Source organism: Muricoccus nepalensis (assembly GCF_006438825.1).
GTDB lineage: Bacteria > Pseudomonadota > Alphaproteobacteria > Acetobacterales > Acetobacteraceae > Roseomonas > Roseomonas nepalensis.
Genome location: NZ_RCZP01000009.1, coordinates 1 through 56,148, shown reverse-complemented (window position 1 = coordinate 56,148; position 56,148 = coordinate 1). Strand labels below are relative to the sequence as shown.

General features: G+C 71.1%; 52 protein-coding genes and 2 pseudogenes (1 of these 54 only partly in view). 42 read left to right on the top strand and 12 right to left on the bottom strand.

Features of this window, described 5'->3' with window-relative positions; translation table 11 throughout:
• The 9 genes from EAH89_RS11755 to EAH89_RS11715 all read left to right on the top strand — a co-directional run.
• Positions 1–954 carry the 3' portion of a TRAP transporter substrate-binding protein gene (locus tag EAH89_RS11755; RefSeq protein ID WP_140883186.1) on the top strand. It extends 42 nt beyond the left edge of the window, so 954 of the gene's 996 nt are visible here — the last part of the coding sequence; the start codon falls outside the window, past its left edge; the stop codon is at positions 952–954.
• 1 nt (position 955) lies between these two features.
• Positions 956–1,531 (top strand): TRAP transporter small permease, encoded by a 576-nt coding sequence (locus tag EAH89_RS11750; protein WP_140883184.1) that lies wholly within the window; start codon positions 956–958, stop codon positions 1,529–1,531.
• Complete coding sequence (locus EAH89_RS11745; protein ID WP_140883182.1) at positions 1,528–2,790, top strand: TRAP transporter large permease; 1,263 nt, start codon at positions 1,528–1,530, stop codon at positions 2,788–2,790. Before EAH89_RS11750 ends, EAH89_RS11745 begins: the two co-directional genes overlap by 4 nt.
• Positions 2,791–3,321: 531 nt before the next feature.
• Positions 3,322–4,158 carry an alpha/beta fold hydrolase gene (locus tag EAH89_RS11740; protein ID WP_206667530.1) on the top strand — a complete coding sequence of 279 codons (837 nt, stop codon included), beginning with the start codon at positions 3,322–3,324 and terminating at the stop codon, positions 4,156–4,158.
• A gap of 74 nt (positions 4,159–4,232) precedes the next feature.
• Positions 4,233–4,883, top strand: a complete 651-nt coding sequence (locus EAH89_RS11735) for a hydrolase (protein WP_140883179.1) — start codon at positions 4,233–4,235, stop codon at positions 4,881–4,883.
• A gap of 24 nt (positions 4,884–4,907) precedes the next feature.
• Positions 4,908–5,186, top strand: coding sequence for a DUF1427 family protein (locus EAH89_RS11730; RefSeq protein ID WP_140883178.1), 279 nt, complete (start codon positions 4,908–4,910; stop codon positions 5,184–5,186).
• On the top strand, positions 5,183–7,126 hold the full coding sequence (locus EAH89_RS11725) for an amidohydrolase (RefSeq protein ID WP_241666982.1): 1,944 nt from the start codon (positions 5,183–5,185) through the stop codon (positions 7,124–7,126). Before EAH89_RS11730 ends, EAH89_RS11725 begins: the two co-directional genes overlap by 4 nt.
• A 2-nt stretch (positions 7,127–7,128) precedes the next feature.
• The gene (locus EAH89_RS11720; protein WP_140883176.1) at positions 7,129–7,521 is read left to right on the top strand and encodes a DoxX family protein; all 393 of its coding nucleotides are present in this window, start codon (positions 7,129–7,131) and stop codon (positions 7,519–7,521) included.
• Positions 7,518–9,104 carry an MFS transporter gene (locus EAH89_RS11715; protein WP_140883174.1) on the top strand — a complete coding sequence of 529 codons (1,587 nt, stop codon included), beginning with the start codon at positions 7,518–7,520 and terminating at the stop codon, positions 9,102–9,104. Before EAH89_RS11720 ends, EAH89_RS11715 begins: the two co-directional genes overlap by 4 nt.
• A 125-nt stretch (positions 9,105–9,229) precedes the next feature.
• Here EAH89_RS11715 and EAH89_RS11710 read toward each other — a convergent pair whose 3' ends face one another.
• Complete coding sequence (locus EAH89_RS11710; protein ID WP_140883172.1) at positions 9,230–10,126, bottom strand: helix-turn-helix domain-containing protein; 897 nt, start codon at positions 10,124–10,126, stop codon at positions 9,230–9,232.
• 100 nt (positions 10,127–10,226) lie between these two features.
• Here EAH89_RS11710 and EAH89_RS11705 point away from each other — a divergent pair, with 100 nt between their 5' ends.
• The 5 genes and pseudogenes from EAH89_RS11705 to EAH89_RS33395 all read left to right on the top strand — a co-directional run bounded on the left by EAH89_RS11705 (position 10,227) and on the right by EAH89_RS33395 (position 13,638).
• Positions 10,227–11,693 carry a PAS domain-containing sensor histidine kinase gene (locus tag EAH89_RS11705; protein ID WP_140883170.1) on the top strand — a complete coding sequence of 489 codons (1,467 nt, stop codon included), beginning with the start codon at positions 10,227–10,229 and terminating at the stop codon, positions 11,691–11,693.
• A gap of 23 nt (positions 11,694–11,716) precedes the next feature.
• Complete coding sequence (locus tag EAH89_RS11700) at positions 11,717–12,076, top strand: response regulator (protein ID WP_161993554.1); 360 nt, start codon at positions 11,717–11,719, stop codon at positions 12,074–12,076.
• Positions 12,077–12,121: 45 nt separating this feature from the next.
• Positions 12,122–12,760 carry a response regulator transcription factor gene (locus EAH89_RS11695; protein ID WP_206667521.1) on the top strand — a complete coding sequence of 213 codons (639 nt, stop codon included), beginning with the start codon at positions 12,122–12,124 and terminating at the stop codon, positions 12,758–12,760.
• 169 nt (positions 12,761–12,929) lie between these two features.
• A pseudogene (locus EAH89_RS33400) lies at positions 12,930–13,394 on the top strand (alpha/beta hydrolase); the annotation flags it as partial.
• A 34-nt stretch (positions 13,395–13,428) separates the two neighbouring features.
• Positions 13,429–13,638: a hypothetical protein gene (locus EAH89_RS33395; protein WP_456306499.1), complete on the top strand. Its 210-nt coding sequence runs from the start codon at positions 13,429–13,431 to the stop codon at positions 13,636–13,638.
• 44 nt (positions 13,639–13,682) lie between these two features.
• On the opposite strand, the gene EAH89_RS11685 is transcribed toward EAH89_RS33395, so the two are convergent.
• Positions 13,683–14,471: a GntR family transcriptional regulator gene (locus EAH89_RS11685; protein WP_241666981.1), complete on the bottom strand. Its 789-nt coding sequence runs from the start codon at positions 14,469–14,471 to the stop codon at positions 13,683–13,685.
• 253 nt (positions 14,472–14,724) lie between these two features.
• On the opposite strand from EAH89_RS11685, the gene EAH89_RS11680 reads away from it, so the two are divergent.
• The 4 genes from EAH89_RS11680 (at position 14,725) to EAH89_RS11665 (ending at position 17,249) form a co-directional block, all read left to right on the top strand.
• Positions 14,725–15,159, top strand: coding sequence for a type II 3-dehydroquinate dehydratase (locus EAH89_RS11680; protein WP_140883166.1), 435 nt, complete (start codon positions 14,725–14,727; stop codon positions 15,157–15,159).
• Positions 15,160–15,202: 43 nt separating this feature from the next.
• Positions 15,203–16,219, top strand: coding sequence for a Bug family tripartite tricarboxylate transporter substrate binding protein (locus tag EAH89_RS11675; protein ID WP_140883383.1), 1,017 nt, complete (start codon positions 15,203–15,205; stop codon positions 16,217–16,219).
• A 9-nt stretch (positions 16,220–16,228) separates the two neighbouring features.
• Positions 16,229–16,927: a hypothetical protein gene (locus tag EAH89_RS11670; protein ID WP_140883165.1), complete on the top strand. Its 699-nt coding sequence runs from the start codon at positions 16,229–16,231 to the stop codon at positions 16,925–16,927.
• A gap of 100 nt (positions 16,928–17,027) precedes the next feature.
• Positions 17,028–17,249, top strand: coding sequence for a hypothetical protein (locus tag EAH89_RS11665; RefSeq protein WP_140883163.1), 222 nt, complete (start codon positions 17,028–17,030; stop codon positions 17,247–17,249).
• 123 nt (positions 17,250–17,372) lie between these two features.
• Here the strand turns inward: EAH89_RS11665 and EAH89_RS11660 are convergent, their stop codons facing one another.
• The gene (locus EAH89_RS11660) at positions 17,373–17,768 is read right to left on the bottom strand and encodes a (R)-mandelonitrile lyase (protein WP_140883161.1); all 396 of its coding nucleotides are present in this window, start codon (positions 17,766–17,768) and stop codon (positions 17,373–17,375) included.
• Positions 17,769–18,224: 456 nt separating this feature from the next.
• Between EAH89_RS11660 and EAH89_RS11655 the strand changes: the two genes are divergently transcribed.
• From EAH89_RS11655 to EAH89_RS11625, 7 genes are all read left to right on the top strand, one after another.
• Entirely contained in the window at positions 18,225–19,448 is a 1,224-nt protein-coding gene (locus EAH89_RS11655) for a DUF2252 family protein (protein WP_140883381.1), read from the top strand.
• A 207-nt stretch (positions 19,449–19,655) separates the two neighbouring features.
• Complete coding sequence (locus EAH89_RS11650; RefSeq protein WP_161993553.1) at positions 19,656–21,422, top strand: ATP-binding cassette domain-containing protein; 1,767 nt, start codon at positions 19,656–19,658, stop codon at positions 21,420–21,422.
• A 545-nt stretch (positions 21,423–21,967) separates the two neighbouring features.
• The gene (locus EAH89_RS11645) at positions 21,968–22,954 is read left to right on the top strand and encodes a Bug family tripartite tricarboxylate transporter substrate binding protein (RefSeq protein ID WP_140883157.1); all 987 of its coding nucleotides are present in this window, start codon (positions 21,968–21,970) and stop codon (positions 22,952–22,954) included.
• Entirely contained in the window at positions 22,951–23,826 is an 876-nt protein-coding gene (locus EAH89_RS11640) for an FAS1-like dehydratase domain-containing protein (protein ID WP_140883155.1), read from the top strand. Before EAH89_RS11645 ends, EAH89_RS11640 begins: the two co-directional genes overlap by 4 nt.
• On the top strand, positions 23,823–25,025 hold the full coding sequence (locus EAH89_RS11635; RefSeq protein ID WP_140883153.1) for a CaiB/BaiF CoA transferase family protein: 1,203 nt from the start codon (positions 23,823–23,825) through the stop codon (positions 25,023–25,025). The genes EAH89_RS11640 and EAH89_RS11635 overlap by 4 nt, the downstream gene beginning before the upstream one ends.
• Positions 25,019–25,924, top strand: a complete 906-nt coding sequence (locus tag EAH89_RS11630; protein WP_140883151.1) for an HpcH/HpaI aldolase/citrate lyase family protein — start codon at positions 25,019–25,021, stop codon at positions 25,922–25,924. Before EAH89_RS11635 ends, EAH89_RS11630 begins: the two co-directional genes overlap by 7 nt.
• A gap of 304 nt (positions 25,925–26,228) precedes the next feature.
• Positions 26,229–28,085, top strand: coding sequence for a potassium transporter Kup (locus EAH89_RS11625; protein ID WP_140883149.1), 1,857 nt, complete (start codon positions 26,229–26,231; stop codon positions 28,083–28,085).
• A gap of 172 nt (positions 28,086–28,257) precedes the next feature.
• Here the strand turns inward: EAH89_RS11625 and EAH89_RS11620 are convergent, their stop codons facing one another.
• Positions 28,258–28,908, bottom strand: coding sequence for a helix-turn-helix domain-containing protein (locus tag EAH89_RS11620; RefSeq protein WP_140883147.1), 651 nt, complete (start codon positions 28,906–28,908; stop codon positions 28,258–28,260).
• Positions 28,909–29,014: 106 nt separating this feature from the next.
• Between EAH89_RS11620 and EAH89_RS11615 the strand changes: the two genes are divergently transcribed.
• From EAH89_RS11615 to EAH89_RS11585, 7 genes are all read left to right on the top strand, one after another.
• On the top strand, positions 29,015–30,505 hold the full coding sequence (locus EAH89_RS11615; RefSeq protein ID WP_140883146.1) for a M81 family metallopeptidase: 1,491 nt from the start codon (positions 29,015–29,017) through the stop codon (positions 30,503–30,505).
• A complete protein-coding gene (locus EAH89_RS11610; protein ID WP_140883144.1) occupies positions 30,502–32,088 on the top strand; it encodes an ABC transporter substrate-binding protein in 1,587 nt (528 codons plus the stop codon). The genes EAH89_RS11615 and EAH89_RS11610 overlap by 4 nt, the downstream gene beginning before the upstream one ends.
• Positions 32,089–32,421: 333 nt before the next feature.
• Positions 32,422–33,348, top strand: coding sequence for a CobW family GTP-binding protein (locus EAH89_RS11605; protein ID WP_140883142.1), 927 nt, complete (start codon positions 32,422–32,424; stop codon positions 33,346–33,348).
• Between the two features lie 129 nt (positions 33,349–33,477).
• Positions 33,478–35,073: an ABC transporter substrate-binding protein gene (locus tag EAH89_RS11600; protein WP_241666980.1), complete on the top strand. Its 1,596-nt coding sequence runs from the start codon at positions 33,478–33,480 to the stop codon at positions 35,071–35,073.
• A gap of 5 nt (positions 35,074–35,078) precedes the next feature.
• The gene (locus EAH89_RS11595; protein ID WP_140883140.1) at positions 35,079–35,927 is read left to right on the top strand and encodes an alpha/beta hydrolase; all 849 of its coding nucleotides are present in this window, start codon (positions 35,079–35,081) and stop codon (positions 35,925–35,927) included.
• Positions 35,928–35,929: 2 nt separating this feature from the next.
• Complete coding sequence (gene ggt / locus EAH89_RS11590) at positions 35,930–37,537, top strand: gamma-glutamyltransferase (RefSeq protein WP_140883138.1); 1,608 nt, start codon at positions 35,930–35,932, stop codon at positions 37,535–37,537.
• Between the two features lie 495 nt (positions 37,538–38,032).
• A complete protein-coding gene (locus tag EAH89_RS11585; RefSeq protein ID WP_140883136.1) occupies positions 38,033–38,881 on the top strand; it encodes a M48 family metalloprotease in 849 nt (282 codons plus the stop codon).
• A gap of 103 nt (positions 38,882–38,984) precedes the next feature.
• Here EAH89_RS11585 and dinB read toward each other — a convergent pair whose 3' ends face one another.
• The gene (gene dinB / locus EAH89_RS11580; RefSeq protein ID WP_277753818.1) at positions 38,985–40,061 is read right to left on the bottom strand and encodes a DNA polymerase IV; all 1,077 of its coding nucleotides are present in this window, start codon (positions 40,059–40,061) and stop codon (positions 38,985–38,987) included.
• 469 nt (positions 40,062–40,530) lie between these two features.
• Between dinB and EAH89_RS11575 the strand changes: the two genes are divergently transcribed.
• From EAH89_RS11575 to EAH89_RS11565, 3 genes are read left to right on the top strand one after another with little or no spacing between them, the layout of a single operon-like run.
• Entirely contained in the window at positions 40,531–41,442 is a 912-nt protein-coding gene (locus tag EAH89_RS11575) for a cupin domain-containing protein (protein WP_140883132.1), read from the top strand.
• Between the two features lie 13 nt (positions 41,443–41,455).
• Positions 41,456–42,382 carry a DUF6282 family protein gene (locus EAH89_RS11570; RefSeq protein ID WP_140883130.1) on the top strand — a complete coding sequence of 309 codons (927 nt, stop codon included), beginning with the start codon at positions 41,456–41,458 and terminating at the stop codon, positions 42,380–42,382.
• A gap of 2 nt (positions 42,383–42,384) precedes the next feature.
• On the top strand, positions 42,385–43,140 hold the full coding sequence (locus EAH89_RS11565; protein ID WP_140883129.1) for an HpcH/HpaI aldolase family protein: 756 nt from the start codon (positions 42,385–42,387) through the stop codon (positions 43,138–43,140).
• On the opposite strand, the gene EAH89_RS11560 is transcribed toward EAH89_RS11565, so the two are convergent.
• From EAH89_RS11560 to EAH89_RS11550, 3 genes are all read right to left on the bottom strand, one after another.
• Entirely contained in the window at positions 43,118–43,954 is an 837-nt protein-coding gene (locus EAH89_RS11560; RefSeq protein ID WP_277753817.1) for an IclR family transcriptional regulator domain-containing protein, read from the bottom strand. The two genes, EAH89_RS11565 and EAH89_RS11560, sit on opposite strands and share 23 nt — an antisense overlap.
• Positions 43,951–44,967: an NAD(P)H-quinone oxidoreductase gene (locus EAH89_RS11555; protein ID WP_140883128.1), complete on the bottom strand. Its 1,017-nt coding sequence runs from the start codon at positions 44,965–44,967 to the stop codon at positions 43,951–43,953. Before EAH89_RS11555 ends, EAH89_RS11560 begins: the two co-directional genes overlap by 4 nt.
• 105 nt (positions 44,968–45,072) lie before the next feature.
• Positions 45,073–46,050 (bottom strand): Bug family tripartite tricarboxylate transporter substrate binding protein, encoded by a 978-nt coding sequence (locus EAH89_RS11550; protein ID WP_140883126.1) that lies wholly within the window; start codon positions 46,048–46,050, stop codon positions 45,073–45,075.
• A 248-nt stretch (positions 46,051–46,298) separates the two neighbouring features.
• Between EAH89_RS11550 and EAH89_RS33045 the strand changes: the two genes are divergently transcribed.
• The 3 genes from EAH89_RS33045 to EAH89_RS11540 are packed head-to-tail and all read left to right on the top strand — an operon-like array spanning position 46,299 to position 48,490.
• Entirely contained in the window at positions 46,299–46,628 is a 330-nt protein-coding gene (locus EAH89_RS33045; RefSeq protein WP_206667518.1) for an SDR family NAD(P)-dependent oxidoreductase, read from the top strand.
• Between the two features lie 29 nt (positions 46,629–46,657).
• The gene (locus tag EAH89_RS33040) at positions 46,658–47,059 is read left to right on the top strand and encodes an SDR family NAD(P)-dependent oxidoreductase (protein WP_206667517.1); all 402 of its coding nucleotides are present in this window, start codon (positions 46,658–46,660) and stop codon (positions 47,057–47,059) included.
• A 12-nt stretch (positions 47,060–47,071) separates the two neighbouring features.
• Positions 47,072–48,490, top strand: a complete 1,419-nt coding sequence (locus EAH89_RS11540) for an aldehyde dehydrogenase family protein (RefSeq protein WP_140883124.1) — start codon at positions 47,072–47,074, stop codon at positions 48,488–48,490.
• 243 nt (positions 48,491–48,733) lie between these two features.
• Here EAH89_RS11540 and EAH89_RS11535 read toward each other — a convergent pair whose 3' ends face one another.
• From EAH89_RS11535 to EAH89_RS11525, 3 genes are all read right to left on the bottom strand, one after another.
• The gene (locus EAH89_RS11535; RefSeq protein WP_140883122.1) at positions 48,734–50,089 is read right to left on the bottom strand and encodes a sigma-54-dependent transcriptional regulator; all 1,356 of its coding nucleotides are present in this window, start codon (positions 50,087–50,089) and stop codon (positions 48,734–48,736) included.
• Positions 50,062–51,555, bottom strand: coding sequence for a sensor histidine kinase (locus tag EAH89_RS11530; RefSeq protein WP_140883375.1), 1,494 nt, complete (start codon positions 51,553–51,555; stop codon positions 50,062–50,064). The genes EAH89_RS11535 and EAH89_RS11530 overlap by 28 nt, the downstream gene beginning before the upstream one ends.
• Before the next feature lie 99 nt (positions 51,556–51,654).
• Complete coding sequence (locus EAH89_RS11525; protein WP_140883120.1) at positions 51,655–52,446, bottom strand: hypothetical protein; 792 nt, start codon at positions 52,444–52,446, stop codon at positions 51,655–51,657.
• 314 nt (positions 52,447–52,760) lie between these two features.
• Here EAH89_RS11525 and EAH89_RS11520 point away from each other — a divergent pair, with 314 nt between their 5' ends.
• The 4 genes from EAH89_RS11520 (at position 52,761) to EAH89_RS11505 (ending at position 55,551) form a co-directional block, all read left to right on the top strand.
• Positions 52,761–53,483 carry a hypothetical protein gene (locus tag EAH89_RS11520; RefSeq protein WP_140883118.1) on the top strand — a complete coding sequence of 241 codons (723 nt, stop codon included), beginning with the start codon at positions 52,761–52,763 and terminating at the stop codon, positions 53,481–53,483.
• Positions 53,474–53,755 (top strand): hypothetical protein, encoded by a 282-nt coding sequence (locus tag EAH89_RS11515; protein WP_140883116.1) that lies wholly within the window; start codon positions 53,474–53,476, stop codon positions 53,753–53,755. Before EAH89_RS11520 ends, EAH89_RS11515 begins: the two co-directional genes overlap by 10 nt.
• Positions 53,752–55,017 carry an arsenic transporter gene (locus EAH89_RS11510; RefSeq protein ID WP_241666979.1) on the top strand — a complete coding sequence of 422 codons (1,266 nt, stop codon included), beginning with the start codon at positions 53,752–53,754 and terminating at the stop codon, positions 55,015–55,017. Before EAH89_RS11515 ends, EAH89_RS11510 begins: the two co-directional genes overlap by 4 nt.
• Before the next feature lie 78 nt (positions 55,018–55,095).
• A complete protein-coding gene (locus EAH89_RS11505; RefSeq protein ID WP_241666978.1) occupies positions 55,096–55,551 on the top strand; it encodes a DMT family transporter in 456 nt (151 codons plus the stop codon).
• A gap of 312 nt (positions 55,552–55,863) precedes the next feature.
• Here the strand turns inward: EAH89_RS11505 and EAH89_RS31205 are convergent.
• Positions 55,864–56,148: pseudogene (locus tag EAH89_RS31205) on the bottom strand (methyl-accepting chemotaxis protein); the annotation flags it as partial.

Genomic DNA, 56,148 nt, shown 5'->3' with positions numbered 1-56,148 from the left:
GCCGCCGGCCTCCTCGCGGCCCCGTCCGTGCTGCGGGCGCAGGGCCAGGTGCGTCTTACGCTCGGCCACGGCGCCGCGCCCGGCAACCCGCGGAGCCTCGCGGCCGAGCGCATGGCGTCGCGGCTGCGCGAGCGGAGCAACGGCCGCATCGAGATGCGCGTCGCGGGCTCCGCGCAGCTCGGCGACGACGCCGCGATGCTGACCGCGCTCCGCACCGGCACGCTGGACCTCTCGGTGAACAGCCAGGGCGCCTCCTCGGCGGTGCTGCCGGAGCTGGCCGCGCTCGGCCTGCCCTTCCTCTTCGCGGACCCGGCCGCCGCCTACCGCGTGGTGGACGGGGCGGTGGGCGAGGAGCTGGCGAAGCGCTTCGAGGGCGTCGGCCTCGTCTCGCTCGGCTTCTGGGACAACGGCATCCGCCACACGAGCAACAGCAAGCGCGCCATCAACCGCCCGGAGGACCTGCGCGGCCTGAAGCTGCGCACGCCGCCCGATCCCATGACCATCGACATCTTCCAGTCGCTCGGCGCCGCGACGCAGCAGATCAACTTCAACGAGCTCTACGTCGCCCTGCAGCAGGGCGTGGTGGACGGGCAGGAGAACCCGCTCGCCAACATCCAGTCCTCCAAGCTCTACGAGGTGAACCGCTTCGTCTCCCTCACCGGTCACAAGTGGGAGTGCAACCCCGTCCTCGCCTCGCGCATCGCCTGGGGGCGGCTCCGCGCCGAGGACCGGGCCCTGCTGCAGGAGGCCGCGAAGGAGGCCGCCACGGAGCAGCGCCGCCTGTCGCAGGAGATCGACGCGAAGCTGCTCGTCGAGTTCCGCGCCAACCCCGCCATCGCCGTGAACGCGGTCGAGCAGGGCCCGTTCCGCGCCGCCACCGCCGCGGTGGCCGATCGCTGGGAGGCGCGGCCCTTCGGCGACTTCGTCAAGCGCCTGCGGACCGCGGCGGCGTGAGATGGGAACCCTCTCCGCGAGCCCGCCCCCAGCCGGGGGGACTGCCGGCGGCGCGCTGATCGCGCTCACCCTCGCGGTGGATCGCGGCGTCGCCCTCCTGTGCCAGGGTGTCATCCTCCTCACCGGCACCGCCCTGATGGTGGTCATGTCGGCCAACGTCGTCGCCCGCTACGTGCTGGCGGCCGGCGGCTTCGACTGGGCGGAGGAGGTGCCGCAGCAGCTCTTCCCCTGGTTCATCATGGCGGGGGTCGCCCTCGCCGTGCAGCGGGGCGGCCATATCGCGGTGGAGTGGCTGATGGGCTTCCTCGGGCGGGAGGGCCGGCGCGCCGTCCTCCTCGCGGGGCACGCCCTGGTGGTGCTGGCCTACGCCATCCTCTGCCAGCAGGCGCTGCAGGTCGCGGAGATCGTGGCCATCGAGCGCAGCCCCGCCCTCGGCCTGGCCGGGAGCTACGGCTACTGGGCCATCGCCGCCGGCTGCGTCCTGATCGCGGTCGGGACCGTCACCATCGGGATCCGCATCGCCCTGACGGGTCCGGAAGCCCTGCCGACGCCGAGCCCCGAGGAGATCCCGACATGAGCCTCGCCCTGATCGTCGCCTTCACCCTGCTCATGGTCGCGGTGATCCCGGTGGCGCACGCCCTCGTCATCGCCTCGGGTGTCGCCCTGCTCTGGAGCAGCGACATGCCGCTCATGCTGGTGGCCCAGCAGGTCTACCAGCAGACCCAGTCCTTCCCGATGCTGGCGCTGCCCTTCTTCATCCTGGCGGGCACCCTCATCATGGAGGGCAAGCTCGGCGAGGAGCTGCTGCGCTTCTCCGGCGAGATCATGCAGCGGGTGCGCGGCGGCGCGCTCTCCACGACCGTGGTCGGCTCGGTGGTGTTCGGCGGCGTCTCCGGCAGCGCGGTGGCCAACGCGAGCGCGCTGGGCTCGGTGCTCATCCCCTGGCAGAAGCGGCAGGGCTACCCAGCCGGGCTCTGCGCCGCGAACAACGCGACCTCTGCGGTGATCGACATCCTGATCCCGCCCTCCATCCCGATGATCCTCTATGCGGTGGTCAGCGGCGTCAGCATCGGCGACCTCTTCATGGCGGGCGTGCTGCCCGGCATCCTCATGGCCGTGGGCTTCGTGGGCGTGTGCTGGTGGAAGGCGCGCGGCCTCAACATCCGCGCGGAGGCCCCGCCGCTGGACCTGCGCCGCCTGGCGCGGCTGGGCTTCTTCGCCCTGCCCGCCCTCATCCTTCCCGTGCTCATCCTCGTCGCCCTGCGCTTCGGCTTCGCCACGCCGACCGAGATCGCGGTGATGGCGGTGGTCTACGCGCTGGTCGCAAGCCTGGTGCTCTACCGCGACCTCTCCTGGGCACGGTTCTACAAGGCGATGATCGACGCGGGGATCGCGACGGGCATCGTCATGATGGTCATCATGGGCAGCGCGGCCGCCAGCTGGATCCTGACCTATGACGAGGTGCCGCAGCGCTTCGCCGAATGGGTCTCCTCCACGCTGCACTCGCCCTGGCTGGTGATCCTCGCGATGAACATCATCATGCTGGCCATCGGCGGGCCGCTCGACCTCGCTCCCGCCATCCTGCTGCTGGCGCCGATCTTCGTGCCGCTGGCCGGGCAGATCGGGCTCGACCCGCTGCAGCTCGGGCTGATCATGGTGATCAACCTCGGCATCGGCCTCTACACGCCGCCGGTGGGAACGACGCTGTTCATCTCGTCCACCATCGCGGGAAGCTCGATGAGCGAGACGGTGCGGGCGCTCTGGCCCTTCTTCTGGGTCGCGATCGGGCTCCTCGCGCTCGTCAGCTACGTGCCCGCCCTCACGATCCGTTTCTGAGCAGGAGGCGGCGGGGCGGTTATCGCGCTACCCGGCCGAGCGCGATGAGGACATCGTCGCGCTCGACGCGTTCTTGATCGCCGGCGGCGGGGCGAGCCTCAGGCCCGCCCGGGGCGCCGTTCCGGCGTAGTCCGGCCACTTGCCTCCCGCCGCACGCGGAAGAGCAAGGCTCCGCAAGTCCTGAGCAAGATATCGAAAGACGACCGCGCGCGCCTTCCCCCAAGCTCCGCTCCACCGGGCTGGCAGGAGAGCCGAGATGCGGAGGCAGGAACTTGTCGGTTGCGCGGGGGTGCCCATTCCCCAACCTCCGCGGGCAGGCAGGCCCGCCGCGGCGGTCCGCGCAAAGGGCCTGTCGCGGCCGCGCATCCCGGCCCGCCGGGAGGGCCGCGCATGACCGGCGCCCAGGCCGTGGCGGCAACCCGCCGGTCCCTCGTCCTCGGTGCGGCCGGCCCCGCCGCCCTGCCCACCCTTCCCGCCAGGGCGCAGCGTCCGCCCAGCCGTCAATCTTTCCCGCAGCAGGAGCGCCGCGAAATGGCCAGCGTCACCACGCCCGACGGAACCTCGATCTACTACAAGGACTGGGGCCTGAGGGACGCCCAACCGATCATGTTCCACCATGGCTGGCCCCTGTCCGCCGACGACTGGGACACGCAGATGCTGTTCTTCCTCGCGAACGGCTACCGGGTCGTCGCGCATGACCGCCGCGGGCATGGCCGGTCCGAGCAGGTGAGCGACGGGCACGATATGGACCACTACGCGGCGGACGCCGCCGCCGTGGTGGAGCACCTCGACCTTCGCAACGCCGTCCATATCGGCCACTCCACCGGCGGCGGCGAGGTGGCGCGCTACGTGGCGAAGCACGGGCTCCGCAGCGGCCGCGTCGCCAAGGCGGTCCTTGTCTCGGCGGTGCCGCCGCTGATGCTCAAGACCGCCGCGAACCCGGAGGGCCTGCCGGTGGAGGTCTTCGACGGCTTCCGCAAGGGCGTCGCGGAGAACCGCACGCAGCTCTACCGCGACGTCGCGGCCGGCCCCTTCTATGGCTTCAACCGCCCCGACGCGACGGTCTACCCGGGCGTCATCGACAACTGGTGGCGACAGGGGATGATGGGCGGTGCGAAGGCGCACTACGACGGCATCAAGGCCTTCTCCGAGACGGACCAGACGGAGGACCTCAAGGCCATCACCGTGCCGACGCTCGTGCTGCACGGCGACGACGACCAGATCGTGCCGATCGCCGACGCCGCGCTGAAGTCGATCAAGCTCCTGCCGCACGGCACGCTGAAGGTCTACCCGGGCTTCCCGCACGGCATGCTCACCACCCATGCCGAGGTCATCAACCCGGACCTGCTCGCCTTCATCCGGGGCTGAGCCGTGCTGCCACGCTCTCCGCCCGCCGCGGAGAGCGTGATCCCTCCCCCGACCCGGCGACCGGAGACAATCCAGTGCTCAAGGCTACGCCCACGCCCGGCAAGACACTGCTCAACCCGGCGGACCACACCCTTATCCTGATCGACTTCCAATCGCAGATGGCCTTCGCGACGAACTCCATCGATCCGGTGGCACTGCGGAACAACGCCGCCCTTGTCGCCGCATCCGCCGCCGGCTTCGGTGTCTCCACCATCCTCACCACGGTCGCGAAGAAATCGTTCTCCGGCCCGATGTTCGAGGAGGTGACCGCCCCCTTCCCCGGCCAGGCGCTACTCGACCGTACCTCCATGAACACCTGGGAGGACGCGGCGGTGATCGAGGAGGTGAACCGCATTGGCAAGCCGCGCATCGTACTGGCCGGGCTCTGGACCGGCGTCTGCATCGTCGGCCCTGCCCTTTCGGCGCTCGAGCAAGGCTTCGAGGTCTACTTCATCGCCGATGCTTGCGGCGATGTGTCGGCGGAAGCGCATGAGCGCGCGGTGCAACGTATGGTCCAGGCGGGCGCGCGGCCGATGACCGCGCTGCAGTACCTGCTGGAGCTTCAGCGCGACTGGGCACGCGGCGAGACCTACGAGATGACGACCGGTGTCGCGAAGCGGCACGGCGGCGGTTACGGCCTCGGCATCACCTACGCGAAGACGATGTTCAACGCCCACGAGGGCTGAGCGCGGCGCCCCGTGGAGGAAGCGATGAAGCCCTACATGCTGTCCCTCGGCGCCGGCCTGCTCGTCGGGGTGGTCTATGGCCTGCTTGGGGTGCGCTCGCCGGCGCCCCCGGTGATCGCGCTGCTGGGCCTGCTCGGCATCCTGCTCGGCGAGCAGGTCGTCCCCGTGATGCGGCGGCTTGTTGCCGGCCATCCCCTGCCCACGGCCGTGGCGCACGAGAGCAACGCCCTTCACATCTTCGACCAGCTGCCAGGCCACGGCACAGCGCCGCGCAACCGCCTTGAAGGAGAGCCCAGCTCGTGACGGATCTCACCCGCCGCGGCGTCGCCGCCCTCGGCCTCGCCACCCTCAACCGGAGCCCTGCCATGGCCGCGTCCGCGCCCGACCTGATCTTGCACAACGGCCTGATCACGACCCTCGACCGGGCCAACCCCGCGCCTGAGGCAGTGGCCGTTACCGGCGGGCGCTTCTCCGCCGTGGGGGACGCGCGCACGATCCTCCCCACCGCCGGCCCGGCCACGCGCGTGATTGACCTCGGTGGCCGCCGCCTCATCCCAGGGCTGATCGACAACCACCTGCACGTCATCCGAGGTGGGCTGAACTTCAACATGGAGCTTCGCTGGGACGGCGTGCGCAGCCTCGCGGACGCGATGGGCATGCTGCGCACCCAGGTGGCCAACACGCCCCCGCCGCAATGGGTGCGCATCGTCGGCGGCTTCACCGAGCACCAGTTCGCCGAGAAGCGCCTGCCGACCCTCGACGAGATCAACGCCGCGGCACCCGACACGCCCGTCTTCATCCTGCACCTGTACGACCGCGCACTGCTTAACGGCGCGGCGCTGCGGGCGGCGGGCTACACGAAGGACACGCCGGACCCGCCGGGGGGCGAGATCCAGCGCGCGCCCGACGGCACGCCGACGGGGCTGCTGCTGGCCAAGCCGAACGCCACCATCCTCTACGCGACGCTCGCCCGCGGCCCGACGCTGCCCTTCGACTACCAGCTCAACTCCACCCGCCACTTCCTGCGCGACCTCAACCGCCTGGGCGTGACGGGCGCGATCGACGCGGGCGGCGGCTACCAGAACTATCCGGACGACTACAAGGTGATCCAGAAGCTGGCCGAGGACGGCGAGCTGACGGTCCGAATTGCCTACAATCTGTTCACCCAGAAGCCGAAGGCGGAGAAGGACGACTTTCTCCGCTGGACAAGCAGCGCGAAGTACCAGCAGGGGGACGACTACTTCCGCCTCAACGGCGCGGGCGAGATGCTGGTGTTCTCCGCCGCCGACTTCGAGGACTTCCGGGTGGAGCGGCCGGAAATGCCGGCCGAAATGGAACCGGAGCTGGAGGAGGTCGTCCGCATTCTCATCCAGAACCGATGGCCCTGGCGGCTGCACGCCACCTACGACCAGACCATCGACCGCGCGCTCAACGTGTTCGAGAAGGTGAACGCCGAGATGCCGATCGGCGACCTCCACTGGATCTTCGACCACGCGGAGACGGTGAGCGAGCGCAATCTGGAGCGCATCGCGCGCCTCGGCGGCGGGATCGCCGTGCAGCACCGGATGGCCTACCAGGGCGAGTACTTCGTGGAGCGCTACGGCGCCCGCGCGGCCGAGGCCACGCCGCCGGTGGCGAAGATGCTCGAGATGGGCGTGAAGGTCTCCGCCGGCACGGATGCCAGCCGCGTCGCCTCCTACAACCCCTGGGTCGCGCTCTCCTGGCTCACCACCGGCAAGACGGTCGGCGGGCTACGCCTCACGCCCGAGCGCAACACGCTCGACCGCGAGACGGCGTTGCGGATGATGACCGAGAAGGTCACCTGGTTCTCCAACGAGGAGGGCAAGAAGGGCCTTATCGCGGAAGGCCAGCTCGCCGACCTCGCCGTTCTCGACCGCGACTACTTCAACATTACTGGCGACGAGATCGGCGACGTGACGTCGCTGCTCACGATGGTCGGCGGCAAGGTGGTGCACGGCAGCGGCGATTTCGCCCCGCTCGCGCCCCCGCTTCCGCCGGCCATGCCGGACTGGTCGCCCGTGCGGCGCTTCGGCGGCTACCAGGACCGACGCGCGCAGGCACCGGGCGCTGCGGGCGCCTTCGCTCGCGCGGTCGCCCGCTGCTGCGACGCCTCCTGCGGCGTGCACGGGCACGACCACGCCCGTGCCTGGGCCGCTTCCACCCCGGCAGGGAACGACCAGGGATTCTGGGGCGCGCTCGGCTGCTCCTGCTGGGCGTTCTGAGCATGAGCCCGGCCGCGCGGCGCGCCCTGACCCTTCTCGGCCTGCTCGGGCTCTGCGCGGCCTATCTGCAGGGAGGGCTGAACAAGTTGCTGAACTATCCCGGCGCCGTGGCGGAGGCCGTGCATTTCGGCCTGCCGCTACCGGCCTTCGCCGCGGCAGGCACCATCGCGGTGGAACTCCTTGCCAGCGCCATGGTCATCACCGGTTGCCTTCGCGGGCTCGGCGCCCTGGCACTCATGCTCTTCACCCTCGCCGCCACCGTCATCGCCAACCGCTACTGGGAACTGCCGCCGGGGATGGAGCGCTTCATGATGGCGAACAGCTTCTACGAGCATTTTGGCCTCGCCGCTGCCTTCTTGCTCGTCGCGCTTTGGAACCAGGAGACCGCTGCGTGAGCACGCCCGCTGGCGCCTTCGCCCCGCTTCGCCAGACCACCTTCGCGGTGATCTGGGCGGCCACCATCCTCGGCAACACCGGCAGCTTCATGCGCGACGTCGCCAGCTCCTGGCTGGTGACGGACCTCGCGGCCGGTCCGGCGGCCGTGTCGCTCATCCAGGCCGCCGGCACGCTGCCGATCTTCCTGCTTGCGATCCCGGCCGGCGTGCTCTCGGACATCCTGGATCGCCGGCGCTTCCTCATCGCCGTGCAGGTGCTGCTGGCCGCGGTCAGCGGAACGCTTGTCCTCCTCTCCTCGCTCGAGCTGATGACGGTCACCTCCCTCGTCGCCCTAACCTTCGTCGGCGGCATTGGCGCGGCGCTGATGGCGCCCGCGTGGCAGGCCATCGTGCCGGAGCTTGTGCCGGCGAAGGACCTCAAGGGCGCCGTCGCGCTCAACTCGCTCGGCATCAACATCGCCCGCTCCATCGGGCCGGCGGCGGGCGGGCTGCTGCTCTCGGCCTTCGGCGCCGCGCTCACTTACGGCGCGGACGTGCTGAGCTACGTCTTCGTCATTGCCGCCCTTCTCTGGTGGAAGCGGCCTGAGAAGGCCGAGGACACCTTGTCGGAGAACTTCGGCGGCGCCTTCCGGGCCGGGCTGCGCTACGCGCGCGCCAGCCGGGAACTGCACATCGTGCTGCTGCGCGCGGCCATCTTCTTCGCCTTCTCGAGCGCGGTCTGGGCGCTGCTGCCCCTGGTCGCGCGCAACCTGCTGGGGGGCGATGCCGGCTTCTACGGCCTGCTGCTCGGCGCGGTCGGGCTGGGCGCCATCGGCGGCGCGCTGCTGCTGCCGCGCCTGCGGTCCGTGCTGGATGCGGACGGGCTCATGCTCGCCGCCAGCCTCGCCGCCGCCGCCGTCATGGCCACCCTCGCCCTCGCGCCGCCGCGCGGGCTGGCCCTGCCCGCACTCCTCCTGCTCGGCATCGCCTGGATCGTGGCGCTCACCACGCTGAACGGCGCGGCCCAGTCCATCCTGCCGAACTGGGTGCGCGGGCGCGCGCTGGCCGTCTACCTCACGGTCTTCAACGGGGCCATGGCGCTTGGCAGCCTTGGCTGGGGCGCGGTGGCGGAGGCGACGGGGGTGCCCACGGCCCTGCTGGCCGGAGCCGCCGGGCTGGCGGCCGTCGCCTTCGTGCTCCACCGCGTGAAGCTGCCCGTGGGCGAGGCGGACCTCGTCCCCTCCCGGCACTGGCCGGAGCCGCTGACCGCTGATCCCGTGCCGCACGACCGCGGTCCCGTACTCATCCTCATCGAGTATGCGGTGGCGAGGGAAAAGCGTGCCGAGTTCCTGCGCGCGCTGCATGCCCTTTCCACGGAACGGCGGCGCGACGGCGCTTATGGCTGGGGCATCACCGAGGACGCAGCCGACCCGGAAAAGCTGGTCGAGTGGTTCATGGTGGAATCCTGGGCCGAGCACCTGCGCCAGCACCACCGCGTTTCAAAGGCCGATGCCGACATCCAGGCGGCGGCGCGCGCCTTCCATACCGGGCCCGAGGCGCCCGTGGTGCGGCACTTCCTGGCGATCCGGCCCAGCCAGGAATGAGGTGTCCGGTCCACGCGCGGGGATGGTCGCGGGAATCGGGTCCCGCCGCCACGCACGGTGTTCGCCGGCCCGGCGGCCGCCGGGCCGGCGCAACGCCGTCCAGCCCTCAGCGCCAAGCAACGGCCTTACTTGCTACGCCGGCGGTACTCACGGGGCGTGCAGCCGACCGCGCGCTTGAAGGCTGTGCTGAAGGCGGACTGTCCGGAGAAGCCCGAGCGGTGCGCGACCTCGGCGAGCGAGACGGCGTCGCGGGAGAGCAGCCGCCGCGCCTCCTCCAGCCGCGCGGCGCTGACGAAGGCGTGCGGGGCCCGGCCGGTGACCGACTTGAACAGGCGGGAGAAGTGGAAGGGGCTCAGGCACGCGACCTCGGCGAGCTCGGCCACGGTCAGCTCGCGGTCGAGGTTGTCGCGGATGTACTCGATGGCTCGACGGATGCGCTCCGGGCAGGCCGCGACCGGGGCGCTCGTCCGCTGCCCGTCCGGGCGGTCGTGGCCATAGGCCTGGGCGATGCGTGCGACGAGCGCGAGGGAGGCCGTCTCCACCATCATGCGCCCGGCCGAGCTCTCCTCGAGCAGCTCGCGGTGGATGGCCGCGCCGAGGTGCCGGATGACGCTGTCGTCGAGGCCGGCGAGGTAGCGGACCGCGTCCGGCCGGATGCGCGCGTCGCCGTAATGCTCCGCGAGGTGCGCAAAGCGCTCGTCCGGGAGGTAGACGTGCAGGATGTCGAGGAGGTCGCCAGAGATGTTGATCTCGTCCTCGCCGACGCCGGACGGGCAGAGCCAGATGGTCCCCTCCTCCACCGCGGTGCGCTGCCGCAGCCCGGCACCCTTTCGGCTGACGAAGGCGCCGGGGCTGCGGCGCGTCGCGATGGTGATTTCCATCTGCACCGGCAGGATCGCCGGGAGGTCGCCCGCGGCGTGGCATCGCAGCTCCGCGGCGACGCCCGACCAGCCGCGCCCGCGGGAGGAGGCGACGAGGTCGGCGTTCGGGAACTTGAACTCGCCGTGCCGGTGCAGATCCATGGCCCGACCGTGCCGGTGATGGCGGGCGGGGGGTAGTTATACACCTGTATAGGCGCTGCGCCGGCCGGGGCAGGCTAGGTTGGCCGCAAGGGAGTGCAGGATGGGTCAGGTTTTCTCGCGATGGCCGAGCGCTGCGCCGCCCCTCGCGAAGGACCCCCGCCCTGGGCCCGAGGACCTGCCGGCCTGGATGCTCGCCGCCCCCGCCCGCCCCTGGCCGGGCAAGGCGCGCGACCTGACCGCGGCGGGCCTGCTGGTCCTTGCGCCGGCCGCGCTGGCCGCGCTGGGTGCGGCCGCCTGGCCGGGGACGGCGGCGATCGGCCTGGCCCTGCTGGCCGCCGCCGCCGCGGCGCTCGCCGGCGCCATGGCCGCGCGGACCCTCGCGGCGCTGAAGGCCAGTGAGGAGCGCTTCGCCTCGGTCTTCGAGCGCGCGGGGATCTCGCTCTGGCGGGAGGACTGGAGCGCGGCGGGCGCGGCGGTGGCGGCGCTGCGCTGCGCGGGCGTGTCGGATATCGAAAGCCACTTCGCCGACCACCCGGAGGAACTGCGGGCCATCCTCGCGAAGGTGCTCATCAAGGACGTGAACGCCTTCACGCTCGAGGAGACGGGGGCGCCGGACAAGTCCGCCTATGTCGGCCCGCTCGACCGCCTTCTCCCGCCCACGGACCAGACCTTCGTGCAGTGGCTCGTCGCCTTCGGCCGGGGCGAGCGCCACTTCCGCTCCGAGGCGCACATCGCCTGCCCCGACGGCACCGAGATCGACACGCTCTTCACGGCGCGGCTGCCGGAGAACGCCGCGGGGTTCTCGGACATCGTCGTCGCCTCGCTCGACATCACGGAGTTCAAGCGGGCGCAGGCGCGCCTCGCGGCCGCCGAGGTCAAGCTGGCCCGCACCTCGCGCATCATGGCGTTCGGTGCCGTCAGCGCCTCCATCGCCCACGAGGTCAACACACCCCTCGCCGCGATCACCGCCAACGCGCAGGCCGCGCTCCGCTGGCTCAAGCGGCCGGCGCCGAACGTCGAGGAGGCCGTGGCCGCCCTCGAGGACGTGGCGTCGGAGGCGGCGCGGGCGCGGGACGTGGTCGCCCGCACGCGCTCCTTCTTCGGCGAGGCGGCCATGGAGCTCGTCAAGGTCGACCTCGTGCGCGCGGCGCGGGAGGCGAACCTCTTCGCGGAGGCGGAGATCCGGGCGAAGGGCGCCACCGTCCACCTGACGGCGGAGCCCGGCCTCCCGCCGATCACCGGCGACCTCGTCCAGATCCAGCAGGTCTTCGTCAACCTGCTCGTCAACGCGGCCCAGGCGATGGCGGGCTGCGCGGGGCGGCGGGACATCACGGTCGGCCTGCAACGGCGGGGCGAGGTGGTCTGCGTGACCGTCAGCGACACCGGGCCGGGGATCGAGCCCGCGCAGCGCGCCCAGGTCTTCGAGCCCTTCCACTCAACGAAGCCGGGCGGCATGGGCGTGGGGCTCGCCATCTGCCGCGCCTGCATCGACTCCCACGGCGGCGACCTCTGGGTCGAGGAGGCGCCGGGCGGCGGCGCGGCCTTCCGCTTCACGCTGCCGATCTGACGGCCGCGGGCAGCATGGGGCCGGTGGTCGCCATCGTCGACGATGATCCCGCGGTCCGCGCCGCCCTCACCCGGCTCGTGCGCTCCTTCGGCCACCAGGGCACGGGCTTCGCCAGCGCCGAGAGCCTCCTCCACGCGCTGGACGCCGCGGAGAGGTTCGATTGCGTGGTCACGGACATCCAGATGCCGGGGCTGAGCGGCCTCCACCTCCTCCGGGCGCTGCGGGAGCAGCGGCCGGGGCTGCCGGTCATCCTCATCACGGCCTACCCGAGCAGCTCGCACCGCGAGCGCGCCGCCGCGCTCGGCGCTTGCGCCTACCTGACAAAGCCATTCGACGCGGCGGAGTTCGAGCACTGCCTTGCCGAGGCGCTCAAGCCTGCCTAAAAATTGAGGCAGCGGCGAAGCGGCGCGGGAGTGTGGCGGGCGATCGTGTCGAACCCCTCGATGCCGCACGGCACCGTCCACATCGTGGACGACGACGACGCCCTCCGCGCGGCCCTCATCCGCCTCTGCCGTTCCGCCGGGCTCGAGGCGACGGGCCACGCCGACGCCTCCAGCCTCCTGGCCGCGATCGAGCCCGGCCGCCCGTCCTGCATCCTCCTCGACATGCGCCTGGCGGGCCGCGACGGGCTGGAGGTGCAGGACATGGTGCGGGCCGCGGGCTGCACCGTCCCGATCATCTTCCTGACCGGCCACGGCACGATCCCGATGACGGTGCGGGCCATGCGCGGCGGCGCCGTCGAGTTCCTGACCAAGCCGGTCGACGGCGAGGAGCTGCTCGCCGCGATTGGCCGCGCGCTGCGGGGAGAGGCGGATCGCCTCGCCGCCGGGCGCGGCCAGGACGAGCTCGTCGGGCGGCTCGTCTCCCTTAGCCCGCGCGAGCGGGAGGTCTTCGGCCTCGTGATCGGGGGCCTGCAGAACAAGCAGGTGGCCGCCGAGCTCGGGATCTCCGAGATCACGGCCAAGGTCCACAAGCGGCGGGTGATGGACAAGATGGCGGCGCGGTCCCTCGCGGACCTCGTCGGCATGGCCGGCCGGCTCGGCATCGCCGCGTCGCGCCGCCGCTGATTGCCGCGGCCGCGCCTTTCCGCCGTCCCGGTACCGCAAGCCGCCGCAACGGCACCGCAAGGCGTCGAAAGACGGCCGGCGCGCGCCCGGGCCATCGTCCTTCGCGCGCGGAGGGGATAGGGCCGGCGCGGCCGCCCTCCGGCGTCGATCCCGGAAGGAGAGAGGGCCCATGGCCGCAACCCCGTCGAGCAAGCCCAGCGTGGTCCTCGTCCACGGCGCCTGGGCCGATGGCTCGAGCTGGCAGCGCGTGCTCCCCCATCTCCTGCGGGAGGGCATCGCGGTGCTCGGCGTGCAGAACCCGACCACCTCCCTCGCCGACGACGTCGCGGCGACCCGGCGCATCCTCGACATGGTCGACGGCCCGGTCGTGCTGGCCGGCCACAGCTGGGGCGGCGCGGTGATCACCCAGGCCGGCAACGACCCCAAAGTGAAGGCGCTCGTCTACGTCGCGGCCTTCGCGCCGGCCGCCGGCGAGACGGTGGGCGACCAGGTGGGCGCGCACCCCTCCCCGCCGGCCCTGGGCAAGATCAAGGACAACGGGTCCGGCTGGCTCACGCTCAGCGCCGAGGGATGGGTGGAGGACGTGGGCCAGGACCTGCCGGAGGAGGAGGCGCGCGTGCTCGCCGCCCTGCAGCCGCCGCTTCCGGCGGGCACCTTCGGGGAGAAGGATCACGGAAGCGGCCTGGGCCACCCGCTCGACCTGGTACGCCGTGTCCAGCGAGGACCGCGTCGTCAGCGTCGAGCTGGAGCGCCAGTGCGCGGCGCGCATGCGGGCGACGACGACGGAGCTGAAGGCGGGCCACCTCTCCCTCCTCTCCATGCCGCGGGAGGTGGCCGGGGTCATTCTCGACGCCGTGAACGCCGTCGCCGCGGGCTAGGAGGCCGGGCGCCGCGCCCGCGGGTCCTTTCGCCCCGGCCGCCCTCAGGCGCCGGGCGCCGGCCTCCGCGGCGCGTTGCCGCCCCGCGCGGGGGCCGCCTTCCCGGCCCGTGCGGGGCGCGCGGCGTCGGCCGGGGCGCGCCGGGCCTCGCCCCCGAAGCGCGCGAGGGCGCCGGTCTCGACCACGTGCCGGACGCAGCTGCCGAGATGCTCGGCCAGGGCCTGCCGTCCCGCGGCGCCGTCGCGGGCAAGGGCGCTCTCCAGCAGGCGCCGGTGCTCCTCCGCCGCGGCCTCCCCGCGGAACACCACGGCGACGACTTGGTACCGCAGGTAGCGGTCGTAGATGGCGGCGTGGGCCTGCAGCAGCAGCCGCGACCCGCAGGCCGCGATCAGCGCGCGGTGGAACTCCCAGTCGTAGCGCTTCCAGGTCTCGACATCGACCTCCTCCCGCGCCAGGAGCCGGCGCTCGAGGGTGGCGAGCTTGTGGTGCGCGGCGACCACCCCGCCCTCCCAGTCCAGCCCGCCGGCGGCGAAGGACTCCTCCATCGCGTGCGCCTCGAGCAGGAGCCGCAGCGAGGTGACCTCCTGGAAGTCCTCGTTCGAGACGGGCGCGACCTCGAAGCCCTTCTGGCCCTCGGCGACGATCAGCCCCTCGGAGGCAAGGCGGCTGAGCAGCTCGCGCAGTGTGCTGATGCTGGCCCCGTAGGTCTCGCGCATCCGGTCGAGGCCGAGCTTCTGCCCGGGGGCAAGGCGCCCGAAGACGATGTCAGCGCGGATCCGGCGATAGGCCGCCTCGCCAACCGTCGAGCCATCCTGATCCACGCTGTCGTTCACCGCCCGCCGCGCCTCCCGTCCCGCGCCATGGTGCCCGAGATCCCGCCTGGGGCCAAACCGGCGAATGGCTGATTTTAGGCATTTCATATGATAATCAACAAAAAATCTATTGTTTCTCCGATTGGAGGTGGATAGGCTTTTCCCGTCCGGCGCGCGGCAGGGAGCGGGCTGGCTTGGGGAGGCGGGACGTGGCGAGCAGCAGGGCGGGGACACCGGGGCGGGCCAACCACCCCCGGGTGGCGGAGCGGCGGGCTTGAGCGGGCCGATCCACGTCCTCAACGGCCCCAACCTCAACCGGCTCGGCAAGCGAGAGCCGGAGGTCTACGGCCGCACGACCTTGGCCGAGGTCGAGGCCCTGTGCCGCGAGGCAGCCGGCGGCACGCCCGTCGTGTTCCGCCAGACCAACTGGGAAGGGCAGCTGGTGGACTGGATCCACGAGGCCACGGATGGCGACGCGGCCGGCATCGTCATCAACCCGGCCGGGCTGACCTTCACCTCGATCCCGGTGCTCGACGCGCTGAAGATGTTCGGGCGCCCCATCGTCGAGCTGCACATCTCGAACATCCACCGGCGGGAGGCGATCTACCATCGCTCCCTCGTCTCCACCGTGGCGACCGCCGTCATCGCGGGCCTCGGCGCGCGCGGCTACGCCACCGCGATGCACGCCATGCGCGACCTCCTCGGCTGAGGCGCCCGGCCATGAAGACCAACAAGGAAGAGGGAGAGTGACGATGCGAGAGGACGCGACGGACGCGCGGGGGAGCGGCCTGCGGCGCCGCGCGCTGCTGCTCGGCGCGGGCGGGGCCGGCGCCCTGGCCGGGGTTGGCACGGCGCGGGCCCAGGGCCAAGCCTATCCGAACCGGACGGTCACGGTCATCGTCCCCTTCGCGCCCGGCGGCTCCACCGACTTCGTGGCCCGCCTGCTGGCGCAGCACCTCTCGACGAAGCTGAACGGCAACTTCGTGGTGGAGAACCGCGCCGGCGGCAGCGGCACGGTGGGCCACGGCGCCGTGGCCCGCGCGCGCGCGGACGGCTACACCCTCGGCGTCTCCCCCACCGGGACCTTCGCCCTCGCGCCCTTCCTGTTCGAGAAGCTGCCCTACGACAGCGACAAGGGCTTCGCGCCGATCAGCCTGCTGGCCGGCAACGCGATGTTCGTCTGCGTCCACTCCGCCAGTGGCATCAACACCTACGCCGACCTCATCGCGGCGGCGAAGGCGCAGCCGGGCAAGCTCAGCTACGCCTCGGCCGGCGCGGGCACGATCGCGCATCTCGCGCCCGAGCTGATGCTCGACATGTCCGGCACGGAAATGCTCCATGTCGCCTACCGCTCCGGCGGGCTGCAGGTGCAGGCGGTGCTCGGGCGGGAAGCGAACATGGGCTTCATCGACACCGTGACGGCCATCCCCCACATCCAGTCCGGCGACCTGCGCGCGCTCGCCGTCACGAGCGTCGGGCGCAGCCCGCAGATGCCGCAGGTGCCGACCCTCGCGGAGTGCGGGCTGGCCGGCTACCGCGCCACCAACGACTTCGGCTTCTTCGCCCCGGCCGGCACGCCGCCCGCGATCGTGGCCCAGCTCTCGGCGGCCGCCCGGGAGATCCTCGCCTTGCCGGACGTGAAGTCGCGGCTCGACGCGGCCTCGATCGACATCTACGCCGGCACCGCGGAGGCCTTCCCGCCCTACCAGGCGGAGGAAGCGCGGCGCTGGGGCGAGCTGATCCGCCGTCGCAACATCAAGATGGAATAGGCGGCGGGCATGACGCGCGCGATGCTCGCGATCTGGAGCGACGTGGCGGCGGAGCAGGAGACCGACTACCTGCACTGGCTGACGCGCGAGCACACCGCGGAGAGGGTGGGCGTCCCCGGCTTCGAGGGCGTGCGCGTGTTCCGCGCCGACCTCGCGGGCGTGTGCCGCTACCTCATCCTCTACGACCTCGCGGACCCCTCGGTGCTCACCAGCCCCGCCTACCTGGCCCGGCTGAACGCGCCGACGCCCTGGTCGCGGCGCGTCATGCCGACGCTGCGGAACTTCGCCCGCGGAGGCGGCCGGCTGCGCGCCGAGCGCGGCACGGGCCGTGGCGGCCACCTCCTGCCGCTTCGCCTCGGGGCTCCGGCGGCGGGCGCGGACGCCCTGCTGGAGGCCCTGGTGGCGGAGGATCGGATCTGCGCCGCCCGGCTGCTGGAGGTGGACCGCGAGGGCTCCGACGTAGCGACGAGCGAGCGGGCCCTGCGCGGCGGCGACGCGAGCTTCGCCGGCCTCCTCCTCGTGGAGGCCACGGGCGCCGCTGCCCTCCGCGCGGCGATGTCTCGGCACCGCCCCGCCCTTGCCGCGCTCGGCGCCGAAGCCAGCGATCCGCCGCTCTACACGCCCGTCTTCGCGCTGCGGCGGGCGGATCTGGAGGGTGAGGCCGTGGGGCCGCCGGACCAGGGTCCCGCTCCCCTCCCCCAGGCCTGACTGGCCGGACGTCGGCGGCAGGGCGGGGGCAACTTGTGGCATCCGCGGCGGCTTAACGAGGCTGCGAGGCCCCTAAGCGGGCCCGCGGCCAGGAGGCTGCATGGCGAACCCGTGGACGAAGAAGAACCCGCTGCTGAGCATGATGCTGAGCGGCGCCAACGCCTGGGCCGGTGCCGCCCGCGGCATCATGGCCGGGCAAGCCAAGCGCCAACAGGCCGCCGCGACGCGCCAGGGCACCCGGCAGGTGGCCGACTTCTGGACGGCGGCGCTAACCGGTGGGGCACCAAAGAAGGCTCGGACGACGAAGAAGCGGCGCTCCTAACGCCGGAGGGCGAGGGATGGGCTTGCGAGCGACGCCGGCCACCTGTTCCTCGCCCTGCCAGCGCTTTCCTTGTAGACGCGTCGCGCTACCGCTGCGGCGAGGGTGGGGCGCCTGTTGCACGCATCAGCGACGATACTGGTCGTCGGTCACCGGCTCCATCCAGTCGACCGGAGAGCCGCCAAGCTTTTCCTGCACGGCGATGTGGCTCATCGCGGTGGTGGCCGTGGCGCCGTGCCAGTGCTTCTCGCCGGGAGGGAACCAGATCACGTCGCCCGGCCGGATCTCCTCCACCGGCCCGCCCTCCCGCTGCGCCCAGCCGCACCCAGTGGTGACGATCAGCGTCTGGCCGAGCGGATGCGTGTGCCAAGCCGTCCGGGCGCCCGGCTCGAAGGTGACAAGGGCGCCCGCGACCCGCGAGGGTTCGGGAGGGCTGAACAGCGGGTCGATGCGAACCGTGCCGGTGAAGTAGTCGGCCGGCCCCTTGCCTGAGGGCTGTGCCCCGGCGCGCGTGATCTCCATGCTCTCTCTCCTTGCTTCCCAAACGCCGGGGAGACCCCAAGGTCACGCGGAGCGACCGTGGCACGGAAGTCGTCCGTCTCATCGCCTCGCCGTCCAGCGTCTGGGACACGTCGTGGATCGTGCGGAGCAGCAGACGCCGCACGAAGGGTGCGAAACCAACAGCGGATGGTCCGCCACGGTCCGCGCGCTAGGCAGCGGGTCACGTGCAGCGCCATTCGCAGGGCGACCGAGGGGCTACGGGCCCGTCACGGTGGCTCGGGCGGCCGCGGCTCGATCCAAGCTCACTCCCCGTCCGGCAGCGCCTCTCTCGGGTCCACATCCCGAGCCTGCATCACCTCACCCGCGCTGCGACAGACCATTTTTGAGCGGTCGCGGAGCCATTAAATTCCTTTCATGCCGAGTAATCCGATGAAGCCCCGCCCTCGACAAGACAAGGCGGATCGTCATTTCTTGGCCATGAAGCATGAGCGAATTGTCGGTGCTGATCCTGCGGGGCGAAGCGCGGCGCTGACCGCGAGGCGGAACCTCAAGATGGCGGAGTCAGCGCATGCCTACGTGCGGGGCAGCACGGTCCGCTTCTACGATTGGCTGGAACAAGCCGGCCGGACCAGCCTTCCGGAAGGGCCCGGCATTTGGATCTGCGGGGACTGCCACGTCGGCAACCTCGGGCCGATCGGTGGGCCTGATGGTGCCCTGGCTGTCCAGATCCGCGATCTCGACCAGACCGTCATCGGCAACCCGGCCCACGATCTCTTGCGGCTGGGCCTCTCCCTCGCCATGGCCGCCCGAGGGTCGGACCTGCCGGGCGTGACAACCGCGCGCATGCTGGAGAGCATGGTCGCGGGATACGAGGTCTGCTTCGAGCCGTCCGACCCGGACGCGCGGGACCTCGTCCGCCCGCCCGACACCGTGAAGCGCCTTCTGCGGGACGCGGCGCGACGGTCCTGGAAACATTTGGCCGACGAGCGCATCGAGGGCGTCGACCCCGTCATTCCCCTCGGGCGACGGTTCTGGCCCCTGCGCGACGAGGAACGGGAGGCGATGGAAGATCTCGTGGCCTCCGAGGAACTACGCGCCCTCGTTGCCACCCTGCGCTCGCAGGATGGCGACGAGGCCGTGGCCCTGGTCGACAGCGCGTTCTGGCGGAAGGGATGCAGTTCCCTCGGCAATCTGCGCTTTGCCGTGCTTGTCTCGGTTCGCAGTCCCGGCGAGAAGCGGCTTCGCTACAGCCTTCTGGACGTGAAGGAAGCCATCACCGCCGCGGCCCCGCGCTACGCCGACGCGGCCATGCCGCGCGACAACGCGGTCCGCGTCGTGGAGGGGGCGTGCCACCTGTCGCCGAACCTGGGACAACGGATGCTGGCCACGCGGCTGCTCGGCAAGGGCGTCTTCGTGCGCGAACTGCTGCCGCAGGACCTCAAGCTTGAGGTAGAGCGCCTTGACCAGGAAGAGGCGTCGGAAATGGCCAGCTACCTCGCCATGGTCGTTGGGCGAGCGCACTCCCGGCAGATGAGCGCCACAGAGAGAAAGGCCTGGCTCAGCGAGCTGCAGCGGAACCGTTCTCGATCCCTCGACGCTCCGTCCTGGTTGTGGCGAGCCGTCGTTGACCTCGTCGCGAGCCACGAGGCTGCTTACCTCGAGCACTGCCGCCGTTACGCCCTCCAGCCCACGCTGGCCTGACCCATGCTCGTGCAAGCCTTCCTCCACAGCGGCCCTGGTGGATAACCGCGAGGCGCGCGCCTCGAACATGCGCGTGAGTGGTCTATAGTCTCTCGCATGCATTTCAGGTCATCGATCTACCGGGAACGGCTCCACAGCCTGCGCAGAGTGCTTGGTGAGTTCCGCGGAGGCTTGTGGGGAGCTCTCTCGGCCTCACAGCGGCGGCGCTTGTTCTTTGTCTCCGGTCTCGTTGCCTTGGGTGCGGGCGTTCAAGGCTTATCACCGCTGGCACTCACCACCGCCGTCGATAACCTGACATCGGGCAACCTCTCCTTCGCGCTTCTGGCGGCACTTGCTTACGCCGGCATGGCGGGGACATCGCGCGCGCTACGGCAAGGCGTGTCGCTGGCCTACGGCACGGTGGCGAGAGGGTTTGAGCGAGACCTCTACCGCCAAGCCTATGCCCACGCCCTCGCGCTGCCGCATGCCGTGCACCTTGATCGCCGGGCCGGGGAACTCGCCCGCACCGTCACGGACGGCGTGCGAGGTTGGCGACGCATGCTGGATGCGGCTGTCTTCACCGCGCTACCCTTTGTTGTCGAGGTGGGCACCGTGTGTGCCGTACTGATCAGCGCCGCCGTTCCCTCTTCCATCCTCGGGGTGCTGCTGGCGTTCGTGCTGATCTACGGGCTGGTCTTTCACCGGGGTATCCTCGAGCAGCGCGGGAGCTTCCGGACAGCCGCCAAGGCAGACGCCGAGGCGCAGGGTGTCGCCTCGGATGCCTTGGCGAATGAGGAGACCGTGAAGCTCTTCACTCGGGAAGCCCTCGTCGAGGAGAGCATCGGCAAAGCCTTTGCGCGCGGCGGAGCCGCCTGGGATGCCTACAACCGCATTGTTGCGGTCAACGGGCTGCTGCTTTCCCTCATCTTCACCTTTGCCCTCGGTGCCACGCTCCTCTTGGCAGCCCGCGAGGTCGCGGCGGGCCGCTTGTCGGCGGGTGGCTTCGTGTTGGTGAACGCGTACGTGCTTCAGGTTGTAGGGCCCGTGGAGCGGCTGGGCCAGATGGCGCGGGAGATGGTCCAGGGCCTCGACCTGACCGCCCGGTTGCGATCACTGATGGCTGAACCTGACGAGGCGGCGTTGTCGCCAGGGACGCGGACCCTTCCTGGCCAAGGCCCGCTGACACTCACCATCCAGGATCTGGCGTTCGGCTACGATCCCCGGCGTCCGGTGTTGCACGGCATAAGCCTGGTGATCCCGGCCGGGCGGACGCTGGCGCTGGTGGGACGATCGGGTTCGGGCAAGTCCACGCTGGCCCGCCTGATCTGCAGCCTGTACCGGCCTGATAGTGGTGCTCTACAGCTCGACGACGTGCCCATCTCCGACCTGTCCCTTAGCGCACTCCGCTCGGCCGTGGCCGTTGTGCCCCAGGACACTGTGCTGCTGCATGATACGCTGCGCGCCAATCTCCTCTTCGCTCGACCAGAGGCCTCCGAGAGGGAGATGCTTGATGCGGCGCGCGTTGCCGGGCTGGAACCTGTCGTCGAGGTCCTTCCGGAAGGATGGGACACCGTCGTGGGCGAACGTGGCCTTCGGTTGTCCGGCGGGGAGAAGCAACGGGTAGCCATCGCGCGCGCTGTCCTGAAGGGCCCACGGTTGCTGCTCCTGGATGAAGCCACGGCATCCCTGGACACCCGCACCGAACAGGCCATTCAGTCCAGCCTGGACGACGCCGCCAGAGGCGTGACCACCCTGGTCATCGCTCATCGCCTCTCAACGGTGCGCGGTGCCGACGAGATCGCGGTGATGGAGGAAGGCAGGATTGTTGAGCGAGGGCGCCATGAAGTGTTGCTTGCCGCTGGCGGGCGCTACGCTGCCCTCTGGCGGGCCCAGGAGAACAGCGCAGTCGTCGGTAGAGCGATTGGTAGGCACGGGGCCGATGACACTAGCCTCAGGACCAGCTTATCGGGGCTAGCGTCTGATCTGAATCGCTGATTTCATGGTGGCGGCGCTGACCAGCCGCGTTATCGCGCTCTGACGAGAGGAGTTAGCCGTTAAAGCGGACCAATCGACAGCAGCGCTTCCCGACGCACCGCATCGAGCGGTTAGCAGACACCGCATAACGCGGAGCCGCGTCAAGTTGGTGACGAGGCGGCCGAAGCCTTGATGAAGCGCAGGTTGGATCGTCAGCCCGCCCGATCGTGTCGTGGTGCTGGGTACCGATGAGCACGCGTCTATCAACCTAGCGAGGACGTAGCGTCGGCGATCAACGGCTACCTGCAACGGAGCGCCTTCGCCAGCAACGGCGCTCTCAAGGTGGCGACCAGGACGTCATCAACAGAACCATCGCCCGACCAACGCCTCTCCTGTCGCCATGGCTCGTCGACGACACCTCGTCAGCGTCGATCGATCTCTCGACGATTCTTCCACTCAGACCATCAAGTCTCTTATTTCGCACACGTGAAGCGCCGCCAGGCATTGCGCGCCGCTAGGATGTTCGCGGATGCGCCCGCACGCGCGAGGCGGAGGGAACCCAGGAGATGACCACGCCAGCTCTCATCGGGCGCCGGACGGTCCTCGCCCTTGCGGCGACACTCGCCGAATCAGGGGTTGCCCGCGCCGCCTACCCGGACCGACCTATCCGCCTTGTCATCCCTTACGGCGGTGGCGGGCAGACGGATATCGTCTCCCGGCTGATCGGGGACGGCATGGCCCAGCGGCTCGGCCAGACGGTGCTGCCGGATAACCGCGTGGGGGCGGCGGGCGACGTTGCGGCCGAGCTGGTGTCGAGGGCACTGGCAGACGGCTATACCATCCTGAGCGGTTCGACAGGGACGCTTGGCGGTGTGAACGCCGCGCTGTACCGAAACCCCGGCTACGATTGGCAGCGCGACCTGCTGCCGATCGGGATGTTCTGCACGGCGCAGAACGTCCTCCTTGTCCATGCATCGCTTCCCGTGCGGAGCTTGTCTGAGTTTCTCGATTACGTGCGGATGAATCCCGACAAGGTCCCTTATGCGTCCTCCGGCATTGGGGCCACGACGCATCTCTCCATGGAGATGCTGCTGGAGCAGGCAGGCGGCCTGCGGATGATCCATGTGCCCTACCGCCAGAGCACTCAAGGCATGACCGATCTGCTGGCGGGACGCGTCAAGGCGCGCTGCCTGGGGCTGCCGGAAGCGGAGCCAGTCAAAGCCGACCCCAACATCCGTGCGCTGGCCGTGACCGGCTCCGCACGCAATCCCCAGTGGTCCGACATACCCACCGTCGCCGAGACCTTGCCGGGCTTTGAGGCGGTAAACGCCTTCGCCCTTGGCCTGCCCGGCCGCACACCGCCCGACATCGTGGCACAGCTGAGCAAGGCGTTGAACGCCGCCTTGGCGAACGATACGGTCCGCGCCGGGTTTCTCCGCGTGGGCGCCGATCCGGCGGAGGCGAACACACCGGAGGAGGCCGCGGCCTTCCTGCGCCGCCGCGGCGAACGTTGGGCCGCGCTCATTCGCCGTCTGGAGATCGTCGTTCAATGAGCGCTGCCGAAGCCATTGCCGCCAGCATGCCGGAACTGTCCGGCTGGATTGGTCGGAGCCGCACGGATGAGGAGGAGATCACCTTGTCGGCCGTGCGCCGGATCGCCGCGACCTTCGACAACGATCCCATGTTGGTCGCGCCGGGTGATGCGTTGCCGCCGCACTGGTTTGGCCTGTTCTTCGCCGATCTTCCGCGGCAATCCGCCATTGGCCCCGACGGGCACGCGCGGGCCGGTGAGTTCCTGCCACCTATCCCGCTGCCGCGCCGCATGGGTGCCGGGCGGCGGGTCCGAACGCCCGGCACGTTGCGCGTGGGCGATACGGCAACGCGCCGGACCGAGGTGGCCGCGATCACGCCCAAGACGGGGCGTACCGGCGAGATGGTGTTGCTCACGATGCGCCGGACGGTCGAAGCACGCGGAGAGATCGTCGCAGTCGAGGAGTTTGATGCGCTGTACCGTGAAGCGGTGCGACCTGGCGCCTCCAGCGCAACCAACTCGCCGGTGCCGGCGTCCACCGACGCGGCCTGGGCCGACATCGTGCCCATCGACCCCGTGCAGGTGTTCCGCTACGGCGCGATTACCTGGAACGCGCACCGAATCCACTACGACGCCGACTATGCCCGCGGCACCGAAGGGTATCCTGGGGTGGTCCAGAACGGGGGCTTGACGATGCACCTGATGGTGGATGCCGCCCTCCGGCGAGCGCCCGGCCGGTTGGTGAGCTTTACCGCTCGGCTCGCCCGTCCGATGTTCGTGGGCGACCCCATGACCCTTCGCGGCGCCGCGACGGAGAGGGGTGGCATGCGCGTCTGGGCCGCCGACAAGGAAGGTTTCCTGGCAGCGGAGATGACGCTGGAATTCGGCCTATGAGCGGGCCGCTCGCGGGTGTCCGCGTGGTGGACCTAACCTCCGTCGTGGTCGGTCCAATCTGCACGCGTAGCTTGGCTGACCAGGGAGCGGAGGTCGTCAAGGTGGAGCCGCCCGGGGGAGACCTGCTTCGGAACTTGGCCCAGGGCAGCCGGAACGCCGGCATGTCCGGCAAGTTCATCCAATTCAATCGCAACAAGCGCTCCGTCTGCCTGGACCTCAAGCGGCTCGAAGGAATGGCGGCGATGCGGCGCTTGGTGGAGGGAGCGGACGTCTTCGTCTCGAACATCCGGCCCTCGGCGCTTGCGCGGTTGGGCCTGGACCATGAGGCCCTCGCTGCAGTCAATCCGCGCCTGATCCATTGCAGCATCCTCGCCTTCGGCTCCGGCGGCCGCTATGCCGAGCGCCCGGCCTACGACCCCATCATTCAGAGCCTGTCCGGGGTCGCCGCGACCTTCGAGCGGGCGACAGGAGAGCCGCGCTTCGTGCCGATGGTGATGACGGACCACATCACCGGTCTCATCGCCGCTCAGTGCATCGGCTTCGCCCTGTACCGGCGCGAGCGCACCGGGATCGGGGAGGCGGTGGAGGTGCCGATGTTCGAGAACATGGCATCCTTCGTGATGAGCGAGCACATGAGCGCGGCGACCTTCGACCCACCGGTCGGTCCGACCGGCGACAACCGCATTCTCAGCCCCGAATACCGGCCGATGGCGACGAAGGATGGCTACATCACCGTTGGCCCCAACACCAACGCCCAAGCCTTCGGCTTTTTCGATGCGATCGGCAGACCGGAGATGCGGGACGATCCGCGCTTCTGCTCCGCCAGCGCACGCACCACCAACGCCGCGGCCTATTTTCGCCTGCGCATGGAAGCGCTGCGCGAGCGAACGACCGCCGAGTGGCTGGAGGTTCTCAGCGCGCGCGACATCCCCTGCGCCCACTACAACACCCTGGAGGATCTCATGGAGGACCCGCACCTCGCCGATAGGGGCTTCTTCCAGGCGGAGGATCATCCAAGCGAGGGCCGCCTGCGCCGAACCGCGGTGCCGAACCACTTTGGCGGCGGCAGGCGAGAGGAGGAGCTGCACGCCCCGCGCTTGGGGGAGCACACACGGGAAGTACTACGCCAAGCGGGGTATGAGGACAGCGAGGTGGACCGATTGATCGAGGCGGGTGCCGCGCAGGAGGCCGCATGCTGAACTGGCGCTCGCTGCTCTTCGTTCCGGCAACGGCGGAGCGGTTCATCGCCAAGGCGCACACGCGTGGCGCGGACGCCATCATCCTGGATCTCGAGGACTCAGTCCCTCCCACGGAAAAGGTAGCGGCTCGGGCCGCCCTGGCCGGTGCCGTTCCGCGCGTGTCGCAGGAAGGGGCCTACGTCGTTGTGCGGATCAACCAGCCATTGTCGTTGTCGGTGCCGGACATCGCGGCGGCCGTCGGTCCGGGTGTCGCGGCGCTGATGCTGACCAAAGTGCTCGGCCCCGACCATGTCCGCCTGCTTTCCGAGGCAGTGGCCGAGCGCGAGATCGCTTGCGGCATGCCGGTGGGCAGCACGCGGTTCCTGGCGCTGGTCGAGACGGTGGCCGCCCTGCCGCAGATGGCACCGATCGCCGCGGCGGACCCGCGGATGGCGGCCATGGGCATTGGTGGCGAGGACCTGGCGACGGAGCTCGGCGCCACACCGACGGCCGATGGGCTGTACGTCTGGGCAGCCCACTGCATCGCAGCCTGCCGAATGGCTGGGATTGCGCCCGTGGGCTCGCTGGGCAGCCTCTCCAACTTGGACGACCTTGAGGGATACAGGGCGGGGCTTCGCCGTGCGCGCGCCCTTGGCTTTTCCGCGGCAACCTGCATCCATCCGGCCCATGTGCCCATCATCAACGAGGAATACGGCGCCACGCAGGAGGAGTTGGACCGAGCCCGGCGCTTGATCGCTGCTTTCGACACAGCGCTGGCCCAGGGATCGGGCGCCGTGGCCCATGAAGGCCGGATGATCGACCTGCCCATTGTCGAACGCGCTCGCCGTCTTCTCGCCCGGGCTGAGGGTTGGAGGACCAGAACATCGCCTTCAGCAACGGATTCAAAGGTCACAGGGTGACGAGCGTCCATGCTGGCGCCGAACCTTCCAGCGGGCAAGCCCAGTCGTTGAGAGCCTTGAAGCGCCACCCCCTCCTGTTCAGCCGGGCCACCCGGATTGAAGAACGGCCAAGCGTGGCTGGTACGCGGATGGGCGTTCCCTGGGCGGGGCAACGCCGCGACCTTGCGGGCCTATGAGCCTTTCGTCAGCCAAGATCCCTTGGTGATCGTCGGACGTTACAGGCAGAGCCGTAAGCCGCAGGAGCCGCCGGGTGACCCCAGACATGAACCAGCCGTCACCCGCACCAACCCGCTCCGCTCCCGCCATGACCGAGCACCGTGCCGGGCTGGGCATCATGCTTGCGGCGCTCGGCGTGGTGTTCGGCGACATCGGGACCAGTCCCCTCTACGCGTTCAAGGAATCCCTGCAATCGGCCGGACACGGCGCCGATCCCGCGCTCGGCATCGCCTCCCTGATCTTCTGGGCCGTGCTGCTCGTCGTCGGCATCAAGTATGTCCTCTTGGTCATGAGCGCCGATAACCACGGCGAGGGCGGGACCATCTCTCTCCTGTCCCTTGCCCTGCCCTCTGCTCCGGAGCGCTGGCGCGGGACGGTCCTCCTGGTGGGCCTGGCGGGTGCCTCCCTGTTCTTCGGCGACGCGATGATCACCCCGGCGATCTCCGTCCTCTCGGCCGTGGAGGGCTTGCAGGTCGTCACCCCCGCGCTCGCGCGCTACGTCGTGCCAATCGCCTGCGTCGTCCTCGCCCTCCTGTTCCTCGTGCAGCGCCGCGGCAGCGCGGCCATCGGGCGCTTCTTCGGCCCTGTCATGCTGGCCTGGTTCACGGTGCTGTTCCTCGCCGGGCTGGTGCACGCGCTCAGGCACCCCCAGGTCTTTGCCGCCCTGAGCCCCAGCTACGCGTGGGAGTACCTCATCCACGCGCCCGGCGCCGGCGCCTTCCTGGTCCTCGGCAGCGCCTTCCTGGCTCTCACGGGCGGCGAGGCGCTCTACGCCGACATGGGGCACTTCGGACGGCGGGCCATCCGGCTGGACTGGTTCCTGCTGGTTCTTCCGGCCCTGGTGCTGAACTACCTGGGCCAGGCCGCGGTGGTGATCACCGACCCGTCGGCCGCCGCCAGCCCGTTCTTCGGCCTGTTCCCCTCCTGGCTGTTGATTCCGGTCGTGCTGCTCGCCACGGCGTCGACCGTCATCGCGAGCCAAGCCGTGATCTCGGGCGCCTTCACCCTGGTGCAGCAGGCCATCCAGATGGGGCACGTGCCGCGCCTGGAGGTCCGGCAGACCTCGAAGGATGCCGCCGGGCAGGTCTACCTGCCCCAGGTGAACTGGATCCTTGCCGCCGCCGTGCTGGGCCTCGTGCTGGGTTTCGGCTCGTCCACCTCGCTGGCCAACGCCTACGGCATCGCCGTGGCGGGGGATATGCTGGCCACGACCCTGCTGCTGTCGTTCGTGGCGCTCGGCCAGTGGAGGCGGCCCCCGGCCGTTGTGCTGGCCGTCGGGCTGCCCTTCCTCCTGCTCGACCTCGTCTTCGTCACCTCCAACCTGCACAAGGTCCCCGATGGGGGATGGTTCCCGCTGCTCGTCGGCGCCGCTTGCCTGTCCATGTCCCTGCTGTGGCGCAAGGGCAAGGCAGTGTTGGCGTCCCGGCGCGACGAGGATGCCCAGGATCTCGACGCCTTCGTCGGCCGCCTCTCCGGCCCGAACGCGCCGCCGCGCACGCCAGGCGTGGCGATCTACCTCAGCGGGCAGAAGACCACGGTGCCCACCGCCTTGGCGCTCAACCTGCGGCATAACGGGGTGCTGCACGAGCGGGTGTGGCTCCTGCGCGTCGAGGCCGAGCGCCAGCCGCGGGTGCCCGAGGCCGAACGCCTGTCCGTGGAACGCCTCGGGTGCGGTGTGGTGCGCGCCACGCTACGCTTCGGCTTCGCCGAGGACCCCAACGTACCCGCCGCGCTGCGTGTCCATGGAGCAGCCTTTGGCCTGGACCCGCAGGCCGCCTCCTTCTTCGTGGGCCGCGATGTGCCGGTGGCCTCCATGCGGCCGGACTTGTCGAGTTGGCAGGAAGGGGTGTTCAGCTTTCTCGCCCGCAATGCCATGCGCTCGTCCGACTACTTCCGGGTGCCACCGAACCGGGTGGTTGAGCTGGGCTCCCGCGTCGAGGTTTGAGATTGTCCGGGAGCTCGGCTCAACTCGTTTGGCACCGCAAAGCCTGCACGAGCGCCACCGCCCATCCGCGTTGCTGCCGACGCAGAGCAACGGACGCGCCGCCCCTCCCCGCCTCGGGCACGAAGGCCGACCGGCCCCGGCCCTCCCGGCACCGCCGGGCTGCGTCGTTCGGCTACGAAGCAGAGGCGCCGCGCCGGCGTCCACTCAGCAACGCGATCAGCGCCGCGTCGAGCTCCGGATCGATGCCGGAGCAGACGACGACCGCGCGCGCCGGGCCGTCGCCGGCGTTGAGGTAGGCGTGGCCCATGCTGCTGTCGAGGTAGAGGCCGTCCCCGGATTCCAGCAGGTCGGGAGCGTAGAACTCGGTGTGAACCGCGACCCGGCACTGAAGCACATGGCAGTACTCCTCGCCCGTGTGCCGGATCAGCGGGCCGAACTCGGCGAGGGAACGCGCGTGCATCTCGGCCAGGATCGGGCTCGTGCGTTTCCGCGCGATGTCCACGAACTGGTAGAGATAGTCGTAGCAGTCCGTCTGCACCCGCTGGCCCTCCCCGCCGCGGCTGACGCTGCGGCGCGCAGTGACGGTCCGCTGCACCGCGCCGGGCGCCTCGAAGAGCTTGGCGACGTCGATCCGCAGTCCCTCGCTGAGGGCGAGGAGCTTGTCGTAGGTCAGCAACATCTGGCCATTCTCCACCTTCGAGAGCGTGGATATGGCAAGGCCCGAGCGGGCGCGGACCTCCTTCAGCGTGAGGCCCTGCGCCTGCCGCGCGGCGCGCACGGCCTCGCCGAGCGAGGGGCGACTGGGGAAGGTCGGCAACCTCATTCATGTTGACACATTCGATCGTGCAATTTCACGATCGATCAGATCTTGATGCATCGCCGGTAGCCGTTCCGGCGGATGCCAGAGCGAAAGACGGGAGGTGGAGGCTATGCGGATCTTCATGGCGGCGCTTGCCACCGAGACGAACACCTTCTCGCCCATTCCCACCGGCTGGGCCGGCTTTAAGGAGGAACGCGTCTGGTTCCGCCATGATGGCAGCCGCCATCCGCCCGTCGCCGGCAACATCCCGCTGATCACCTGGCGCCGCCTGGCCGAGGCCGACGGGCACGAGGTCGTCGAGAGCCTCTGCACCTTCGCCCAGCCCGCCGGGACGACCCTGCGCCATGTCTACGAGGGTCTCCGCGACATGCTGCTGGACGACCTGCGCCGCGCCGGGTCCGTCGACGTCGTGCTGCTCTTCATGCACGGCGCCATGGTCGCGCACGGCTACGACGACTGCGAGGGGGACACGCTCGCCCATGTCCGCGAGGTGGTCGGCCCCGAGGCGACGATCGGCGTCGAGCTGGATCTTCACTGCCACCTGACGGAGCTGATGCGCAGCAGCGCGGACGCGATCATCACCTACAAGGAGTACCCGCACATCGACATGGCCGAGCGGGCGGAGGAGCTCTACGCCCTCTGCACCCGCGCCGCGCGGGGCGAGGTGAACCCGGTCACGGCCTTTCACGATTGCCGCATGGTCAGCATGTGGCGGACGCCGCAGGAGCCGATGCGGTCCTTCGTGACGCGCATGCAGTCCCTGGAAGGACGGGACGGAATCCTCTCTGTCTCCTTCGGCCACGGCTTCCCCTGGGGCGACGTGGAGGAGGTGGGCGCGAAGGTGGTCGTCATCGCCGACGGCGATACGGCGAAGGCCGAGGCGCTGGCCCGGCGCCTGGGCGACGAGATCTGGGCCATGCGCGAGGCCACCTCCACCCGGCACGACACGATCGACGAGGGCATCGACCGCGCGCTGGAGGGCTCGGGCGGCCCGATGGTCCTGGCGGATGTCGCGGACAACGCGGGCGGCGGCGCCCCCTCGGACAACACCGCCATCCTCCGGCGGCTGGTCGACCGGGGCGTGAGGGACGCCGCGATCGGCTGCTTCTGGGACCCGCAGGCGGTGGCCTTCTGCACCGAGGCCGGCGAGGGCGCCACCTTCTCCCTCCGGATCGGCGGGAAGTGCGGCCCCTCCTCCGGCGATCCGGTGGACCTGATGGTCACCGTGCGCAGGGTCGATCCGGACTTCTCGCAGACCGGGCTGAGCGGTGGCCGCGCGGCCTTCGGACCGAGCGCCTGGGTCTCCGCCGACGGCATCGACATCGTCCTCGTCAGCAAGCGCCAGCAGACCTTCGCGCCGGACGCCTTCACCGGGCTCGGCATCACGCTCGCGGACAAGAACCTCGTCGTGGTGAAGTCCACCCAGCACTTCCACGCCGCCTTCGCACCGGTCGCGCGCGCGATCCGCTACGTCGCCGCGCCCGGCGCCATCCCACCGGATTACGCGAACATCCCCTTCAGCAAGCGCACCCGCCCCTACTGGCCTCGCGTGGCCGATCCCTTCGCGCCGACCAACATCCTTCAGGATCCCGCCGCATGACCGCCTCCACCCGCCGCGCCCTGCTGGGCGCCACCGCCGCGACGGCGCTCGCGCCCGGCCTCGGCCGCCCGGCGGTGGCGCAGGGCGCGAAGGTCGTGAGCTTCGTGCCGCAATCCGACCTCGCCGCCCTCGATCCGGTCTGGACCACGGGCTACGTCGTCCGGAACCACGCCTACATGGTCTACGACACCCTCTACAGCATGGATGCGAGGTTCCAGGTGCGGCCGCAGATGGCCGAGGGCCATGAGGTGGCGGATGACGGCCGGACCTGGACCATCCGCCTGCGGGACGGCCTGCGATTCCACGACGGCGAGCCCGTGCGCGCGCAGGACTGCGTGGCCAGCATCCGCCGCTGGGCCGCGCGCGACGGCTTCGGCGCGACCCTCATGGCACAGACCGACGATCTCTCGGCGGTGGGCGACCGCACGCTGCGCTTCCGGCTGAAGGCGCCCTTCCCCCTGCTGGCGGAAGCGCTGGGCAAGCTGTCCAGCCCTGTACCCTTCATGATGCCCGAACGGCTGGCCCGGACGTCGCCGCAGGAGCAGATCCGGGAGGCCGTGGGCTCCGGCCCCTTCCGCTTCGTAAGCGATCAGTGGGTGGCCGGCAGCCAGGCCGTCTACACCCGTTTCGACGGCTACGTGCCGCGCGCGGAGGCGCCGGACGGTGCCGCCGGCGGCAAGCGCGTCCACGTGGACCGCGTGGAGTGGAAGGTCATCCCCGACAGCTCCACCGCCGTCTCGGCCCTCGCGACCGGCCAGGTGGACTGGATCGAGAACGCCCCCACCGACCTGCTGCCGATCCTCCGCCGCTCCCGCGACATCAGCATCACCACGCGCGACCCTCTCGGCGTCTACGTGCTGCTGCGCTTCAACCACCTCTTCCCGCCCTTCGACGACGTGCGCGTGCGCCAGGCCGTGCTGCACGCGGTGAGCCAGCCCGACTACCTCCAGGCCATGGTCGGCGATCCCTCCCTGTTCAGCGAGTGCAAGGCCTTCTTCCCCTGCGGCACGCCCCTCTCCACCGGCGCCGGCGGGGAGGCCATGGAGGCCAACCTCGCCAGGGCGCGCGAGATGCTGAAGGCCAGCGGCTATGACGGCCGCAAGGTGGTGATCATCTCCCCGACCGACATGCCGTTCCTGGCGCCCATGGGCGAGGTCACGGCGGATCTCCTCAAGCGCCTCGGGATGAACGTGGAGCTGGTGGCGACGGACTGGGGCACGGTGCTGGCGCGCCGCGCCTCGCAGAAGCCGCCCGAGGAGGGCGGCTGGAACATCTTCCATACTACCGCCGTCGCGCCGGAGTTCATGAGCCCCGCCTCCCACCTCGCCCTGCGCGGGAACGGCCGGGCGGGCTGGGCCGGCTGGTTCACCGACCCGAAGCTGGAGGCCCTGCGCAGCGACTGGTTCGACGCCCGGGACGAGGCGGCGCAGAAGGTGCTGGCCGCGGAGATGGAGCGCCAGGCCTTCGCCACCGTGCCCTACGTGCCCATCGGGACCATCCAGCAGCCCACCGCCTACCGCAACAGCCTCCGCGACGTCCTGCCGGGCACCGCGCCCGTCTTCTGGAACCTGCGGAAGGCCTGACGCCATGCACGACTTGGCGACGGGCCTGGAAGCCATAGGTGACATCGCGATCGCGTAGGGCCACGGACCCTGCCGGACGCCTCCGTCTACACCGGCGACGCGTGGCCGCTGCCGGCGAGAGCACCCTGCCTATGCGCCGTAAGGGGCGCCTGCAGCCAGGCTGCGACACCGACATCGTGGTCTTCGACGCGGAGGTCCTGACCAATCACGCCGACTGCGGCCACATGAACCGCGCGGCCGAGGGGATGCGCCACGTGCTGGTGAACGGCGTGGCTTCATTGCCGACGGCAGGCTCGAGACCGCCACACGGCCCGGCAGGCCGGTCCGCCGCTGATGCCGGTCCCTGTCCTGCTCATCGCCGGCTTCCTAGGGGCGGGCAAGACGACGGCGATCAACCACCTGCTGACCGCACCACACGGCAAGCGTCTGGCGGCGGTGGTGAACGACTTCGGCGCCATCAACATCGATGCGGAGTTGCTGGCCGGAAGTGCGGAGGGGATGGTGGCGCTGCAGAACGGCTGCATCTGCTGCACGCTGCAAGGCGACCTGCTGCGGACCCTCTCGCCCCTCCTCCGGCGCAACCCGGTGCCGAACGGGATCGTGATCGAGACCAGCGATGTCTCCGACCCCGCCGAGATCGTGCGCAGCCTGCTGGACCCCGTGATCTGGCGGGAAGCCGCGCTCGAGGCCGTGCTCTGCTTAGCGGACGCACAGGCGCTCGCCGAGCGGCCGGCCACGCTGGATGACGCGCTGCTCCTTTCCCAACTCCGGGCGGGCGACATCATCCTGATGAACAAGGCCGACACGGTCTCGGAAGGGCAACGGGCCGCCCTTCGAGGCCGGTTGTCGATGCTACCAGCTCGCACCATCCTCGAAACCCGGCACGGTGACGTGCCCGCCGACCTCCTCTTCTCGGAGGAACGATTCGTCCCCCAGGCCCACGCCACGCTCCCGGCGAACCGCTTCGCCACGCCGGGCTTCGAAAGCCTGAGCTGGACGGCAGACCGCCCCCTTTCGCTGCCGCGCTTCCAGGCAGCCATCAGCCGCCTGGCGCGGTTGCTCGTGCGCGCGCAGGGCATCCTGCACGTCGAGGGCCAGGAACACCTACTGCTGTTCCAGATGGTGGGGCAGCGCGCGACGTTCGGCGCGGCGCCTGCCTCTCCATCCAATGCGGCCCTGGTGCGCCTCATGCTAATCGCCGAGATCGGACGGCTGCAACCGGACATGGTGCATGCCCTGCTGAACGACTGCCGTGCCTGACATTGGCGTGCGGCGGCACAATGAGGCTGATCCACCCTGACCTTCTCGACCCTCCGTTCCGGGCCTACAGTTCTGCAGCGAGGCCAAAATCAGGCTGCTGTCCGAACCCTGAGGCAAAGAGGTTTGAGCGTGAACCAACGGCGCGGCTTCCTCACCCTGGCCCTCGGCGCGGGAGCCGGCTGGGCGGCGCCCGGATGGCTGAAGGCGGCCAGGGCACAGGGCGCCGGCGAGGTGCTGCGGATCGGGATGGCGGCGCCGAACACGACGCTGGACCCCCATCTCCTCAGCAACGCCCCGAACAACGCCGTCGCGACTCACCTCTTCGACAGCCTGACGGTGAACGATCACGCCTCGCGCTCCGTCCCCGGCCTGGCCGAGTCCTGGACCCGGCAGGACGACACGCACTGGCTCTTCCGCCTTCGCGACACCCGCTTCACCGACGGCACCCCCTTCACCGCCGAGGACGCCATCGCCTCCATCCGCCGCGCGACGGATATCCCGAGCGCGGCCTCCTTCCGCACCTACACGCGGAGTATCAAGACCATGTCCGCGCCCGACCCGCGCAGCCTGCTGGTCGAGACCCACGCGCCCGACCCCCTGCTGCTGAACGCCATCGGCCGGGTGCGCATTATCCAGGCCCGCCTCGCCGCCACCCCCAGCGCCGAGTTCAACGCCGGCCGCGCCGCCATCGGCACCGGCCCGTACAGGCTGCGCGACCACGTTCCCGGCAACCGCATCGCCCTGGACCGCAACGACGCCTGGTGGGGCGGCCCCACCCCGTGGGAGCGCGTGGAGCTGCGCGTGGTCACCGACGATGCCGCTCGCCTCGCCGCCCTCCTCGCCGGTGACCTCGACATCATCGAGGCGGTTCCCTCCGGCAACGCCGAGCGCGTGCGAGCCGACGCCCGCCTGCACCTCATCAGCGGCGTCTCGTCCCGCTTTGTCTATCTCGGCCTCGACCAGGTGAACGACGTTTCGCCCTTCGTCGCGGGACCGGACGGCCGCCCCCTCGATCGCAATCCCTTCAAGGATCGCCGCGTCCGCCAAGCCATCTCCCTTGCCATCAACCGCCCGGCGGTCGTCGAGCGCGTGATGGAGGGCCAGGCGGTGGTCGCCACCCAGTTCCTGCCCCCCGGCGGCCCCGGCACCGATCCGGGCCTCGAACCCACACCCTTCGACCCCAACCGCGCCAGGGCGCTCCTGGCGGAGGCGGGCTATCCCCGTGGGTTCCGCGTTACCCTGCACGGCCCGAACGACCGCTACATCAACGATGCCAAGATCGTGCAGGCCGTCGCGGGAATGCTCACCCGCGTCGGTGTCGAGACCCGGGCTGAGGTGATGCCCTGGTCCACCTACGCTGGGAAGAACAGCCAGCGCACCGAGCAGTCCCTCTTCCTCGGCGCCTGGGGCGTGAACACGGGCGAGACGAGCAACCCCATGGCCGCCCTCGTCGCCACCGAGGACCGCCCGGCCGGCCTCGGCATCTCCAACGGCGGCCGCTACTCGAACCCCGAGGTGGACCGCCGCCTAAAGGAGGCGCTCCGCACCATGGACGACACTGCCCGCAACGCCCTGCTGGCCGAGGCCAGCGCCATTGCCTTCCGCGACACCGCCCTCATCCCGCTCCACCACGAGGTCTCGGTCTGGGCCGCCCGGCGCGGGCTCGGCTACGTCACCCGGGCCGACCAGTACACACTCGCCACCGGCGTCACGAAGGAGTCCTGAGCACCGTGTCCACCGCTGCCGAAGACACCCAGGCAAGGCTGCTGCGCGCCACCTACGACATCGGCAAGACCGCCATCTACTCCGCCAAGGTGGACCCGCGCTTCCAGTACTGCCTCTACGTCCCCCCGCAGATCGGGCCGGACACCGAACTGGTCGTCTGCGTCCACGGGACCTCGCGCACGAGCTTTCTCGACTTCCGCGACGGCTTCGCCGAGTTCGGCCGCTGGAACGACTGCGTCATTCTCTGCCCCATCTTCCCCATCGGCCCGCTCGGGGACGGCGCACGCAGCGGCTACAAGTACATGCGGGAGGGCGAGATCCGCTACGACCGCGTCCTCCTCGGCATGGTCGAGGAAGTCAGTGCGCGGTACGGCCGCCACTGGGATCGCTTCGCCCTCTTCGGCTTCTCGGGCGGCGGCCACTTCACCCACCGCTTCGCCATCCTGCACCCGCGCACGCTCTGGGCCGCCTCCATCGGCGCCTCCGGCTCAGTCACTCTGCTCGACGCCGGCCGCGACTGGTGGGTCGGCATCCGCAACCTTCGCGACGTCTTCGGCATCGAGTTCGATCGCGAGGGCCTGGCAAAGGTTTCCGTGCAGATGCTCGTCGGCGACGCCGACCTCGAGACCTGGGAGATCACCCACAAGCCCGGCGGCACCTACTGGATGGAGGGCGCCAACGACGCCGGCCGCACCCGCCCCGAGCGCCTGAGAGCGCTCCAGGCCTCCTTCGAGGCCGCCGGCGTGACGGTCCGCTTCGACCTCGTCCCCGGCGTCGCCCACAGCCGCATGCTCGTCATCGACCGCGTGCAGGACTTCCTCGCCGGCCTCCTCCGCCAGAAGCGCGGGGCCTGACCATGCCCGGCATGATCGTCGCCCCCCAGCCGGAAGCGGTGGAAGCCGGCGCCCGCGTTCTCGAGCGCGGCGGCAACGCCGTGGACGCGGCCATCGCCTGCGGCCTCGTCCAGGGCGTCGTGGACCCGCAGATGGTGGGCATCGGCGGCTTCGGCTCCATGCAGGTCTTCCTGCCGAAGCGCGGGGTTCACAAGGTCCTCGAATTCTTCTCCCGCGCGCCGCTCGCCGCCACGCCGGGCATGTGGGCAGAGAAGCTCCTCGGCCAGTCGCGCGACGGCTTCGCCTTCCTGCTGGAGGGCGGCATCAGCGAGGCCGGGCACCTCGCCGTCTGCACCCCGGGCAACGTCGCCGGCTACGCCGAAGCCCTCCGGAGCTGGGGCACGATGGAGTGGCGCGACGTCCTCGCCCCGGCCATCGCCCAGGCCCGCCAGGGCTGGATGGTCCGCCCGCACGTGCACTGGTTCTGGTCCCAGGACCAATCCGCCAGCGGCCAGGTCAACACGGTCGACAAGCTCCGCCTGACCGCGACGGGCCGCCGCGTCTACTTCCGCGAGGACGGCACCCTCAAGCGCCTCGGCGATACCATCCACAACCCCGACATGGCCCGCAGCCTCGAACGCCTCGCCGAGGGAGGCCCCGAGCTCTTCTACACCGGCGAGATGGCCGAGGAGATCGCCGCCGACTTCAAGGCGAACGGCGGCCTCATCACCCTGGAGGACCTCCGCGCCTACCGGCCGAGCCTCGCCGATCCGATCTGGGGCGCGTACCGCGGCCACCGCATCGCGACTAACCCGCCGCCGAGCAGCGGCTTCGCCATGCTCCAGGTGCTCCACATCCTCGAGCACTTCGACATCGGCGCGCTCCCCCACTCCGGCACCGAGCACATCCGCATCCTGACCGAGGCCATGAAGCGCATGACCATCGACAAGGACCACACCATCTCGGACCCCGCCTTCGTCCCGGTGCCGACCGAGCAGCTTCTCTCCCCTGCATACACGGCCGGCGTGGCGGACGGCATCCGCCGCGGCGACCGCCTCCGCGTCACGCGCCTGGAGCGGAAGACCGAACGCGACACCACCCATGTCTCCGTCGTGGACGGGGACGGGAACTGCGTCACCATGACCCACACCCTCGGCAGCCCCTCCGGCGCCATCACCGAGGGCCTGGGCTTCATGTACAACGGCTCCATGAGCCGCTTCGACCCGCGCCCCGGGCGCGCCGGCTCCATCGCCCCCGGCAAGCGCCGCGCCTCCTCCTCCGCTCCCACCATCGTCTTCCGAGGCGAGACCCCGCGCATCGTCATCGGTGCCCCCGGCGGCAGCTACATCGCCCCCGCCGTCGCCCAGGGAATCAGCAACGTGCTCGATTTCGGCATGTCCATGTCCGATGCCGTGGCGGCCCCCCGCATCGTCGCCGTCTCGGACTCCATCGACGTCTCCAACCGCATCCGCCGGGACGTCACCGACGAACTCGCAGCGCAGGGTTACGACATAAAGCGTAGCGCCATGAGCTACGCCTTCGCCGCCCTCCATGGCATCGAGAGTCTCGACGGACGCCTCGAAGGCGGTGCGGACCCACAGCGCGACGGCATGGCCCTGCGGGTGCCGTGACCCGCTTCTTCCTCCAGAGCCTGACCAAGGCAGCGGGCGTGGCCGTAGACGGGGCAGAAGGCAAGAAACCGGCGTAACTGGGCAGGAGAATCGGCAAGAGCCCGCGCAAGGGCGAGAGCGGCTTCCTCGGCGAAGCGGCTCTCGGCTGGACGGGCCCCGGAACGGCACCGGCACGTCGCCAGGACGGCCGATGACGCGCCTTGGATCGTCCTCGCCGCCGAAACCGCTGGCCGTGCCGCGGGGTTCATCCACACAGTCAGCACGGAGCAGCCCCATGCCTCGCACCCGATGCGGCGTTCTCCTCTCAACGTTTCTCCTTCTCGCAGCCTGTGCCCCTGGCACCCCCGTGCAAGGCACAGCGGCCGGGGCGGCGGGCAGGGCAGAGACGGCCGACGCCTGCCGGATGCGCGGCGCTGCGGCCGAGGACCGGTACGCCGGCCCACTTGGTGATCTGAGCATCGACAGCGCCATGGTCCGATCGCGGGTCACGCAGGCATGCCTCAGCCGGGAGCAGTAAGAAGCGGCGCCGAACGCCGGAGAAAGGCCTGGACCTCGCGCTACCTCCTGGCGGCGGTCGCGCTCGCTGGCTGCGGCACCCAGCACGCTCTCCCGTCCGTCACGGCCGAGGAGGTGCGGAACGCCGCGCAGACCATCGCGGCAGCGCCGGTGCTCACGGCCAGCCCGCGGGATCCCGTGCAGGACGGGCCCATGCTGGAGCGCGTCACGGCGCGCCTGGCACCGCCCGCCGAGCCGTTCTGCGACGCCTATCTCGGCCGGGCTTGCGCCTTCCAGGTGGTGCTCGATGCCAGCCCCTCCGGCGCGGCGACCATGAGCGCCGAGGCGTCGGGGGCGGGGCGGATCACGGTGAGCACGGGCATGCTGCGCGCGATGGCCACGGACGACGAAACCGCGGCCGTCGTCGCGCACGAGATGGGCCACCACCTGGCCGGCCACCTGGCGCGCGGCCTGGCCCGGGGGTCGGCCGCTGGGATCGCCGCGGGGTCGATCGTCGGAGCGGTGATCCCCTTCGGTGGCCTGGCCGCCTGGGCCATCGGACAGGGCGCGGCGGAGCTCGGCGCGGGCGCGGCGCGGCTGGCCTTCTCCAAGGAGGAGGAGCGCGAGGCCGACTACCTCGCCGTCTACCTCCTGGCGCGCGCGGGCTACGATCCCGCGCCGGCGGCGAGCTTGTGGGTAAGGCTGGCGCGCCGGGACCGCCTGTCGGGCGAAGCGGGCGTCCTGGACCGGCATCCCAGCGATCCGGAGCGGCTGGCGGCGTGGCGCCGGACGGTGCAGGAGGTGCGCGCCTCGCCCGATCTCGTGCCGCGGCTGTCCGTCACGCGGTAGGGCGCGGAGCATCGGTCCGGCCACCGCTCCGCTTTGCGACCACCCGCCGGCTCTGCTCCCTGCACCGACAATCGACCGGCCCGGTCCGCACAGGCACCGTTCCTCACCCGAAGTCGAGGCTGATCTGGTCCGGGCGCCCCTCGTCGGCGCTGCCGAAGCCGGAGACCGTCACGCCGAGGAGGCGCACGCCCTTGGGCAGCGGGAAGATGCCCCGCACCAGGTCCAGCGATACCTTGGCCAGCTCGGCCCGGCCCGCAACGGGCGCGGCCAAGGTCCGGCTGCGGGTCAGCTGCCGAAAGTCGGCGAACCTCACCTTGACGGTCACGGTGCGCCCGACGATGCCGGTCTTCTCGCACCATTCCCCGACCTCCTCGGCCAGCGCCGTGATGCCCCCCTCCACCTCCCCAGCGGTGGCGAGGTCCCGGGCATAGGTCGTCTCCGAACCGAAGGACTTCCTCGGCCGGTCGGGCACCACCGGGCGGTGGTCCTCGCCGCGCGCGATGGCGTGGAAGTGGGCGCCCGCCTTGCCAAAGTGCGCCTGCAGGAAGGCGAGGCTCCGCTCGCGGAGGTCGCGGCCAGTGCGGATGCCCAGCGCCTCCAGGCGGGCCGCCGTCGCTGGCCCCACGCCGTGGAAGCGTGAGACCTCCAGCGCCTCGACGAAGGCCGGACCCTGATCGGGCGTGATGACGAACATGCCGTTGGGCTTGCGCAGGTCGCTCGCGAGCTTGGCGAGGAATTTGTTGTATGAGACCCCCGCCGAGGCGGTCAGGCCCGTGCGCTCCAGGATCTCGGCCCGGATCTGGCGCGCCACCGCCGTTGCGGTCGGCAGCCCCTGGAGGTTCTCGGTCACGTCGAGATAGGCCTCGTCGAGCGAGAGGGGCTCGACCAGCGGCGTGTGGCGCAGGAAGACCTCGCGGATGCGGGCGGAGATCTCGCGGTAGCGCTCGAAACGCGGCGGCACGAAGCGGAGGTCCGGGCAGAACCGGAGCGCGGTGCGGGACGGCATGGCCGAGCGCACCCCGAAGGCGCGCGCCTCGTAGCTGGCGGCGGCCACCACCCCGCGCTCGCGCGAGCCGCCGACCGCCAGCGGCAGACCGGCGAGCGACGGGTCGTCCCGTTGCTCGACCGACGCGTAGAAGGCGTCCATGTCGACGTGGATGATCTTGCGGGCGGGGGTCACGGGCTCGAAGCAGGAGGCGGCGAGAAGGGCGAGGATACCACGACCGTGGCGGCGCCGGGGGAGCCCCTGTTCAATCCGGCGGGTGCTCACCGGAAGTCCCCGGACCTCGGCAGAACGGGACGGTGGCTCCCCGGCTCGAGCCGCCTGACCGCGTCCGCACAGCCGAGCGCGTCTCCACCCACTTGCATCTTGGTCGAGCCGATCCGACCGGTCTCTCAAGCGCGCCACGATAGAATTCCGCATATCGGAATACAGGCAGAATGTAGGCCAAGCCCCTGTCGACCATGACTAACGTGCCGACAGCTGGCTGCTGCAAATCCGATGGAGCTGGAGGCTTAACAAATGACCCTTGTCCGAGCCCACCATCGCCGCTCTCCGCCTTCGGAGCCGCCGTCTTCCACGGTCATACGGTTCCCGCGGCGCGCTCGCGCGAGCGTCCCCATGAAGCACCGCCTGAGAACGACAAGCCATGTATGACAAGTCCGATCCGCGCGCCGCTCTGGCTCCGCTGGGACCGAACCGCGCCGTCCCTTCCGGCGCCTACGCGCCGCCAAGCTACGTCCGCTTCTACGAAACCCCGCCCCAGGATGATGGACCTGAGGGCAGGACCTGGTACGCGCGCGGCCAGAACTTCGTCGTCCTCCACACCGAAGCGCGGACCGGTGCACGCTTTGAGCGGAGAGGTCAGAAGGACGAGTACGCGCTTCTCCTGCCGGACGCGGCGACATCGGCCGTGGTGACGGCGGGCGACGAACGCGTGGCCTGCGAGGGGCACGCGGTGGTCTTCGTCCCACCGGGCGACAGCAGCATCGAGATAGCCGGTGCCGGTCGTGTCGTCCGCCTCTTCACGACGCTCTCGGTCGATCTGGTTGCCCGTTGCCCGAATAACGATGCCTACGCCAGGCCAAACCCGCTCATCCCTCCCTTCGAACCATGGCCGGCGCCGAGAGACGGCTACCGCGTTCGGCGCTACGGGTTGGACGTCTCCGGCGAAAGCGGCCGCTTCGGGCGGATCTTTCGCGGCTCCACCTTCATGGTGAACTACCTCGATCCCCGGCACGAACCGCGCGACATCACGAAGCTGTCGCCCCACCACCACGACGACTTCGAGCAGTGCTCGCTCGCCCTCGACGGCGAGTTCATCCACGACCTGCGCTGGCCCTGGACGCCGAACATGAATCACTGGCGCGAGGACGAGCACGCCTTCTGCGGCTCCCCCTCCGTCGCGGTGATCCCACCGCCGGCCATCCACACGACGCGGGCTCAACGCCACGGCCTGAACCAGCTCGTCGACGTCTTCTGCCCTCCCCGGCTGGACTTCTCGAGGAAGCCGGGCTGGGTGCTGAACGCCGACGACTACCCGATGCCGGAAGGGGCCTGAACAGGACAACCCGATGAGCGAAATCGTCATGGACAACCTCGCCCGCGACGCGGAAGCGGCCGAGCTGCTGGTCGGCGCGGTCGACCTGCACTGCCACAGCGGCCCGGCCGCCATGCCCCGCATCCTGGACCACCACGAGGCCCTGCTGGACTGCGCCGCCGCCGGGTTCCGCGCCTTGCTCTACAAGGACCACTTCTATCTCGGCACCGCCCACGCGATGATCCTGGAGAAGCTCTTCCCCGAGCTGGGGGTGAGGCTCTTCTCCGGCATCGCGCTGAACAACGCGTCAGGCGGCATCAACCCCCACGCGGTCGATCACGCGGCAAAGCTCGGCGCGAGGATCGTCTGGATGCCGACCCTGTCGGCGGCGAACCACATCGAGCAGGCGCAGGGCCAGGGCAAGAGCTTCCCGAAGACGGCCAAGAAGATGCTGGACCCCCTTCCCTTGCGCGCCACCGATGCCAACGGGGAGTTGCTGGACGACACGAAGCGGGTTCTCGACCTCATCGCGGAGGCCGACATCATCCTTGCCGGCGGGCATCTCGACGCGGCCGAGATGATCAAGGTCTTCGCGGAGGCCAGGCGGCGCGGGGTGAACCGCCTGCTGGTGAACCATCCCACCTACCTCATCGGCTGCACCGACGACGACATCCGCGAGCTCGTCTCGATCGGCGCCCATATCGAGCACTCGATCTGCATGTGGGTGGAGGGCAGGTCGAAGAAGTTCACGCCCGAGGAGCTGGTGCACCTGATCGAGGTGGCCGGGGTGGACCGGACGATCCTCTCCTCGGACCTCGGGCTCGTCGGCTCGCCGCGGCCGGTGGAGGGCTTCCGGCAGGTGGTCCGGCTGCTCCTCGACCAGCAGGTGCCGAAGGCCGACATCCGCAAGCTCGTCTCCTCCAACGCGGCGCGGCTCGTCGGCCTCGACGAGGCGGCCTAGGCATGCCCGACGGCTTCAAGGACCGGATGCGCCGGGGCGAGCGCCTGCTCGGCTTCTTCATTGGCACGCCATCGGCCGCGACGGTCGAGATGGCGGGCTTCTGCGGCTACGACTTCGTCATCATCGACACCGAGCACGGGCCCGCCGGCATCGAGACGATCGAGGACATGCTGCGCGCCGCCGCCCTGCACGGCATGGCCGGGCTGGTCCGCGTGCCGGACGGATCGGTGGCCAGCATCCAGCGCGTGCTGGACGCCGGCGCGGACGGGATCCTCGTGCCGCACGTCGCCAGCGCCGCCATCGCGCGCGAGGTGGTCGAGCGCGCGCTCTACGCGCCGGAAGGCAAGCGCGGGGTGGCGCTCTCCCGCTCCTCCGCCTACGGCACGGGGGACAGCAAGGCCTACTACGCCACGCGGAACCGCCACACGGTCGTGATCGTCATGGTCGAGGACGCCGAGGCGCTTCCGGTGGTGGATGAGATCGTCGCCGTGCCCGGGATCGACGCGGTCTTCATCGGCCCAGGGGACCTCGGCGCCTCGCTCGGCCATGCCGGCGACATTCGGCATCCCGCGGTGAAGGAGGCGGTGGGCCGCATCGCGGACGCCGCGCGGCGCGCCGGGGTGGCGCGGGCGACGGTGGGCCGCACGGCGGAGGATGTCCGCCGGCTGCAGGCGGCGGGCACCGGCATGGTCTGCTTCAACACCACCGCCATGCTGGTCGGCGCGATGCAGTCCCTCAAGGCGGAGCTGGCGCGGTAGCGGCGTGGAGGGGCCCGGCCGTTCTCGGCGCCCGGCCACCGCCGCCTTGCAGGCGCTCCATCGATGCCGTGATCTCCCGGCTCGCCTCCTTCAGGGCGGGCACCAGCTCCTCGGTCAGGACGCGGTGGTTCACGGCGGAGCGGAAGTAGCTGAGGCCGATCGTGCCGGCGACCATCCCGCCCTGGATGATCGGCACCGCGACCGTGTCGGAGGAGCGCGGCTCCACCTTCGGGTCGCGCTGGGCGTAGCCCTGCTGCCGGGCCGTGCCGACGATGCCCCGCAGCACGCGCTCGAGGTTCGGCGGATTGTCCTCCGGGTCGATGGAGGCGGAGAGCATCCGCAGCAGGATGCGCCGCTCCGTGTCCGGGCACCAGGCGAGATAGGCGCGCCCGAGGGCGCGCGTGACCAGGCTGAGGTGCGACCCGACCGTGCTGTGGAAGGGCGACACCGCGCTATCCGCAATGGTGCTGACGCTGATCGCCATCCGTGCGCCGTCCAGCACCGCGATGGCGGCGGGCCAGCGCAGCCGCCGCGTCAGGTCCGCCGCCCAGGGCCGCCCGGCCTCCGCCACCAGCGGCCCACCGTGGTAGCCGGCGCTGAGCGAGAGCACGTTCGAGGTGACCTGATACCCGAGCCCGCGGCTCGCCTTGGTGGCCAACCCCGCGGCGATGAGGGTCCCCAGGAGCCGCATGATCGTCGGCTTCGGCAGGCCCGTGGCCCGGTAGAGCTCTTCCACCGTCGTGCAGCGCTGCCGGTTCATCTCCTTCAGCACCGAGACGGCGCGGAGAACGGACTGGACGGGAGGGTCGCTCAGGGGGGAGGCTCCGGCACGTGTCCTGCCAGATCAGACACGGTCAGCACCAGCTTGCCAATCTGCGCGTTGGCGTCGAGCACGGACTGCGCTGCCCCCGCCTCCTCCAGCGGGTAGACGCCGCAGAGATGCGTCCGGATCCGCCCGCTCTCCAGCAGGGGCCAGACCTGCTGCACGAGCTCGCGGGCGATGCGCCCCTTATACGCGGGCGGGCGGCCCCGCAGGGTTGAGCCGGTCAGGGTCAGCCGGCGGATATACACGTCGCGCGTGCTGATCTCCGCCCGCGGGGCGCGGTGGCTGGCGATCAGGACGAGGCGCCCGTCCGTCGCGAGCAGGCCCATCTCGACCGGCGTGTAGTCGCCGCCCTGGCTGTCGAGGATCACGTCCACCCCACGGGCGCCGGCCACGTCGCGCACCCGCTCCGGCCAGTCCGCCTCCCGGTAGTCCACCACCTCGTCGGCGCCGTGCTCGAGGGAGACCGCTCGCTTCTCGGCCGAGCTGGCGGTCGCGATGACCCGCGCGGCGCGCAGGTGCCGCGCCATCTGGATCGCGGCCAGCCCGACGCCGCTGGTGCCGCCCTGGACGAGCAGCGTCTCTCCCTCGGCCAGGCGGCCGAGCCAGAAGACGTTGTTCCAGGCCGTGAAGAACACCTCCGGCAGGGTCGCCGCCTGGGCGAAGGAGAGGCCGCGCGGCACCGGCAGGCATTGCGGCGCCGGGACGGCGCAGAACTCGGCGTAGCCGCCGCCGGCCACGAGGGCGCAGACCGCGTCGCCGGGCCGCGGCCAGGCCACGCCGGGCGCGGTCGTCTCCACGACGCCGGCGACGTCGAGGCCGGGGATGTCCGTGACGCCGGACGGCGGCGGGTAGAGCCCCTTGCGCTGCTGCACGTCCGGCCGGTTCACGCCGGCGGCCGCGACACGGACCAGCACCTCCCCGGGGCCGCATGGCGGAACCGGCCTGTCCACCAGCGCGAGCACCTCCGGCCCGCCCCTGCCTCTGATCTCGATCGCGCGCATGGCCCTCTCCCGTACCGTCGTCGCCCGCCCTGGGGCGATGGGGCGAACCATGGGCACCGCGCCACGCCCGGCGGGCGGAGCACGCCCGCGGGGGTGCCGGGTGCTTCACAGGGCGATGTTCGCCTCCCGCACCACCGGGGCCCATTTCCGCAACTCCGCGGCGATGAAGGCCCTCAGCTCGGCGGGCGTGCCGCCAACGGCCTGCATGCTCAGCTTGGCGATCGCCTCCTGGCCCCTCGCGCTTCCGAGGAAGGCGTTGGTGGCGGCGTTCAGCCGCTCCACGATCTCGTTCGGCGTTCCCGCCGGCGCGGCCAGCGCGTACCAGGCGGAAGCCTCGAACCCGCGAAACCCGGCCTCCTGCACGGTCTCCACATCCGCGAGGTCGCTCGAGCGCTGTGCCGTGGTGACGGCCAGGGCGCGGATCTTGCCCTCGTGCGCGAGCGGCACGTAGGAGGGCAGGAAGTCCATCGCCAGGTCGATCTGCCCCCCCAGCAGGTCCTTCACGACATCGGCCGTGCCGCGGTAGGGCACGCTCGTCAGGCTGATCCCCAGCTCCTTCTCCAGCAGCAGGGCGGTGATGTGGCCCAGGGTTCCGTTGCCCGGGACGCCGACCGTGAGCTTGCCGGGGTTGGCTTTCGCGTAGGCCACCATCTCCCGGATGCTTCCCACCGGGAGCGATGCCTTGGCGGCGACGACCAGGGGCGACTTGGCGATCAGTACCACCGGCGCGAAGGCCTGCTCGGGGTCGAACGGAAGGTTCCGGTAGATCAGCTTATTGTTCGCCAGCGGCCCGGGCGTGCCAAACAGGATCGTGTAGCCGTCGGGCGCGGCCCGGGCGACGACGGCGCCGCCGATGTTGCCGCCCGCGCCGCTGCGGTTGTCGACGACGAACTGCTGGCCCAGTGTCTCGCCCAGGTGCTGCGCCAAGGCCCGCGCCAGGAGGTCGGTGCCGCCGCCGGCGGAGAAGGGCATGATCACCGTGACAGGCCGCGACGGCCAGGCCTGCGCGCGGGCGGCGGGCGCGGTGAAGAGGCCTGCCGTGCCGATGGCGAGCGCGACCCTGCGAGTGACGCGCGTCTTCATGAGGTCCTCCCTTGCGGCGCATGACGGGCGCTTCCTGTGGGAGCCATCCTACCGGGGAGCACGGAAGGGGCTGTGCCAATGTGCCCGCTTTCCGGCATGCGGAATTGCAGCAATCATGGATCGACCGCCTCGTCGCACCGACTAGTTTCGCCAGTGGGTCGCCGGGGAGAAGCCGTGATGCGCGAAGGGATGGAGGAAAGGGGCAGCCCGGCGGGCCTTCCCGCGCGGGGCGCCGCGGTGCCGCGCCGGTGACCGGCCTGGACGTGCCCCCTCCCCGCATCCCGAAGGTGGCCCTGGTCACCGGCGCCAGCGGCGGCATCGGCAAGGCAACGGCGGCACGCCTCGCCGCGCTGGGGAGCGTCGTCGTCCTCGGGTACAACGGCCGGCGGGCCGAGGCGGAGGATGCCGCCGCGGCGCTGCACGGCACCGGGCACCTGGCCCTGCGCATCGCGATCGACGAGGCCGCCTCTCTCGCCGAGGCCGCGGCGGCGGTGGAGCGCCGCCACGGCCGTCTCGACGCGCTGGTGAACAGCGGCGGCGCGACAACGCCCGTCCCGCCGATGATCTGGACGGGCTGACCGACGCGATCTTCGACCGGACGGTCGCGGTGAACCTGCGCGGCCCCTTCGCGGCGATCCGCGCCTTCCGCCCGCTGCTGGAACGCGGCGAGGGCGCGGCGATCGTGAACATCTCGTCCATCGCGGCCCGCACGGGCCTCGGCAGCAGCCTGGCGTACCTGGCGGCCAAGGCGGGCGTGGACGCGCTCACCATTGCGCTCGCCAAGGTGCTCACGCCGAAGGTGCGCGTCTTCTCCGTCTCGCCGGCCGGCGTCGACACGGGCTTCGTCCCCGGCCGCACGCGCGAACAACTGCAGAGGACGGCCGAGCGGCTCCCTCTCGCCCATGTCACGACCCCCGATGACGTCGCGCGGGCCGTGGTCGCCTGCATCGTCAGCCTGACCAGTTCGACGGGCATCGTCGTGCCCGTGGACGAGGGCAGGCACCTGTAAGGCCAGGACGCCATGGACACGCTGAAATTCTACATCGACGGCGCCTGGGTGGAGCCGGCCGCCCAATCGGTCCTGGATGTCGAGAACCCCGCGACGGAGGAGGTCGTCGGGCGGATCAGCCTGGGCTCCTCGCCGGACGTGGACCGGGCCGTCGCCGCCGCGCGGCGGGCCTTCGCCACCTTTTCCCTGGCGTCCGTGGAGGAGCGTCTCGGCTGCCTCCGCCGGATCATCGAGGGCTTCCGGGCGCGCCTGCCGGACCTGGCACGGGCGATGACGCTCGAGATGGGCGCTCCCATCACCTTCGCGACCGAGCGCCAGGCGACCGTCGCCCTCTTCCACTTCGAGGAGGCGGCGCGGGTGCTCGCCGGATACCGGTTCGAGGAGCGGATGGGCCAGGGCGTGGTCCGCCGCGAGCCGATCGGCGTCTGCGGGCTGATCACGCCCTGGAACTGGCCGCTGAACCAGGTGGCCTCGAAGGTGGCGCCGGCCCTGGCGGCGGGGTGCACCGTGGTGCTGAAGCCGAGCGAGATCGCGCCGCTCAGCGCGATGCTCCTCGCGGAGATTATCCACGAGGCGAGCCTGCCGCCGGGCGTCTTCAACCTCGTGAACGGCGACGGGCCCACCGTTGGTGAGGCCATCGCCGCCCATCCCGGGATCGACATGGTGTCCTTCACCGGATCCACGGCGGCCGGCGTGCGCGTGGCGAAGCTGGCGGCGGACACGATCAAGCGCGTTGCGCAGGAGCTGGGCGGCAAGTCGGCCAACATCATCCTCGACGACGCCGACCTCCGGCCTGCCGTCATCCAAGGCGTCCAGGCCTGCTACACCAACGCCGGCCAGAACTGCCAATCCCCCACGCGCCTGCTCATCCCCCGCGCGGGGCGCGATGCCGCGATTGAGGCAGCGCGCGAGGCCGTGGCCGCCATCCGCCTTGGCGATCCGCTCGACCTAGCCACCACCATGGGCCCGCTGGTGAGCCGGGCGCAGTTCGAGAAGGTTCAGGACCTCATCCGGTCGGGCATCGACGACGGCGCGACGCTCGTGGCGGGCGGGCTGGGGCAGCCGGTCACCCTCAACCGGGGATACTACGTCTTGCCGACCGTGTTCGCCGACGTGCATCCCCGCATGAGGATCGCGAGGGAGGAGATCTTCGGGCCCGTCCTGTCGATCATGAGCTACGAGACGGAGGAAGAGGCGGTCGACCTCGCCAACGACACGCCCTTCGGCCTGGCGGGCTTCGTGCAATCGCGCAGCGCGGAACGGGCGCGCGCGATCGCCAACCGCCTACGCGCTGGACGTGTCTACATCAACGGCGCCGCCTTCGACCGCAGCCTCCCCTTCGGCGGCTACAAGCAGTCCGGCAACGGGCGCGAGTTCGGCGTCTTCGGGCTTGAGGAGTATCTGGAGGTCAAAGCCATCCTCGGAAGCTAGGCTCCGTCCCGTTCACCTGGGCGCTCGGGTACGCGGTCCCGGGGCATGGTGTGGTGGATCGAGCCTGAAGCGTCCGGGCTCCATCGTCCATGGACGCGGCTGCTCCTGGGTATCGTGGTGATGGCGCTTGACGGCGGTGTGCCGCCGCCAGACCCCCGATCCTGGCCCGATCGGCAGGACGAGGCTCTCCAGGCCGGGACGCGCGGCCCGCGTGGCCGGCTCTCCGGCCGGCGCCGGGCCAGCCTATTCCGCCGATGCCCCGCGAATGCCGTAGCGGTCGAGCTTGTCGTAGAGCAGCTGCCGCCGGATCCCCAGCAGCTCGGCCGCCTGCGCGCGATTGCCCCTCGCGGTGTCGAGGGCGCGGCGGAGCATGGCGGTCTCCAGCCGGGCCACGGCGTCCGGCAGGGTTCCCGCCAGCCAATCCACGCCTGCCGCTTCCGCGCCGTTCGCCGGTGTGACGTCCAGGAAGTCGAAGTCCGTGGCGGTAAGCACCTGGCGGTGCGTCAGGGTCACGGCGCGCTTGATGGCGTTCACCAGCTCCCGCACGTTGCCGGGCCAGGCGTGGCGCAGCAGCCGGGCGGCGGCATCCGCACCCAGGCGGCGGTCCCGGCCTTCCAGCGCCAGCACGTGCTCCGCCAGGGGAACGATGTCGGCCAGGCGATCGCGCAAGGGCGGCAACTGCACCGGGACCACCCCGATGCGGTAGAACAGGTCCTCCCGGAAGGTGCCGGCGCGCACGGCAGCCGCCAGGTCGCGGTGGGTGGCGGCGATGACGCGCACGTCCACCGGCACGGGGCGACCGCCCAAGGGGGTCACGACGCGCTCCTGCAGCACGCGCAGGAGCTTGGCCTGCATGCCCGCCTCCATGTCACCGATCTCGTCCAGGAACAGGGTGCCGCCCTGGGCATCGCGGAACGACCCCGTGCGGTCGGCGACGGCCCCGGTGAAGGCGCCGCGCTGGTGGCCGAAGAGCAGGCTCTCCAGCAGCTCCCCGGGGATGGCGGCACAGTTCACGGGAACGAAGGGCTTGGCGGCGCGGCTGCCGTGCCGGTGGATGGCGCGGGCCACGACCTCCTTGCCGGTCCCGGTCTCGCCCAGCAGCAGCACGGTGGCGTCGCTGTCCGCCAGCAGGCCGATGCTCTTGTGAACCTCGCGCATCGCGGCGCTGACGCCGACCAGCTCCCCTTCACGGGCCAAGGGCGCGCGGGCCGTGCGGGGTGCGTCGGCGGCGCGGGGCAGCATGCGGGCCAGGAGGGCGGCCAGGGCGGCGCGCCCCACCGGCTTGGCCAGGTGGTCGGCCGCGCCCAGGCGCATGGCCTCGATCGTGTTCTCGCCCGTGGGCACGGCGGTGATCACGGCCACGGGCGGCGGGGCCGGTAGGGCGCGGATGCGGCGCAGCACCTCCAGGCCGTCCAGGCCCGGCATGCGCAGGTCCAGCAGCACCGCGTCGGCCCGGTGGGCGACCAGCCAGTCGAGCGCCTGGACGCCGTCGGCCGCCTCTGCCGCGCGGAGGCCCAGGTCGGACACCGTCGTGGCGACCGCCCGACGCAGCGCGTCGTCGTCGTCGACGATCAGGATGAGGGGCTGGCTGGCGGACACGGGGAATCCTGGGGCAGTTCGAGGACGAACTGCGTCATCGCGCAGGGGCCGCCACGGTTGCGCAGCCGCAGCCTTCCGCCATGCGCGTCGGCCAGTTCGCGCGCGATGGCCAGGCCGAGGCCGGTGCCGTCGGCGCGGCCGGTGACGAAGGGCTCGAACAGGCGGTCCGCGATGCCGGGCGGGATGCCGTCGCCGCTGTCGGCCACGCCGAAGGACAGGACGCCGCCGTCCCGCACGGCGGACAGGGCGACGGTGCCGTCTGGCGTCGCGTGCCGGAGGGCGTTGCCGACGAGGTTGTCCAGGATACGGGCGACCACCGCCGGGTCGAAGCAGGCCGGGCCGCCCTCGGCGGCCACGTCCAGCGAGAGGCCGCTCCTGGCCGCGACGGCGGCGTGGCGCGCGGCCAGGGCGTGCAGGAACGCGGCGGGATCCTGCGCCGTGGGCCGGGGCTGCACGCGCTGGGTCATGGCCAGCAGCTCGCTGACCAGATCATCCAGCCGGCCGAGCTGCGCCAGCATATCCGCGATGCCCTGGCGGCGCCGGCCGTCGTCGCCGGCCAGGGCGTTCTCGCCCTGCAGCCGGGCCGCGGCGATGGGATTGCGGATCTCGTGCGCCACGCCGGCCGCCACCCGCCCCAGCGCCGCCATCCGCTCGGCGCGCGCCACCCGCCCAGCCAGGGCGTCGGCTTCGCGCCGCGCCTCCGCCAGGCGGGTTCCGGCGAGGTTCAGAGCGTCCACGACACGGTCGAGCTCCCGCTCGCCCGATCGCGTGATGACGGGCAGGTCCACGGCTTTCATCCCGCCGAGCGCTGCCTCGATCCCGCGGAGATGGCGGCCCCACACGAACAGCGTGCGCCCCAGCAGCCCCGTCGTCAGCACCAGCAGCGCCAGCAGCGCCGGCAGTCCCAGCTGCAAGGGCTGCAGCCCCTCCGCGGCACGGACCCGGCCCATGGTCCAGGCGGTGAGGCCCGGCACCGGCCCGTCCAGCGGGCAGGCCGCCAGCAGGAGGCTCTGCGACCGCGTGACGACGGACTGGCTCACCGTGCGCTCCTCCCGCCGCACCGCGGCGTTGATCGCGGCGATGGGCGCGGCCTCGGCGGACGGAAGGTCGGTTTTGGGACCGCTGCCCTCGTAGGTGGGGAAGGCGTAGGCGAGAGAGCCCGCCCCTGCCGCCCAGACGCCGCCCTCCACCCCTTCCTGCCGGGCCAGCGCCACGTTGAGCACGGCCACCAGATCGCGCCGCAACGCGTCGTCCGGCACGCCGGACGCGGGGCCGTGCCAGTTCGTCGCGTAGAAGCCGAAGCGGTCGCGGATCATGTCGCAGGCGCGGGCCAGCACAGCCTCCGTGCGGCCGACCTGCGCCGCAGTGGACTGGCGGTGCAGGCTGACAAGCAGCAGGCCAAGCACCAGGCTGGACAGCAGCGACAGCGTCCACAGCGTCACCAGACGGGCCTTCAGCGAACGCATCCCGAACACCTCGCTTCTCCCTTGCGGCCCGCTTGCCCGCGGGCAACGCGGGCGCCCGGCCTTCGTCGCGGTGCTTGGCGGTCTGTCGTCCCCGGCCGTTCAACGAACCGGCGGCCGCGGTGCAGCCGCGGCAGGGTCCCCGGCAGCGGCCGGGGCGCCGGGCTCGTCGGTGCCGGCCACCGGGGGCAAGGGCCGAGGCGGCACGGAGAGCTGCACCAGCCGGTCCATGGAAGGCCCGGCCTGCCGGGCGTCGATGGCGCGGCCGACGGCGTTCTCCAGGCCCCATCCCTTCACCGCCAAGGTCTGGCCGGGCTTCAGCAGGTCGGCCAGGCGCGACGCGTCCCGCGGCGGCAGGTGGATCATCGTGCCGTTCTCCAGCAAGGCGCCGTTCAGCTCGCCCGCCGGGCCATGCAGCGCCATCTTCACCACGCCGGCCGCGTCCATGTCCCGTCCCAGTGCGGGGTCGGCGGGCTTGGAGCCGCCGGGGCCTGGCGGGCGGCGCGGGCCGCCGGCCGGCGGTCCCTTGTCGGTCACCGTGGTGCCGTTCGCCGCGATCGACCCGGCCAGCAGCACCGGTCCGTTCCGCTCGCCGCGGATCACGACCTCGTCCCCAGGATGCACCGCCCTCTGCACGTCCTCGCCCAAATGCGGGGGGAAATGCACCTCCGTGCCGTCCGCCAGGATCAGCCCGTCCACGTCGCCCACCGGCGTCAGGCTGTACTGGGCCACCCGGCCCCGGAACTCCGGCATGCTGGCCGGATCGCGCGGGGCGTTCCGCCCCTGCGCGACCGCCAGGGCGCCGCCTGCACCCAGCACCAGCGCCGCGGCCAGCAGCAATCCTCTTGCGCCCCGGCCACGCCCGGCAAGCGCCTTCACGTCAACGATCTTCATCTTGCGTTTCCCAGCGGCGGATCATCCCGCCGTGTCCGGTCAGCGCAACCGGTGTGCCATGCCGCAACTTGCCGTTTTCATTGATTCAAGTGGCAACCATCCGTCCGCCGGGCGTCCGCCGCGCGGACATCGGCGTCCGAAGATCGGACAGCGGCGGGCGTCAGGGCCGGCCTGTCCGAAAGGCGGACGCGCGCCGTCCGAAACCGGGACACACAGGGCCCCGGGGAAGCGCCGAATCCCCGTGAATTCAGAAAGCGGCGCCCTGGCACAACGCTTGCCGTTGGATCGTCCTGCGCTCCACGCCTGAGAATCCCATGATCAACGCCGCCGCCCGGTCCGCCGCTTGTCTCGCCGCCTCAGCCGTCCTGCTGGCCTGCTCGTTGCCGGCAAGAAGCGTCCCGGCCCAGGCGACGTCCACCCTGGTCGCGTTCGACCCCACGACCCTTCCATCCATCAGCGGCAAGATCGCCCAGTACAGCCTGACGCCGGTGGGCGACGTGGACGGGCTGATCTTGGAGGACGGGACCGAGATCCACCTCCCGCCCCGCCTGGGCACCCTGCTCGCGGATGCCGTGAAGCCGGGAGACAGGGTCACGGTTCACGGGCTGCGGGCCCGCGCCGTCCCGATGATGCAAGCCGTCGCCATCACCAACGACGCGACCGGCCGCACGGTGACCGATGGCGGACCGCCCGGGACGCCTCCGCCGGCGGCAACGCGCGGCGATCGCCAGGCGATGACGGCGCAGGGCCGCGTGCGCCTGCAGCTGCACGGCCCGCGCGGCGACCTGAACGGCGTGCTGCTGACGGACGGCACCATCATCCGCCTGCCCCCGCCCGAGGCGCAGCGCCTGTCGGAGCTGCTGCGGCCCGGCATGCCCCTCGCCGCGCAGGGACGCGGCGTCGCAGGACCGTTCGGCCGCGTGCTGGAGGCGACCCGTCTTGGGGCGGATCCCGCGAGCATGACCGCGCTGCCGCCCGCCCCGCCCCCGCCGCTCCGACATGGGCCACAAGTCCAGGAGCAGCCGGCATGGCGATGACCTCCGGCGAACCGGGCGCCTTGACCTGCCTGCGCATCGGCAACCCACAGCTGGCGGAGTCCGACGACGAGAACCGCCGGAACCTGTATCGCATCGTTGCCCTGATCGCGCCGCGGCCGCCTCGCAGCCTGAACGTCGTCCTGCAGCCCGGCAAAGAGGCCGACGACGGAGCGGTCGCGCAGGGGAGCGACCAGGACGCAACCGAGGCCTGGCCCGAGAAGGGCCTTGTCGGCGGCCAGCCCGGCCCCGGTCGCAACGGACGCAAGGGGTGAGCGCCGTCACCACCGCCCAGTGGGCGAGCTGGGCCATGGCGGCCGCGGCCACGGCAGGGGTCATCGTCCGTCCCTTCTCCTGGCCGGAGTTCATCTGGGCTGGAGCCGGGGCGGTGCTGCTGGTGCTGCTCGGCCTGCTGCCCGCCGCCGACGCGCTGACCGGGGTGATCAAGGGGACCGACATCTACCTGTTCCTGATCGGCATGATGCTGCTCGCGGAGTTGGCCCGGCAGGAGGGCTTGTTCGACTGGCTGGCCGCGCACGCCGCCGCGCGCGCCAAGGGCTCGGCCACTCGCCTGTTCGCCCTGGTGTTCTCGGTGGGCACCGTGGTGACGGTGTTCCTGTCCAACGACGCCACCGCCGTGGTGCTGACGCCGGCCGTCGCGGCCGTGGCGAAGGCGGTCAAGGCGGAGAAGCCGCTGCCCTACCTGTTCATCGGCGCCTTCATCGCCAACGCGGCGTCGTTCGTCCTGCCGATCTCCAACCCGGCCAACCTGGTCATCTACGGCGCCCACATGCCGCCGCTGCTCCACTGGCTGCCGCAATACGCGCTGCCCTCGCTGCTCTCGATCGCCGCCACCTACGCGATGCTGCGCTGGACCCAGCGCGGCGACCTGCGGCAGGACATCCTCGCCGACATCGAGATCCCGGTGCTGAGCGCGGCGGGCCGGATGGCGGCGGCGGCCATCGCCGGCACGGCCGTCGTGCTGCTGGCTTCGTCGGCGTTCGGGATCGAGCTGGGCCTGCCCACCTTCCTCGCCGGCCTGACCGCCGTCGGGTTGGTGCTGAGAAAATCCGAGAACGGGATCGGCGCCGTGCTGAAGGGCGTGTCCTGGGGCGTGCTGCCGCTGGTGGCCGGGCTGTTCGTCCTGGTGGAGTCCCTGGAGACGACCGGGATCACGGCGGCGCTGGCGCAGGGGCTGCACGCCCTGGTGCAGCGCTCCGCGAGCGAGGCCGCCTGGGTCGTCGGCCCCGTGCTCGCCTTCGGATGCAACCTGGTGAACAACCTGCCGGCCGGGCTGGTCGCCGGACGGGTGCTGGAGCTGGCGCCGATGCCGGAGCGCGTCCGCAGCGCCGTGTTGATCGGGGTGGACCTGGGCCCGAACCTGTCCGTCACCGGGTCGCTGGCCACCATCCTCTGGCTGACCGCGCTGCGGCGCGAAGGGCAAGACGTGGACGCCTGGACCTTTCTGAAGCTGGGCGCGGTGGTGATGCCGCCCGCCTTGCTCCTGGCCCTCGCGGGAACCTTCGTGTTCGGCTGACCCGCTTGCGCACCGGACGACCGGACCTCGCCTCCTCCCCCCTTTCCAGCCTGTCTTCGCAAGCAAGGACCCATCCCCATGCAAAGCATCAGCGCCGCCTGGCTCTATCCCCTCATCCTGATCGCCGGCGCCTTGCAGGCCTGGGGACCGCCAATGAACGGGGCCTTGCGGGAAGCCGTGACCAACCCGTGGCTCGCCAGCACCATCTCGTTCCTGCCGGTCGTTGCCTTCATGGGGCTGCTGTTCCTGTGCATGCCGCGCCCGTTTCCGACGGCCGACGGCGTGGCGGGGATGCCGTGGTGGGCGCCTCTGGGGGGCATCGTCGGCTCGTTTGCGGTGATCTGCGGGCTGATCTTCGTCAACAAGGTCGGCGCAGGGGCCTTCGCCGGCCTGACGATCACGGCGAACATCCTGATGTCGCTCCTGATCGACCACTTCGGCATGTTCGGCATGGAGCAGCACTCGCTGAATCTCTGGCGCGTGCTGGGTGGCGCGCTGATGGTGGCGGGGGTCGCCCTGGTGGCCCTGTTCTGATGCCCGCTTTGGTGGGCCATCAGCCCTCTGCTCGACGCCCGCGAGGCCTGAACGCGCTCAACGTCTTCCTGACCAACCTCCGGAACGGACCAGCGCTTTGACTCGCGATCGGCCGCATCGCCGTGCACGGTCCGGCCGTGGGCTGGAACGAGGCGACGGCCAACGTCGTGACGACCATCGCCGCCCTGGCCGGGCCGACAGCGCGGGCCAAACGGGGTTGCAGCTCCCAGAAAGGGATCGCGCGGATGGTCGATCCGGTCCCGTGGCCTCGCGATCGCGGGCGACGCGGCCCCGCGGACCGCCGCCCGACGGTCAGGCCGCCCGGATGCCGGCCAGGAAGCCGTTCACCTGGCCGCGGAGGGTCTCCGCCCGCTGCGAGAGGTCGCCGGCGGCGGTCCGCACCTGCGTGGCCACCTCGCCGGTCTGCTGCGCCCCTTCCGTGACCCCCGTCGCCAGGCGGTTGACCGCCTGCGTGCCGGAGGCCGCCTCCGTCACCGCGCGCCCGATCGCGCGCGTCGCCGCCGATTGCTCCTCGGCCGCAGCGGCCACCCCCTGGGTCAGGCCGTCCATCCGCTCGATGGTCCCCGCGATGCCGCG

Excerpts from the sequence above, each read along its gene's own strand:
- EAH89_RS11550 (WP_140883126.1), bottom strand. The coding sequence starts at position 46,050 with ATGAAGACGCGCGTCACTCGCAGGGTCGCGCTCGCCATCGGCACGGCA.
- EAH89_RS11720 (WP_140883176.1), top strand. The coding sequence starts at position 7,129 with ATGAGCCCGGCCGCGCGGCGCGCCCTGACCCTTCTCGGCCTGCTCGGG.
- EAH89_RS11645 (WP_140883157.1), top strand. The coding sequence starts at position 21,968 with ATGACCACGCCAGCTCTCATCGGGCGCCGGACGGTCCTCGCCCTTGCG.
- EAH89_RS11655 (WP_140883381.1), top strand. The coding sequence starts at position 18,225 with ATGAAGCATGAGCGAATTGTCGGTGCTGATCCTGCGGGGCGAAGCGCG.
- EAH89_RS11635 (WP_140883153.1), top strand. The coding sequence starts at position 23,823 with ATGAGCGGGCCGCTCGCGGGTGTCCGCGTGGTGGACCTAACCTCCGTC.
- EAH89_RS11620 (WP_140883147.1), bottom strand. The coding sequence starts at position 28,908 with ATGAGGTTGCCGACCTTCCCCAGTCGCCCCTCGCTCGGCGAGGCCGTG.
- EAH89_RS11705 (WP_140883170.1), top strand. The coding sequence starts at position 10,227 with ATGGGTCAGGTTTTCTCGCGATGGCCGAGCGCTGCGCCGCCCCTCGCG.
- EAH89_RS11605 (WP_140883142.1), top strand. The coding sequence starts at position 32,422 with ATGCCGGTCCCTGTCCTGCTCATCGCCGGCTTCCTAGGGGCGGGCAAG.
- EAH89_RS11675 (WP_140883383.1), top strand. The coding sequence starts at position 15,203 with ATGCGAGAGGACGCGACGGACGCGCGGGGGAGCGGCCTGCGGCGCCGC.
- EAH89_RS11740 (WP_206667530.1), top strand. The coding sequence starts at position 3,322 with ATGGCCAGCGTCACCACGCCCGACGGAACCTCGATCTACTACAAGGAC.
- EAH89_RS11730 (WP_140883178.1), top strand. The coding sequence starts at position 4,908 with ATGAAGCCCTACATGCTGTCCCTCGGCGCCGGCCTGCTCGTCGGGGTG.
- EAH89_RS11530 (WP_140883375.1), bottom strand. The coding sequence starts at position 51,555 with ATGCGTTCGCTGAAGGCCCGTCTGGTGACGCTGTGGACGCTGTCGCTG.
- EAH89_RS11610 (WP_140883144.1), top strand. The coding sequence starts at position 30,502 with ATGACCGCCTCCACCCGCCGCGCCCTGCTGGGCGCCACCGCCGCGACG.
- EAH89_RS11630 (WP_140883151.1), top strand. The coding sequence starts at position 25,019 with ATGCTGAACTGGCGCTCGCTGCTCTTCGTTCCGGCAACGGCGGAGCGG.
- EAH89_RS11570 (WP_140883130.1), top strand. The coding sequence starts at position 41,456 with ATGAGCGAAATCGTCATGGACAACCTCGCCCGCGACGCGGAAGCGGCC.
- EAH89_RS11745 (WP_140883182.1), top strand. The coding sequence starts at position 1,528 with ATGAGCCTCGCCCTGATCGTCGCCTTCACCCTGCTCATGGTCGCGGTG.
- EAH89_RS11525 (WP_140883120.1), bottom strand. The coding sequence starts at position 52,446 with ATGAAGATCGTTGACGTGAAGGCGCTTGCCGGGCGTGGCCGGGGCGCA.
- ggt (WP_140883138.1), top strand. The coding sequence starts at position 35,930 with ATGCCCGGCATGATCGTCGCCCCCCAGCCGGAAGCGGTGGAAGCCGGC.
- EAH89_RS11565 (WP_140883129.1), top strand. The coding sequence starts at position 42,385 with ATGCCCGACGGCTTCAAGGACCGGATGCGCCGGGGCGAGCGCCTGCTC.
- EAH89_RS11750 (WP_140883184.1), top strand. The coding sequence starts at position 956 with ATGGGAACCCTCTCCGCGAGCCCGCCCCCAGCCGGGGGGACTGCCGGC.
- EAH89_RS11515 (WP_140883116.1), top strand. The coding sequence starts at position 53,474 with ATGGCGATGACCTCCGGCGAACCGGGCGCCTTGACCTGCCTGCGCATC.
- EAH89_RS11505 (WP_241666978.1), top strand. The coding sequence starts at position 55,096 with ATGCAAAGCATCAGCGCCGCCTGGCTCTATCCCCTCATCCTGATCGCC.
- EAH89_RS11520 (WP_140883118.1), top strand. The coding sequence starts at position 52,761 with ATGATCAACGCCGCCGCCCGGTCCGCCGCTTGTCTCGCCGCCTCAGCC.
- EAH89_RS11670 (WP_140883165.1), top strand. The coding sequence starts at position 16,229 with ATGACGCGCGCGATGCTCGCGATCTGGAGCGACGTGGCGGCGGAGCAG.
- EAH89_RS11555 (WP_140883128.1), bottom strand. The coding sequence starts at position 44,967 with ATGCGCGCGATCGAGATCAGAGGCAGGGGCGGGCCGGAGGTGCTCGCG.
- EAH89_RS11640 (WP_140883155.1), top strand. The coding sequence starts at position 22,951 with ATGAGCGCTGCCGAAGCCATTGCCGCCAGCATGCCGGAACTGTCCGGC.
- EAH89_RS11540 (WP_140883124.1), top strand. The coding sequence starts at position 47,072 with ATGGACACGCTGAAATTCTACATCGACGGCGCCTGGGTGGAGCCGGCC.
- EAH89_RS11660 (WP_140883161.1), bottom strand. The coding sequence starts at position 17,768 with ATGGAGATCACGCGCGCCGGGGCACAGCCCTCAGGCAAGGGGCCGGCC.
- EAH89_RS11625 (WP_140883149.1), top strand. The coding sequence starts at position 26,229 with ATGACCGAGCACCGTGCCGGGCTGGGCATCATGCTTGCGGCGCTCGGC.
- EAH89_RS11585 (WP_140883136.1), top strand. The coding sequence starts at position 38,033 with ATGCCTCAGCCGGGAGCAGTAAGAAGCGGCGCCGAACGCCGGAGAAAG.
- EAH89_RS11665 (WP_140883163.1), top strand. The coding sequence starts at position 17,028 with ATGGCGAACCCGTGGACGAAGAAGAACCCGCTGCTGAGCATGATGCTG.
- EAH89_RS11575 (WP_140883132.1), top strand. The coding sequence starts at position 40,531 with ATGTATGACAAGTCCGATCCGCGCGCCGCTCTGGCTCCGCTGGGACCG.
- EAH89_RS11710 (WP_140883172.1), bottom strand. The coding sequence starts at position 10,126 with ATGGATCTGCACCGGCACGGCGAGTTCAAGTTCCCGAACGCCGACCTC.
- EAH89_RS11615 (WP_140883146.1), top strand. The coding sequence starts at position 29,015 with ATGCGGATCTTCATGGCGGCGCTTGCCACCGAGACGAACACCTTCTCG.